General features: G+C 44.0%; 46 protein-coding genes and 1 riboswitch (1 of these 47 cut by a window edge). Of the genes, 22 read left to right on the forward strand and 24 right to left on the reverse strand.

What is annotated here, in order from left to right:
- Nucleotides 1-126 precede the first annotated feature (126 nt).
- From AC3CKG_RS24090 to ggt, 11 genes are all read left to right on the forward strand, one after another.
- Nucleotides 127-489 (forward strand): hypothetical protein, encoded by a 363-nt coding sequence (locus AC3CKG_RS24090; protein WP_065104796.1) that lies wholly within the window; start codon nucleotides 127-129, stop codon nucleotides 487-489.
- A 3-nt stretch (nucleotides 490-492) separates the two neighbouring features.
- Nucleotides 493-1842 carry an HlyD family type I secretion periplasmic adaptor subunit gene (locus AC3CKG_RS24095; RefSeq protein WP_017099383.1) on the forward strand — a complete coding sequence of 450 codons (1350 nt, stop codon included), beginning with the start codon at nucleotides 493-495 and terminating at the stop codon, nucleotides 1840-1842.
- A 3-nt stretch (nucleotides 1843-1845) separates the two neighbouring features.
- Nucleotides 1846-4077, forward strand: a complete 2232-nt coding sequence (locus tag AC3CKG_RS24100) for an ATP-binding response regulator (protein WP_488529525.1) — start codon at nucleotides 1846-1848, stop codon at nucleotides 4075-4077.
- On the forward strand, nucleotides 4052-5476 hold the full coding sequence (locus AC3CKG_RS24105) for a TolC family protein (RefSeq protein WP_102350726.1): 1425 nt from the start codon (nucleotides 4052-4054) through the stop codon (nucleotides 5474-5476). Before AC3CKG_RS24100 ends, AC3CKG_RS24105 begins: the two co-directional genes overlap by 26 nt.
- Nucleotides 5466-7052: an ABC transporter transmembrane domain-containing protein gene (locus AC3CKG_RS24110; RefSeq protein ID WP_488529526.1), complete on the forward strand. Its 1587-nt coding sequence runs from the start codon at nucleotides 5466-5468 to the stop codon at nucleotides 7050-7052. Before AC3CKG_RS24105 ends, AC3CKG_RS24110 begins: the two co-directional genes overlap by 11 nt.
- The gene (locus AC3CKG_RS24115) at nucleotides 7049-9187 is read left to right on the forward strand and encodes an ATP-binding cassette domain-containing protein (protein WP_488529527.1); all 2139 of its coding nucleotides are present in this window, start codon (nucleotides 7049-7051) and stop codon (nucleotides 9185-9187) included. Before AC3CKG_RS24110 ends, AC3CKG_RS24115 begins: the two co-directional genes overlap by 4 nt.
- A gap of 109 nt (nucleotides 9188-9296) precedes the next feature.
- On the forward strand, nucleotides 9297-9671 hold the full coding sequence (locus AC3CKG_RS24120; RefSeq protein WP_102313969.1) for a hypothetical protein: 375 nt from the start codon (nucleotides 9297-9299) through the stop codon (nucleotides 9669-9671).
- A 214-nt stretch (nucleotides 9672-9885) separates the two neighbouring features.
- On the forward strand, nucleotides 9886-13068 hold the full coding sequence (locus AC3CKG_RS24125; RefSeq protein ID WP_488529528.1) for a response regulator: 3183 nt from the start codon (nucleotides 9886-9888) through the stop codon (nucleotides 13066-13068).
- 9 nt (nucleotides 13069-13077) lie between these two features.
- Entirely contained in the window at nucleotides 13078-13554 is a 477-nt protein-coding gene (locus AC3CKG_RS24130; protein ID WP_102339217.1) for a hypothetical protein, read from the forward strand.
- A gap of 1 nt (nucleotide 13555) precedes the next feature.
- Nucleotides 13556-14623 (forward strand): sulfate ABC transporter permease, encoded by a 1068-nt coding sequence (locus AC3CKG_RS24135; RefSeq protein WP_488529529.1) that lies wholly within the window; start codon nucleotides 13556-13558, stop codon nucleotides 14621-14623.
- 256 nt (nucleotides 14624-14879) lie between these two features.
- Nucleotides 14880-16610, forward strand: a complete 1731-nt coding sequence (ggt, locus tag AC3CKG_RS24140) for a gamma-glutamyltransferase (protein WP_488529530.1) — start codon at nucleotides 14880-14882, stop codon at nucleotides 16608-16610.
- Between the two features lie 189 nt (nucleotides 16611-16799).
- Here ggt and AC3CKG_RS24145 read toward each other — a convergent pair whose 3' ends face one another.
- On the reverse strand, nucleotides 16800-17858 hold the full coding sequence (locus AC3CKG_RS24145) for a tetratricopeptide repeat protein (protein ID WP_488529531.1): 1059 nt from the start codon (nucleotides 17856-17858) through the stop codon (nucleotides 16800-16802).
- Between the two features lie 88 nt (nucleotides 17859-17946).
- Nucleotides 17947-19278: an anaerobic sulfatase maturase gene (locus tag AC3CKG_RS24150; protein ID WP_102339220.1), complete on the reverse strand. Its 1332-nt coding sequence runs from the start codon at nucleotides 19276-19278 to the stop codon at nucleotides 17947-17949.
- A 137-nt stretch (nucleotides 19279-19415) separates the two neighbouring features.
- Between AC3CKG_RS24150 and AC3CKG_RS24155 the strand changes: the two genes are divergently transcribed.
- Complete coding sequence (locus AC3CKG_RS24155) at nucleotides 19416-20204, forward strand: formylglycine-generating enzyme family protein (RefSeq protein ID WP_488529532.1); 789 nt, start codon at nucleotides 19416-19418, stop codon at nucleotides 20202-20204.
- A 97-nt stretch (nucleotides 20205-20301) separates the two neighbouring features.
- Nucleotides 20302-21984 (forward strand): alkaline phosphatase family protein, encoded by a 1683-nt coding sequence (locus AC3CKG_RS24160; protein WP_281054427.1) that lies wholly within the window; start codon nucleotides 20302-20304, stop codon nucleotides 21982-21984.
- Nucleotides 21985-22120: 136 nt separating this feature from the next.
- On the opposite strand, the gene AC3CKG_RS24165 is transcribed toward AC3CKG_RS24160, so the two are convergent.
- Nucleotides 22121-23215 (reverse strand): substrate-binding domain-containing protein, encoded by a 1095-nt coding sequence (locus AC3CKG_RS24165; protein ID WP_065104784.1) that lies wholly within the window; start codon nucleotides 23213-23215, stop codon nucleotides 22121-22123.
- Nucleotides 23216-23296: 81 nt separating this feature from the next.
- Here AC3CKG_RS24165 and AC3CKG_RS24170 point away from each other — a divergent pair, with 81 nt between their 5' ends.
- Both AC3CKG_RS24170 and AC3CKG_RS24175 read left to right on the forward strand, forming a co-directional pair.
- Nucleotides 23297-24415: a substrate-binding domain-containing protein gene (locus tag AC3CKG_RS24170; RefSeq protein ID WP_102326012.1), complete on the forward strand. Its 1119-nt coding sequence runs from the start codon at nucleotides 23297-23299 to the stop codon at nucleotides 24413-24415.
- Nucleotides 24412-26886: a putative bifunctional diguanylate cyclase/phosphodiesterase gene (locus AC3CKG_RS24175; protein ID WP_488529533.1), complete on the forward strand. Its 2475-nt coding sequence runs from the start codon at nucleotides 24412-24414 to the stop codon at nucleotides 26884-26886. The genes AC3CKG_RS24170 and AC3CKG_RS24175 overlap by 4 nt, the downstream gene beginning before the upstream one ends.
- Nucleotides 26887-27030: 144 nt before the next feature.
- Here the strand turns inward: AC3CKG_RS24175 and AC3CKG_RS24180 are convergent, their stop codons facing one another.
- From AC3CKG_RS24180 to AC3CKG_RS24220, 9 genes are all read right to left on the reverse strand, one after another.
- Nucleotides 27031-27942: a LysR family transcriptional regulator gene (locus AC3CKG_RS24180; RefSeq protein ID WP_065112921.1), complete on the reverse strand. Its 912-nt coding sequence runs from the start codon at nucleotides 27940-27942 to the stop codon at nucleotides 27031-27033.
- 208 nt (nucleotides 27943-28150) lie between these two features.
- Entirely contained in the window at nucleotides 28151-29527 is a 1377-nt protein-coding gene (locus AC3CKG_RS24185) for a BatD family protein (RefSeq protein ID WP_488529534.1), read from the reverse strand.
- Complete coding sequence (locus tag AC3CKG_RS24190) at nucleotides 29524-31248, reverse strand: vWA domain-containing protein (protein ID WP_488529535.1); 1725 nt, start codon at nucleotides 31246-31248, stop codon at nucleotides 29524-29526. The genes AC3CKG_RS24185 and AC3CKG_RS24190 overlap by 4 nt, the downstream gene beginning before the upstream one ends.
- Nucleotides 31241-32320, reverse strand: a complete 1080-nt coding sequence (locus tag AC3CKG_RS24195; RefSeq protein WP_076670125.1) for a vWA domain-containing protein — start codon at nucleotides 32318-32320, stop codon at nucleotides 31241-31243. The genes AC3CKG_RS24190 and AC3CKG_RS24195 overlap by 8 nt, the downstream gene beginning before the upstream one ends.
- Nucleotides 32313-32873, reverse strand: a complete 561-nt coding sequence (locus tag AC3CKG_RS24200) for a DUF4381 domain-containing protein (protein ID WP_488529536.1) — start codon at nucleotides 32871-32873, stop codon at nucleotides 32313-32315. Before AC3CKG_RS24200 ends, AC3CKG_RS24195 begins: the two co-directional genes overlap by 8 nt.
- Complete coding sequence (locus tag AC3CKG_RS24205) at nucleotides 32874-33836, reverse strand: DUF58 domain-containing protein (RefSeq protein WP_192852556.1); 963 nt, start codon at nucleotides 33834-33836, stop codon at nucleotides 32874-32876. It lies immediately after the preceding gene.
- A 12-nt stretch (nucleotides 33837-33848) separates the two neighbouring features.
- Nucleotides 33849-34832 (reverse strand): AAA family ATPase, encoded by a 984-nt coding sequence (locus tag AC3CKG_RS24210; protein WP_065112916.1) that lies wholly within the window; start codon nucleotides 34830-34832, stop codon nucleotides 33849-33851.
- Between the two features lie 65 nt (nucleotides 34833-34897).
- A complete protein-coding gene (locus AC3CKG_RS24215; RefSeq protein WP_488529537.1) occupies nucleotides 34898-36217 on the reverse strand; it encodes an anaerobic sulfatase maturase in 1320 nt (439 codons plus the stop codon).
- An 82-nt stretch (nucleotides 36218-36299) separates the two neighbouring features.
- Nucleotides 36300-37817: an arylsulfatase gene (locus AC3CKG_RS24220; protein WP_488529538.1), complete on the reverse strand. Its 1518-nt coding sequence runs from the start codon at nucleotides 37815-37817 to the stop codon at nucleotides 36300-36302.
- A gap of 138 nt (nucleotides 37818-37955) precedes the next feature.
- Here AC3CKG_RS24220 and AC3CKG_RS24225 point away from each other — a divergent pair, with 138 nt between their 5' ends.
- Nucleotides 37956-38813 carry a LysR family transcriptional regulator gene (locus AC3CKG_RS24225; protein WP_488529539.1) on the forward strand — a complete coding sequence of 286 codons (858 nt, stop codon included), beginning with the start codon at nucleotides 37956-37958 and terminating at the stop codon, nucleotides 38811-38813.
- Here AC3CKG_RS24225 and AC3CKG_RS24230 read toward each other — a convergent pair.
- Nucleotides 38803-41220 carry a tetratricopeptide repeat protein gene (locus AC3CKG_RS24230; protein ID WP_488529540.1) on the reverse strand — a complete coding sequence of 806 codons (2418 nt, stop codon included), beginning with the start codon at nucleotides 41218-41220 and terminating at the stop codon, nucleotides 38803-38805. The genes AC3CKG_RS24225 and AC3CKG_RS24230 overlap by 11 nt on opposite strands.
- A 208-nt stretch (nucleotides 41221-41428) precedes the next feature.
- Nucleotides 41429-42976 (reverse strand): arylsulfatase, encoded by a 1548-nt coding sequence (locus tag AC3CKG_RS24235; protein WP_029222847.1) that lies wholly within the window; start codon nucleotides 42974-42976, stop codon nucleotides 41429-41431.
- 346 nt (nucleotides 42977-43322) lie between these two features.
- Between AC3CKG_RS24235 and AC3CKG_RS24240 the strand changes: the two genes are divergently transcribed.
- The 4 genes from AC3CKG_RS24240 to AC3CKG_RS24255 all read left to right on the forward strand — a co-directional run bounded on the left by AC3CKG_RS24240 (nucleotide 43323) and on the right by AC3CKG_RS24255 (nucleotide 49544).
- Complete coding sequence (locus AC3CKG_RS24240; protein ID WP_099166670.1) at nucleotides 43323-44885, forward strand: arylsulfatase; 1563 nt, start codon at nucleotides 43323-43325, stop codon at nucleotides 44883-44885.
- A 307-nt stretch (nucleotides 44886-45192) separates the two neighbouring features.
- The gene (locus AC3CKG_RS24245) at nucleotides 45193-46287 is read left to right on the forward strand and encodes a cytochrome-c peroxidase (protein WP_488529541.1); all 1095 of its coding nucleotides are present in this window, start codon (nucleotides 45193-45195) and stop codon (nucleotides 46285-46287) included.
- Entirely contained in the window at nucleotides 46280-48700 is a 2421-nt protein-coding gene (locus tag AC3CKG_RS24250) for an ATP-binding protein (protein WP_488529542.1), read from the forward strand. Before AC3CKG_RS24245 ends, AC3CKG_RS24250 begins: the two co-directional genes overlap by 8 nt.
- Before the next feature lie 178 nt (nucleotides 48701-48878).
- On the forward strand, nucleotides 48879-49544 hold the full coding sequence (locus AC3CKG_RS24255; RefSeq protein WP_488529543.1) for a DUF2057 family protein: 666 nt from the start codon (nucleotides 48879-48881) through the stop codon (nucleotides 49542-49544).
- Between the two features lie 110 nt (nucleotides 49545-49654).
- Here AC3CKG_RS24255 and AC3CKG_RS24260 read toward each other — a convergent pair whose 3' ends face one another.
- From AC3CKG_RS24260 to AC3CKG_RS24270, 3 genes are all read right to left on the reverse strand, one after another.
- Nucleotides 49655-49807, reverse strand: a complete 153-nt coding sequence (locus AC3CKG_RS24260) for a hypothetical protein (RefSeq protein ID WP_165689592.1) — start codon at nucleotides 49805-49807, stop codon at nucleotides 49655-49657.
- 173 nt (nucleotides 49808-49980) lie between these two features.
- A complete protein-coding gene (locus tag AC3CKG_RS24265; protein ID WP_488529544.1) occupies nucleotides 49981-50700 on the reverse strand; it encodes a Crp/Fnr family transcriptional regulator in 720 nt (239 codons plus the stop codon).
- 294 nt (nucleotides 50701-50994) lie between these two features.
- A complete protein-coding gene (locus AC3CKG_RS24270; RefSeq protein WP_488529545.1) occupies nucleotides 50995-52014 on the reverse strand; it encodes an adenosine deaminase in 1020 nt (339 codons plus the stop codon).
- Nucleotides 52015-52102: 88 nt separating this feature from the next.
- Nucleotides 52103-52202, reverse strand: a riboswitch (purine riboswitch).
- A gap of 146 nt (nucleotides 52203-52348) precedes the next feature.
- On the opposite strand from AC3CKG_RS24270, the gene AC3CKG_RS24275 reads away from it, so the two are divergent.
- Complete coding sequence (locus AC3CKG_RS24275) at nucleotides 52349-53131, forward strand: response regulator transcription factor (protein WP_102502454.1); 783 nt, start codon at nucleotides 52349-52351, stop codon at nucleotides 53129-53131.
- A 104-nt stretch (nucleotides 53132-53235) separates the two neighbouring features.
- On the opposite strand, the gene AC3CKG_RS24280 is transcribed toward AC3CKG_RS24275, so the two are convergent.
- Both AC3CKG_RS24280 and AC3CKG_RS24285 read right to left on the reverse strand, forming a co-directional pair.
- Nucleotides 53236-53730, reverse strand: coding sequence for a GNAT family N-acetyltransferase (locus tag AC3CKG_RS24280; RefSeq protein WP_488529546.1), 495 nt, complete (start codon nucleotides 53728-53730; stop codon nucleotides 53236-53238).
- 162 nt (nucleotides 53731-53892) lie between these two features.
- Nucleotides 53893-54885, reverse strand: a complete 993-nt coding sequence (locus tag AC3CKG_RS24285) for a DUF2860 family protein (protein WP_488529547.1) — start codon at nucleotides 54883-54885, stop codon at nucleotides 53893-53895.
- 204 nt (nucleotides 54886-55089) lie between these two features.
- On the opposite strand from AC3CKG_RS24285, the gene AC3CKG_RS24290 reads away from it, so the two are divergent.
- A complete protein-coding gene (locus AC3CKG_RS24290) occupies nucleotides 55090-55587 on the forward strand; it encodes a fasciclin domain-containing protein (protein ID WP_017105970.1) in 498 nt (165 codons plus the stop codon).
- A gap of 125 nt (nucleotides 55588-55712) precedes the next feature.
- Here the strand turns inward: AC3CKG_RS24290 and AC3CKG_RS24295 are convergent, their stop codons facing one another.
- From AC3CKG_RS24295 to AC3CKG_RS24315, 5 genes are all read right to left on the reverse strand, one after another.
- Nucleotides 55713-56009: a hypothetical protein gene (locus tag AC3CKG_RS24295; protein ID WP_029223673.1), complete on the reverse strand. Its 297-nt coding sequence runs from the start codon at nucleotides 56007-56009 to the stop codon at nucleotides 55713-55715.
- Nucleotides 56010-56137: 128 nt separating this feature from the next.
- Nucleotides 56138-56395, reverse strand: a complete 258-nt coding sequence (locus tag AC3CKG_RS24300) for a hypothetical protein (RefSeq protein ID WP_065112907.1) — start codon at nucleotides 56393-56395, stop codon at nucleotides 56138-56140.
- A gap of 160 nt (nucleotides 56396-56555) precedes the next feature.
- Nucleotides 56556-57023, reverse strand: coding sequence for a GNAT family N-acetyltransferase (locus AC3CKG_RS24305; protein ID WP_065104764.1), 468 nt, complete (start codon nucleotides 57021-57023; stop codon nucleotides 56556-56558).
- A 54-nt stretch (nucleotides 57024-57077) separates the two neighbouring features.
- Nucleotides 57078-57392: a cupin domain-containing protein gene (locus AC3CKG_RS24310; protein WP_102352163.1), complete on the reverse strand. Its 315-nt coding sequence runs from the start codon at nucleotides 57390-57392 to the stop codon at nucleotides 57078-57080.
- Nucleotides 57393-57483: 91 nt separating this feature from the next.
- Nucleotides 57484-57671: the end of a YgjV family protein gene (locus tag AC3CKG_RS24315; protein ID WP_017105975.1), read on the reverse strand. The gene runs 316 nt beyond the window's last position; the window shows 188 of its 504 coding nt (coding positions 317-504); its start codon lies off the right edge, out of view; it ends in the stop codon at nucleotides 57484-57486.

Consider the following 57671-nt stretch of genomic DNA (forward strand, 5'->3'; position numbering starts at 1 on the left):
TGAAAAACCAAGTTTTTATACAACTTTTTTCATATTTTTCTTTTTATGTATAAAGAAGTAAAAAAAATTTGAAAACTGCCTTTAAAGATCCTTACTTATTGTGATTAAAGCAATTAAGGCAGTGGAATGATGATAGACATGACGAATTTGTTGCGTTCAATCGACAACAACCACAAAGGGCTGCAATTGCTGCTAGGCGACTTTTATAAGGACTTTTCGGACGCACCGATGAACATAGAGATGCTTCATAAAGGTAATCGTTTTGATGAACTCAACAATTACTCTAAAAAATTGAAAACCATCTTAACTTTGTTATGCGACCAAGACCTGCCGCCCAAAATGGCCAAGTTGGAACATTTGAGTAAACACGAATTCCCTGCGCCGGAAGCGCTTTTAGAAGATGTGAAAACTGAACTACAAAACGTCAATAGACAAATCAATCACTTGCTGGATATTAAGGAAGTTGTAGATGACGAGTCATCGAGGTAGGTCATGAGCAATAACCAAATAGAGCATCACCTCAGAAAAGCGCTCGTTTCTAACAACGAGGCTTCCAAGGTCACAGCAGATGACACCATCGTGCTTGCAAGTGCGATGACCAGCGTTCACAAGACGTTGCTCATCATTTTTCTACTTGCTTTGGTGGCTATCGCCGTGGCGTCACAAGCACGCATCGACATTGTCGTTTCTGTACGTGGCGAGCTGTTACTAGAGTCTGATGTTGAGAAAGTTCAACACCTAGAAGGCGGTATTTTAGAAGAGCTGTTAGTGAGAAAAGGGGAAGTTGTATATGAAGGCCAACCTATTGCTCGAATCCGCTCACTCGACCGTAACACCCAACTCGATACAGTGAACACCGAAATCATTCAGCTGGAACTCGATAAAATCCGTTATGAAAGCTTGCGTGACATGATCGAACCAAACTTTGCTTCTTACATCGAAAAATACCCAGAACAAGTTCAAGTCAACATGAATACGTGGCAGCAAGAGTTCTCGAAGAACCGCTCCAACGAAGAGCTGATCACTCACGATATTAAACACAAAAACTCTTTGATTGGATCAATGCTAAAGCGTCGTAAAAGCTCAGAGAACCAACTCTCGCTCATTCGCAAACAACTCAACATCAAAAACACGCTTTATAAAGAAGAGATGGCGTCCTATGTCGACGTTCTAAATATGAAAGTACAAGAATCCAACATGGTTCGTGAGATTGAAAACCTTGATGAGTCCGTCATGAACGAACGTTTCCAGCTCGACAAACTCGAAAAACAACATCGAGATTTGGTTGAGAATCGCAACTCTGAGTACCAAGCACAAATCATTCAGGCCAACAAAGACCTCAAACTAAAACGGATCTTGCAACCACAACATTCCGATAAGGTAGATCGCTTAATCGTCTACTCACCAGTGGATGGTGTGGTCGACAAATTACACTTCAACTTCCGTTCTGCGGTAATACCACCCGGCGAGAGTATCGCTGATATTGCGCCAATCAATAACTCTCTACACGGTGAAGCGAAAATTCCGCGTAAAGACATGGGGTTTGTCGAAATTGGTCAAGCGGTAAAAGTAAAAATGGATACTTACAACTTCGCAAAATATGGATTTGTTGAGGGGACCATCGCCTCAATTAGCCGTTCATCATACGAAGAAGAAGATGCCGAATTCTATTTAGCAGAAATTGAGATTGATCGAAATTTTCTTGAGCGAGGAGGCACTCAATACAAATTATCACCTTATATGGAATTTACCGCCGACGTAAAAACCGGCTCGCGTCGCGTGATCGAATACGCAGCAAAACCGGTGATGTCAGCCATCGAAGATGCATTCGATGAGAGGTAATCAATGAGCGGAAAACCTTCTTATAACATTTCCGTACCAGCACTACGTCTGAGCATATTATTCAGCGTAGTACTGGCGGCGCTCGCTTTCTATTTATACTTTTCTTGGTCAAAAGTAGATTCGGTTGCTCAAGTACAAAGCGCCCCACTGCTCATACAAGCTCAGAAGCTTAATCAGACCATCGAACAAGATATTCAAACTCTACAGCAGTGCTTAAGTACCGACACTTGTGGTACTAACGAATTCAATCTAGCTAACTTGAAGCGTGAAATAGATGAATTTAGATCGCTAGCCTCTTTGAACAAAACTGAGTTCAGCTTGGTTGGCGCGACTGAATACACCCAACTTGAATTAGCGATCAATCGCTTTTCCGACAGCACTAAAACACGCAACGACGTACTCGACTTATACCTGTCACTGACGAACAACTACCTACAAATGGACGACAACTATCGCACCATGTTTAACAACCATGCGAGCGACTTGATGTCAGAGAAAAACGAGTTCTTTATCTGGTTGTTTATGGTGGTCGTGATACTGGCAGTAATCACGGTCCTATCAAATTCAGTTGCTATGTTGAAGCTGAAGAAATCCAGCTCTAATGAGCGAGAAATCGACTATGAGTTCGATGCCCTCTATCAAGAGCTGAAACAACTCGACTTACAAAGGCTCGAAGAGCTTCTGAATGAAGTGAGCATCAATCCGAAACAACGCCAGATCTACTCTCATCTCAAGCTGATCTTCAGTAAATTGGAAGACCAAAAGCGCAATAACGACCTCTACAAACAACTGTATGCGCTAATCGGCTATGAGATTCGCGGAATCACCAACACCATCAATGGTGGTGTCCAATATCTGGTTCAAGAAACCGATGAAAACGGCGTATTGATGGCGAAGGATATTACCTCTGCATGTAGCACCCTATCTGAGTTAGCAGAAAACTATAACCGATTGATTTCACAAGGTACGGAAAGTAAGTCGAAGGAATTCTCGCTACTGAGCGTGTTGTCTGAATTGATGATTCATATCAGCGCCAAAGTTCAGAGGAACGAAGGTCAACTCGACTGCTTTATCTCTGATAATTTGCCCAACCGTGTTGAAGGTCAATCCACCAGCTTGTTCTGGATCTTGTTCCTACAGCTTTCTAACGCCATCCAACTTAAATCAAACAAGAAGTTGTTCGTGACAATAGAGTCTGGCGCAGCTTCGGATATGGAAAATACACGTGTCACCATCAACCTGAATTTCCTTTCAACGTTAGATGTCTCTGTTGCCAAGCTCAACAAGCTCCATTGGAGCGATCATAAACACCATACTGCTAACACAGACGACTTAGCGAAAAGCGTATTAAAAGATTACGGGTATTACGAAAGTCACTGGTTCCAATCAGGTACACAGGAACGTTTTCAGATCGAGCTTGATCTCAAGGCGAAGAATTTCCATACAGAGAAAACTCGTTTCGACGGCAAGCGTTTACTGCTGTGCGCCAATACGCAAGTTCGTATCGATGTAATGAAGAAAATGCTCAGTAACTTGGGGCTTGATATCACTGAAATCCGCACTGCAAATGAGTTGTTTTCAGCGGCCAAGACCTTTGGTGAGTACGATGCCATCATGCTGACCGATACCTTTGAACCTAACAAGCTGCCATCACTGAGCAAAACGGTGAAATCTCAACTTAAGAATCATCCGAATACCAAGCTGTTGCTGTCAGTAACCAATACTCAGCATGCACAAGAGTGTCACAGCTTCGTCGATAAGATCATCAACTCCCCTGCGATTCCTTATGAGTTTATTCCGAACTTACTCACCATTATGGAAGCAGAAGCATCAGAAGAGCAGATGGAAAACAGTTCATTCCTTATCGTAGAGGATGACCGAGTTCAACAAATCTTACTTAAACGAATTTTAACCAAACAAGAGTATGAACCAGACACGGTTGGCGATGGTGCCGACGCAGTAGAGCACTTCATGAATAAACGTTCTGACATCATCTTCATGGACTGCATTATGCCGGGTATGGGCGGCATTGAAGCGACCAAACGCATTCGCCAGTTTGAACAAGAGAACGAGAAAAACCCTTGTACCATCATAGGGGCAACCGCATTGACCAGCAGTAACGAACATCAGGCTTGTATTGAAGCCGGAATGGATTACGTGATCAGCAAACCTTACAAAAGCGACCAAATCATCAAGGTGATCAACAAGTATGTGGCGGTACAGAAACTTAACTAGCAGCATCATGGCTGCGCTTGTATTCAGCACGACACCTTCAGCATCGGCAACGACCCTGCTTGAGGCAGTAGAACTCGGCCTGCAAAACAGCCTGTCCCTTCGCGCCAGTGATAAAGGTGTGGAAGAGAACGAATACAACATTGGGATCAGTCGCTCTAAGTTTCTTCCTTCACTCAATGGTGCAGCTGATACCACATGGAATGAGAATGAAACCTTGTTATCGAGCGTGCCCGATGAAACCTCCAGCTATAACTCAAACAGCTACAGCCTTTCCCTTTCCCAGTCGATATTCAATCTTGGTGATATTTTTAAATATGGAACGGCAAAACTCGACTTCAATATTGAAGAAATTAAACACGAGAACAAAATACAGAGCACCATCTCTGAAATCGGCTCTCAATACTTCGAGTATTTGAAAAACAATGCGCAAATAAAAGCGACAAAGGTAGAGCTTAAATCGTCTGAGACTCGTGAACACCAGATGCGACGCAACGTAGAATTGGGGAACACAGCCGCCAGCGAGCTGTACGAAGTTATCGCTCAGAAAGAAGGCGTGTCGAATCGATTAAGAACCTTGCAGAAAGATCGCCGTGTCATTCTCAACGGGCTGTCCATTCAGATTCAGTACCCTATCACTCCATCACAAGATATATACGAAAGTGTGCCATTAAAAGAGATAAACGAAAGCGAACAACACTCAATCATGGATCAAGCATTAAAGCTCAACAACGACTTGTTAGTTGCGAAGAAAAACGTCGAGAGAAGCCGTAGAAGCTTAAAAGAGAGCGGTACAAACTTCTTACCTACCGTGTCGCTTTCAGCCAGTTATCGTCACGATGACGCCAATAACTACGACAAAACCGACATCACTGCGACAGGCGAAAGCAACTCTACCAGTGTTGGCTTGAATCTAGCCTTGCCTATCTTATCTGGTGGTTCTGATTATTACGGATATCAAAAATCATCGACGGCAATTGAACGTACCGAACTGCTTTATCAAGACTCGCTTTACACTACACGTAACAGCGTGAACACCTCTGTGCTCAACATTAACGATTTTTCGCAATCTATAAGCAGTTACGAGAACATCATTCGCGCCAACTATGCGTCTTACAAAGGTATTCAAAGGGCATACCAGTTAGGCACCCGTACGATCACCGATTTGCTTGCCGCAGAAAGTAAGCTCTTCAGCGCCTTAAGAGATTATGAAAGCGCAAGATACGACTACATCATCGAAACCATCAAGCTTGAGCAAGTTAAGGGCGTGCTCTCGATTCAATCGATAGAAAGCATCATGCAATTGATGAGTGATATCGAAGGACGAAACAATCAAGAGTTAGTGCCTAAACACCTTCTCTCAACTGAGTCGTTGAAAACAGGAGGTCGTAATGCAAACTGAGCAGTTTTCTCAAAAGATCAATATGGCAGATAAGTGTTATCTGACTTTCTCTACAATAATTTCCACTCTATTTGGCTTGGTACTGCCCTTCTCCATTCTGATCATTTTCGACCGAGTATTACCCAACCAAGCACAAGATACCTTGTTCTTGCTGTTCGCGATTATCCTGATTTCTATCTTCCTCGACTACCACTTGAAAAATCAGGAAGAGAAGATATCTTCCGTCATCATGAGGCAGTTTGAGACCAACTTAACCAACAAGGTATTCCAATCCATCTGTTTGGCTGAGATCTCTAAATTTCGCCGCTTAGAACCGGGCGAATACCTCGAACGAATCTCAACCATTCCTGAACTGAAAACCTTCTTTGGTGGAGAGTCGGTTCGAGCTCTGATAAACCTTGCCGTCAGCGTCATAACCATCCTCATCATCGGCCTCATCAACATATGGGCTGGCGTGACGCTTCTGATTGCCTCTCTGATCTTGGCCATTTTCGCTTGGAGCCTTTCTAAACAAAAGATTGGCAGCTTACAGAACAAGTCCGATATAGAGGGCTTAACGACGTCCAAGATCATTGAAATCATTTCTAGCCCGCTGGATATCAAAGCGCGAAACATGGAATACCGCGTTGAAAGCCTAATGACACAAATGGTCGAGGAACGTGAAGTTGAAAACATCAAATACGAACAGATTGAATCGAATTTTGGCTTGATCTTAGCGCTCATCCAACAACTCTCGATTGCTTGTGTTGTTGTGGTATTGGCAACAGCCGTGATCAATATGGAGTCGAGCCAAGGCATCATGGCCGCGATCATCATGCTGACCAACCGTTACTTTGCGCCCTACCAACAAGTGATGCGTACCGCGAGCCGTTGGGAGCTAAACAAACTCCATATACAGCGCATCGCCGAGCTTCTTGAACTGGCCGCGTCGGTTGAACATCAACATGAGACGACCGAAGTAGAACGTATTTCTGTTAAATATTCTGAAAAGCAGCGTATCGAATTCGAACTCGGACAAACCTATTTGCTTACTGGGAAAAGTGGCTCCGGTAAGACCCACCTTGCTAACTGTATTACACGTCAGAACAATGATAACAAACTGGACATCATGATTAATGACACGCCTCTGAGTAACGTAAACTACAACGTTTGGCGTAACAGCGTGCTGATGGTCGATAAAACAAGTTCATTCGTGGAAGGAACCATTATTGATAACCTAACCTGTTTCCGTCCAAGCTTGAATAACACCGCTTTCGCCTTATGTGAAACCATGAACATCAAGGCGCAAATTGACGGACTTCCTGCTGGTTTTTATACGGAACTCAAAGGGCACATGCGCAATCCATTCTCTCGCCAAGTGGGATATGCTCTGTTATTAGTCCGAGCCCTGCTCGCCAGTAAACGTGTATTGATATTCGACGATATCGATTGTGTCTTTGACGAAGAGTTTGCGCGCGTCGTGCTGACCAGTACCGCCTATCGTGCGAATGACAAAATCTTAATCATCGCCAGCAATAAGATGGACAAACTTAACCACCGCCTCAAACGTGTCAAGCTTACGGGAGGTGACCAATGAGTATCCTTGTAGACTTCAACAACGTCTCGCAACGTGTTTCGGATTTTGAAGCAAGCGGTTATGACGAGCGTTACAGTCATTCACCTCTGATTCGCGGCTTGGCCTATACCTTGATTGCTCTTGAGTGGGAAGGTACACCCTCTATACTCAGTGACGCCTTTATTCCCAAGCCAAAAGACAGCGACAGCTTTACTGCAACCATAGAACGTCTTGGATACCGTTGTGATGTCACCCAATTAAAAACGCTCGAGAATATCGATAAGTACCCTCACCCGTGCTTTATTGAGATAGAAAATCTTAGCGCCATCTTTTTAGGTACCAAAGATGGAAAGCTGATGTTGTTTGATTACACGAACAACAACACCATTGAGTATCCAATGTGCAAGAAGCCCTGCTTGTTGATTGCAATTAGTGAATATTCCCGCCTGTTCCGCGAACCACCACCGGAATCTCAGGACAGAAGCAATTGGATAAGGTACGCTTTCTATCGTTATAACAATGAACTTAAAAGCCTGATCATTCTTAGCTTCGTGATCAGTATTCTGGGCGCATTACAGCCATTCTTTATCATGAGTGTGTATAACTTCGCGCTTACTTCGAGTTCTCAAGCGACACTCTATTGGTTGACCTTATTTGCCATTATTGTGGGGTTTTCAGAATACTTTTTTAAAAAGATGCGAGTCAACATCATTGCTACCTCCGGTAAAGATCTCGCGGTTCACATATCCCAAGCCGTAATATCGAAACTGCTTTGGCTACCTTACGCAATGACATCAACTGCAGGGGTTTCATCTCAACTGGCGCGATTGAAAGATATCGATACCTTCCGTCGCTTAGTGACCGCTGAATCAACTCTCAGCTACTTTGATATGCCGTTTGTGATTGTTTTTATCATCGCGATTGCCCTAATGTCTGGCACGGCAGCGCTTGTGGTGATGGGCGGATTAATCTTGATGTTGGTGTTCTGTGTGTACTCACGCTATATCTATTCTCAAGCCACATCCAAAAGCTCTCGCGCCAATGCGATGGTCTCTTATCAATGGAATGAAATCCTTCGTGGTATCAAGACCATTCAGGGTTTGCCTTTACTGCGCGTGGTTCAATCTCGTTTTAGTGCCTCACATATGCAAAGCACCAGTGACGCGGAGAACGTTGCTGTAACCAACAGTAAAATTCAGGCTGCTGGCGGTAGTTTGATTCAGGTGATTGGTACGGCAAGTATCGTGACCGCAGTAATCGGCGTAATGGAAGGCACTTCTGATGCGGGCGCGATGCTTGCGACCGTTATTCTCGTTTGGAAAGCACTAGGCCCGATAATGGGCATCTATAACTCGATTTCTAAGTTTCAATCCATCAAGGCTTCGTCGGCACAGATCAACAACTTGATGTCGATGAATGACGATAAACTGACCTTAGAGAAGAGCCCGCCTATTCGCTTGTTCCAAGGAAGCATTGTGGGCAGTGGTGTGAGTCACCGTTACACAGGAGCAGCAACAGGATTAACCAACCTTGGCTTTAAGATACCTCCCAGTGTAAAAGTCGTCATATGTGGACCGACAGGCAGCGGAAAGACCACGCTCATTTCAATCATGGCTGGCTTAGAAGATCGTTATCAAGGTGCGGTGTCTGTCGATGGCTATAACATTAAGCAATTCAACAGCTATCGCTATCGCACGTCGATTAACTACATCCCTTTCAATTTGCACATTTTCGAAGGTTCTTTGGAGACCAATTTCATTTTACACAATGGATTGATTCCGACAGAGAAAATGCAGGAGATGGTGAGCTTCTTCGAGCTAGACGAATGGCTGCCAGAAGGCTTGGCGACTCAATTGAGTGTCGATAAGTGCAAAGGTCTTCCCAATGGCATTCAACAAAAGCTGCGTTTGGCGCTTGGTTTAGGTAACTGTGAACAATCTCTGATAATCATTGATGAACCGTTCAACGGGGCTGAAAATGAAAACGCGCAGTATTTTAACCGCCTGTTCAGCGATAAGTTGCTGAATAAAACAGTCATTTTTTCGACCAATGATCCCGGTTTGATCGCTACTTCCAATATGAGCTTGGTTCTAGAACCTGATGGCAACTTGAAATATTTTGGCTTAACAGACAAATACTTAAACAGTTTGAGTTAAACACGACGATGCTTATTCACAGATCACTCGTTCAATAAATGGATGTAATTGACAAAAACATAAGTGAGAGAGATGATTCGCTCATAAATCACATGTAACAAGGAAGCAAATGTACACATTCGTTGCAGACAAGCTTGATGTCGCTTACTTATCCGCAATTCCTGAAAACCATCAACTTCAGGGCTGCGATGTGCCTGAAGAGGAGATCGAACTTCGAGAGATCGTTGAGGTTTGGTATGAGTGTGCCTTTCTACCCGCTTTCAACCTTCAGAAAGTCGATATCGAGAACAAAGCTGAGCTAACCGTCATACAAACACATGTTTTGAACAACGATACGAGTACGCTCGCTTTCCTACTCAAAAACAGAGTGTACCGCGCCGCGCTAAACAGAATGCTAGGGGTTTGGACATTAGAACCCTCTGCAAAAACGGTGTTAGAGCAACTTCTGTTTGAACTAAGTCTCGATAAAAAGCGCCCTCATTAACTCGCTTTATAAGCTATTCATCAATAAGCATAAAAATTAAACCGACTGACAATCGCTATAAGTTGCTAGTAAGAGAACATATTTCAAAATAAGCTCTGGAATCACAAGAACTTATACCCCTCCCACACTTCCATTAAATTTACCGTTTCAAGGTTTCCATATCCGCATTTTTATTCTACTGTTTTTATATAAAAACAGTTGGATGGATCCTTATATGGCGATTACGGTCTGGAATAACCTTTCAGTCAAACATAAACTCTTTGGCTTAGTTCTACTTCCCATTTCACTACTGCTCTTTCTAGCAGGCAGACAAGCGTATATTTTAACGACTCAGTTAACCGATTTTGAACGAACCAATCAGTTATCTGTGTATCTTCAAGATATTTCGGTCTTATATCGGAGCACTCTGGCTTCTAGCCCTGAAGAATTCGCGACACAAAGCAGCCAAGTAAAGGCAGAACTAAAAACGCTTTCTCCAGCTATATTTTTAAACACCTCTGATGAAATGAACCAACTGGTTGCAGACTTCAGCGAAGCGACTCTATCAACGATGGAAGCGACGGATAGTTACGATAAATTGGATGCACTTGAATGGCAGAGTGATTTGTACAAACAGTTGCTACTTGAGATAGAAAAAGTCCCTTTCGAAAACACCAAGCGTGAAATTCAACAACACCTCACCGCGTTACAACAACTTGAATGGCTGATGTTTTGGTCAAATGAAGAATTTAAACTGGGTACCTCATTGATCGAGATATTCCAAAATAGCCAAGAATACGACCCAGAACTCGCTGAACAGATCAAAACTCTGAGTGAAAGACAACAACTGTTCCTAGAACGCTTTGTGTCATTGAATGCCAACGAACATCAAGTGTCATTGATGGTTGAAGTGTTTAGAAACGATGTGTTTGCTCAAAGCCAAGAGATCCGCAGCGCACTACTCGACCTAAACGCAATCAGCCAACTGGCGCCACAAGAGATTTCTGTCGGATTAGAGGCAATGAGCGCTCGACTCAGCTTATTGCAAAGCCTCGGTAATGTTATCAAGCAAGAGTTCCAACAGGAAGTTGAGCAAGCCATCTATGAAGCGCAAATCCAGCGAACCCTGTTTATCTCGATCGTTGCTTTGCTCGCGACCATTGTGATGGGATTAACCCTAAGCTTGGCACGACAAGTCACCAACAACCTGAATTTGGTGTTAGCTTTCTTGAAAAGCGAAAATGATGAAACTCGACCTTCTTTGGATAAACTGATTCAAGGCAAAGATGAACTCAGCCTATTTGCGCAGCAAGTTGAACGATTGACCATCGAGCGAGAACACGCAAAAGAGAAGCTAACCTTAGCCGTAGAAGACGCAGAGAGAGCCAAAGATCATGCAATACAAGCGAGTAAAGCGAAAAGTAGCTTCTTGGCTAACATGTCACATGAAATTCGCACTCCGTTAAACGGGGTTATCGGTATCTCAGAGATCCTATCGGATACTCCACTTACACCAACACAACGTGATTATGTAGATACAATCGAGACCTCATCTCAATTACTACTAAGCCTGATCAACGACATCTTAGACTTCTCTAAGATTGAATCTGGCATGTTGTTGATAAGCCCGCATTCGGCATCGATTAGAGAATCCATTTACGACATCGCTTCGATTGTTGCGCCTAAAGCCAAGGAGCAGAAAATATCAGTCAACGTCGATATCAGCCCCGACACACCTGCACGCGTGATGATCGATGACCACCGACTAAGACAGATTTTGATGAACTTTATGTCGAACGCAGTGAAGTTCACAGCCGAAGGTGGTGTAACACTATCAATCAAGACACTCGAACAGTCTAACGACAATGTCACCATTCGATTCGCAGTGCGCGACACAGGTATTGGTATCGATAAACAACAACAGAAACAAATATTCGAACCGTTCGCTCAAGAAGATGATTCAACGACCAGACAATTCGGTGGTACTGGTCTTGGGCTTGCGATCAGTACTCAGCTTGTTGAGCTTATGGGTGGTCAGATTCAACTCGACTCAGTCAAAGGTGAAGGCAGTTGTTTCTACTTCGATTTAGCGCTGCCCGTTGATCTGATGCTTCCTAAACCAAGCACAGCATCAGCAAACATCTACATTCTGGGTAATGAAAACATGCTTTCTGAGCGCATAGAAAGAGACCTTAACCTTTATGGTTTAAAGATCACTCAGCAAACCAACAGCGCAGACACCATCAATGAACAAATATCTGTAAAACAGCACAATAAGCCAATCACGGTCATTTTTGCTGAAGACGATTCATTCCAAGCGAGTGACTATTCAGACAGCCTAAATAAACTCCATCAAAATGGCGCGACTATTTGTTTGATTCGATCATTCCTAAGTGACCCTGCAGATATTGGCAACTGTATTACGGCTCAGGTATCGCAACCCCTACTCGGCTTGCGCTTAATTAAAGCCATTGAACTTTGTGACACACAAGGCCTAGCTGAACTATCAGAAGCCAACCAACAAGCCCTGACGATTCAACAAAAAATCCTTATCGTCGAAGACAACAAAATCAACCAAAAGATTGCCGGACTTCACGTAGGAAAAAGTGGCTTCGAGTTCGAGTTTGCGAATAACGGCCAAGAAGCCGTCAACATGTTTACGGCAAACCCTAACTACGCCGTAATACTGATGGATTGTATGATGCCCGTTATGGACGGCTTTGAAGCGACAGGTAATATTCGTCGCGTTGAAAAAGAGACCAATGCGACGCGACGCATCCCTATCATCGCCCTCACAGCAAGTGTGATTGATGACGATATCCAAAAGTGTTTCGATGTAGGCATGGACGACTACGTGCCAAAACCATTCAAATTCGAGATGTTGAAAGAGAAAGTTCTCGCGGCGGTAGAGGCAATGCCATTGCCTGCCACCCATAACACACCTTCAGTATCCACCACCTCAACGGTCACCCCTATTCATAACGCAAAAACAGCCAAGAAAACGCTACCTGAGCAAGCCGAATTGAACGTGATACCAAGCAAATCAGAGAAAATCCTGTTGGTAGAAGACAATCGCGTAAACCAGAAGGTTGCTTCAGTCATGCTAACAAAAGCTGGCTATGCCTTTGAAATTGCAGACAACGGACAAATAGCCGTTGATATGTATCAGAACGACAGTAGCTTCGACATTATTTTAATGGATTGCATGATGCCGGTGATGGACGGCTTCACCGCAACTAAGGAGATTCGCGAACACGAGAAAAACCTAGGCTTAAGCAAAACTCCTATTATCGCGTTAACCGCCAGCGTTATCGATGATGATATTCAAAAGTGCTTTGATTCCGGAATGGATGGGTACGTAGCGAAGCCCGTAAGAAAAGAAAAGCTATTCCACCAAATAGAAAGTGCGACTTGTTAGGAGAAACCAATGGATTGGATCAAAACAATTAAAACGCTCTCGAGCAGAGCGCTGCTATCCGCGGCTATGGGGTTGTTAGGAAGCTTGCTTCTTCTCAATCCGGCTCATGCCGCAGAAGATTATGCAATATTCTCTCTAGACGCAGGGTTTGAAGAGATATCAATAAACAAAGCGAGAAAGCTATACAGAGGAAAAACAAAACGCCTCAACGGCAAACGCGTAGAACTGTCTGATTGGCCTGAAAACAGCGCCGAGAGAGAAAAATTTTATCAACTTTTACTGGGGAAAAATGCAGCCCAAATGAATGCACACTGGGCTGGCTTATCTTTTTCAGGAAAAGCTCGTTATCCAAGAGAAATCAAAACGGCTTCGACAGACAGTTTAGTCGACTGGCTAGACGACAAACCAAACCGTATTGGTTACTCCCCACTCTCTTCGGTTCCTCAAAATGCCAACGTTCTCTACGTTATAAGTTCGGAGAAATAATATGAAAAAAATAATTACGTCAGTGCTATGTGCTTCGATTGCCTCTCCGGCTTTTGCCATTATTGAACTTACCGATAATTTTTCGTTAAGCGGATTCGGTTCTACTTCTTGGGCAACCTCAGATAACGACAATCCACTCATCATCAACCGCGGTTTTACTGATGAAAATTGTTACGACTGCGATACCACATTTGGAGTTCAGTTAGACTACTTCTACAACTCATTCAAAGCTTCTGTGCAAGTTGTCAAACCACCTCAGTATGATTGGAGTGATCCTCAATTAGAGTGGGCTTACGTCGGTTACGAGTTTAATGACTTCGATGTAAGTATTGGACGCTTAAGGCTGCCACTGTTCCTTGCCTCTGAATACTACTATGTCGGCCAAGCCTATATGACAGCAAGACCACCAACAGAGGTATACAATTCCGTATTAGGTATTACTGCCTTCAATGGTATCAAAGTGAGCTGGACTCATGATGTAAGCGATGAAGCTACCCTGCTACTCTCTCCGTTTTTCGGAATTAAAGATAACAATGAAGTCGACTTCAATTCGACAACTGAGCTTGAATTTGAAACCAATCGAATGTTTGGTGCCAACTTGCAATTAAGTGGAGAGGATTATCGTTGGAACTTATCCTTCTTAGATTCAAATTTCGATCAAACGGTTAAGATTAAAAACGTTGGATCTCTTCCAAAACAAGACAACCAACACATCCAACTTTGGTCGTTAGGTGCCGAGTACGAATTTGGTCAAGCAATACTGGCCAGTGAAGGACAAACCAGTGACTTCTCCTCTTCGATGTACGCAAGTTTGGGTTACAGACTCAATTCGTTCACTCCTTACGTCGTTTATGGCGCTGAGTTTGATTCACACGAGCACCTAACAGGAAACAGCTACCTAATTGGTGTGGATTACGATGTGTTACCAAACGTCTCTATCAACGGTGAAGTGCAGTATTTTGAAGCTCGTAAAGCAAACGGGGCGTTTGTCGAAGATTTTAACGCACAGACTGGCTTTGATGACAAAGATGCCGTGCTTTACACCATTATGTTGAGTTTCGTTTTCTAACCTAGAATTAAACAATCACCATTAAAAAAAGCCCAGGGTAATCATTCAACCTTGGGCTTTTTTATCGCTGTAACTGTTCAGTCAAACCTGCCGAAACATAAACCATAACTATCGTTTCGACGGCGAATATTGAGATGGTTTTATTCCAATGTCAGAGCCGTCAGCATTGTGTAAAAAGGCTGCAAACTCACGAACTTCATCGACCTTGCTCGGTCAATCTTAGAGCAAATAAACAGATACCTTAAACGGAGAACGCATGCGAATAGCTACTTTATCTTTAAGTTTGGTTTCAGCGGTCGGTTTCGCGGCTGAGCCAAATCCTTTTCCAATTACGCCCGATGAAACTGGCGAAGAGTTTATGGTAAGTGCAACTAACCCATACGTAAGCAGTACAGGGTATTCGATACTCAAAAAAGGCGGTAACGCAGTCGATGCCATGGTTGCGATGCAGATGACCATGTCGGTGGTAGAACCGGATATGACAGGGATCGGCGGTGGTACTTTTGCGCTGTTTTATCAAAAAGACAAAGACCAATTTCTTGCTCTCGATGGACGTGATGAAGCGCCCTCAAGTGCGACTCCAGATATGTTCATGGAAGGTGGTAAGGCACTCAGTCGAAATGAGATTTTAGGGCCAAGATCTGTTGCAGTTCCCGGCACGCTCCGTTTGCTCTATAGCACTCATCAAGAATACGGAAAACTGCCATGGTCAGAGCTTGTTCAACCTGCCATTGAGCTTGCCAGTAAAGGTTATGCAATGAACAGCTACACCTATGACATCGTGGTTCGTGAGCAAGAACGATTGATTGAAGATCCAGAAATCAAAGCACTCTATTGGAATAACGGCGAAATTAAACCAACAGGCACCTTGATGACCAATTCAGAGCTTGCCAACACACTGACCAATATTGCTCAACAAGGCGATAAGTACCTTTATGGTGGCGAGTTTGGTAAGCACATCGTAGAAACGGTCAACAGCCGTATCGACTCAGACCACGCTAAGCTCTCTATCGAAGACTTTGAGCACTACCACGTTAAACAACGTGATGTCATTGAGAGCGACTATCGAGGCAATAAAATTGTCTCGTTTGGCTACCCTGCCTCTGGTGGCGTGATGGTTGCTCAAAGTCTTGAAATGCTAGAGGCCTACGACTTGGCAGACATGTCAAAAACCGATGTGGAACCTTGGCGCTTAATGACGGAAGCAATGCGAATCGCCAAAGCCGATCGAATCGCTTATGCGGGCGATCCTGATTACGTTGAAGCCCCTGTGAATGCCCTGCTCGACAAATCCTACATCGATGAACGACGCAAACTGATCCCTGAAAGTGGCATTGCTCAAAACAACCCTAAAGCGGGAAAAGTCACCGATACCGAATACGCGCAGTATCAAGGCTTTGAGAGTCAAGATACCGGACACATTTCCATTATCGACAAAGACGGAAATGCGATTGCAATGACAAGTACAGTCGGCACAGGCATGGGTTCAGGAGTAATGGTCGACGGCGTGATTCTTAACGCGCAAATGGCAAACTTCTCAACCAAACCAACCATCAATGGTAAGCCGACACAAAACGCTATCGAAGCAGGCAAACGTCCTCGCTCAGCGATTACGCCGTTAATGGTGATCGACAAAAAAGACGACCTGCGCTTAGTGGTCGGGTCTCCGGGTAGTTCGCAAATCCCAGGTTACGTGTTGAAAACCGTGGTTGGCGTTCTCGATTGGGATCTCTCCGCACAAGAAGCAATTGACCTGCCGAACATTCAGTACGGCACTAAAATTGATCGAACCAAACCTTATGACCCAACAGGTTTATTAGTTGAGAAGAAGACTTACGCTGAAATGCTTGTCCCTGAATTTATGCAGCTTGGTTATCCAGTGCATGTGATTCCAGTAGTCAGCGGTTTGAACGCCATTGAAATCAAAGATGGCAAGATCCATGGCGCAACAGACAGACGTCGCGCATCCACCTCAATGGGCGAATGATTTAACTAAATGGGTGAGCGACTACGTTCACCCACTTTAGACGCTTCCAACTTAAGGCTTGCTTTGAAACACATTCCAAACAGAACTCTATGACCCGTGTTGGTATGGGTTAACACTAAATACAAAAAAGCCAGTCGAACATTTCGACTGGCTTTTCATTAGCGGCTTCTCTATTTACTCATACAAGGATTATGAGCTTGGCGCTACTCGCTTCTCTTTCAGCTGATCAATTACGTAACCCGGTGCCACTTTTGAAAGCTCTGCCAAGCATTCATCCGTTTTTTCATTACCGTAACGTACGTAGATGTCACATACTGCGTATAGCTGCTCTGGTGACCCAGAGATCAAATACGCTTTCTCGAAAGACTTAGTCGACTTATCGATATTCAACTCTTCTTGCAATACTCCATTTAAGTACCAGTAGTAGCTGTTATCCTTCGCAAGTTCTGCTGCCACTTCAATCTCATTTGCCGCAGCACTCTTGTCTTCAAGACGAACCAGTGTCAAAGATTTAGAATAATGCATCGCTGCATTGTCTGGTACGTTCTTCAAACCGCGATCTAGCACTTCAACCGCTTGTTGGTCTTTGCTCTGTGATCGGAAGTTATCAGCATAGCTCAGCCAAACTTGTGGCTCTTCGGGATGAGTTTTGATGAGCTCTAGATAAACCGTTTCCGCCTTATCCCACTCGTTGTGCCAGCGAAGCACATCAGCAAACAACAGTTGAAATTTTTCAGATTCTTGCGTTTCCAAGAAGCTAATCAACTCTTGTACTGGTGGTTCAATTTGTGCTTTTTGTTGGTCATCTAGAACATTAAAGTCACGAATCAGATTTGACGTTGCCGTGTGACGAACCATGGTATCGGTGTCTTTTAACAGTGGCGACACCAATGCCCAGCGATGCTCAAGTTGGTAAGGTTCAGAACCGATCACTGCCGCTTCACGAACTTCAGGGTTTTGATCTTTTAAGCCCCTAGCAACCGCCACCAGCGCATTCTGGCTTGGGTATTTCGCAAGTTCTTGCAATGCACCAGTACGGTTCTCGATCGATTGATTCTGATCTTGTGCCATGTAAGACAATTGTTGAATACGGGATTGAGTGTCCGTCATTTCAAGCACTTGATTGATATTTTGCGCTGGTGCATCAACGGTTTGTTGAACGCTATTGGCTGCCATGGCCGACGTTGAAATCAATGCGGACGTTGAAACCAATAAAGCAACCGCAGTCGCTAAACTCTTCTTCATCATAGTATTACCTTAAACTAGAGAAACTTAGCCTGTCCTTAGACACGTATTTAATTAAAATTCGTTAGGCTCTATAAACCTAGACACTGAGTTAGAACTTGGTCTCAAACGTAGCTTGTTGCGCCCGTTTTGCACGATGCGCCATCAATACTGCATCACTGAATTTGCCATGAGCCACTGGATGCCCCATTGCACGCGCGACGTAAGCCATCGACTTATCAACGTGGGAAAAGAATTTATGCCAACCTGCACACAAATAGTTCAGACCCGGCTCACCAGCACGAGTTTTGATAAAGCGGTTCTTAGGACACTCACCATGACACGCAAACTTGTAGTCACATTGCTGGCATTGACTGGTCAGCGTGCGTGATTTAGCGAAACCAAATTTCTGTTGTGGTGCACTATATGCGAGATCATCAAGCTTCTCGTGGTGGATGTTGCCTATTTTATATTCAGGGTAAACATAGTGGTCACAAGAAAATACGTCGCCGTTAGGCTCCATCGCTAAGCCTTTACCGCAGATCTCATTCAGGGTACAAAGCGGGTTCGGGCGACCAATCCACGTTTCTAAGCTCGCTTCAAAATACTGAACGAACACTTTACCGATGTCGTTTTTCGCCCACTCGTCAAACACAGAGATCAGGAAATTACCCCAAGCCAAATCAGACACACACCAAGATTCCATGATCGAATCTTTATGGCCAGGGATCAAACGCTTGTCACCTTGCTTAAGTTGCTCACTCACTTGAGACGTTTGTGGCGCAACGGTTCTAAAGGTTTTCTGCTCAACGATAGGAATAAACTGCATTTGTGGAGACTTCACCACATCACGCAAGAAGCGATACACTTCGAGTGCATTTTGACTGGTCAGGTTATTCACACAGGTAAGCGTGGCGAATTTCACTTGGTGTTTGTGCAGCAACTCAACAGCCGCCATTACTTGTTTGAAGGTGCCACGCCCGGCTCTGTTGACACGATACGCATTGTGCAGCATTTCAGGGCCATCAATACTCAAACCAATCAGGAAGTTATTCTTTGCTAAGAAACGACCCCAATCGTCATTGAGCAGTGTGCCGTTAGTTTGTAGGTCGTTTGAAATCAACACACCCTTAGGTTGATACTTTTTCTGTAGCTCAACCACACGTTCGAAATACGCTAATCCCAGCATGGTCGGTTCACCGCCCTGCCATGAGAAGATGATTTCAGGGGTATTTTGACCTTCGATGTATTGTCGGATGTAAGTCTCTAACGTCTCATCATCCATTCTTGGAGAACTGCCTTTCTTGTACTCCAACAAATCTTGCTTACTTAGGTAATAACAATATTTACAGTCAATGTTACACGCTGCGCCAATCGGTTTAGCCATAACATGCAAGCGCTTAGACGCTTTACCGTTATATTGTGGACCTTGAGTAATGTGCATGATTTACCTACCTATCTTATTATCTTGTTCCCATCATAATTCCTAATAAAGTCAGTGGCATGTTATACCCTTTATAACCAATAGGAATGACCTTAAACGTTAGAATCACAGCCTATTTCGAACATTTGAGGCACGTGATGAAATTTTTCAATTACAAACATTTAGCAGCAGTTAGCAGCGTCACCATGACTATTTTCCTAAGCGGCTGTGCAAGCGTGCCTACACACCCTATCGCCCAACAAATCGACCAAGAGATGGTGTTGGTTGAAGGCGGTACATTCACCATGGGTTCAAACCTCCCTGAAGCAAGCAAAGCCGAGCGACCTGCACGAGATATAACTGTAGATAGTTTCTACATCGCGAAGTTTGAGGTGACTCAAGAATTGTTCGAATCGGTGATGGGTTCATCTCTCAGTTATTTCCAAAACCCGCAAGTTCCGGTCAATAACCTAAGCTGGCAACAAGCGAACTATTTCGTTGAACAGCTGAACGAACTAACGGGCGAAGAATACCGCCTGCCGACTGAAGCTGAATGGGAATTTGCAGCGAAGGGTGGCAACAAAAGCAAAGGCTATACTTACAGTGGTTCCAACAACTTAGATGATGTTGCGTGGTACTCAGCAAATTCAAAAAATAGCGCGCATCCTGTCGGGCTAAAGAAGCCAAATGAACTAGGCTTATATGACATGACAGGAAACGTTGGTGAGTTTGTCATTGATGCTTTCGATGACACCTTCTACAGATTCGGTCCAACAGACAATCCAAACAATGCTAAACACAGTGACGTTGGTTTATCACACAAATCAGTGCGCGGTGGCAGCTTTGCTTATGACGAAGATGAATCTGAAAGTTACCGTCGTGATTTCGCAAGCCAATCGATCACTATGTCGGATATGGGTCTGCGCCTAGTTAAAGAGGCAGACTAACAAAATACCCCATGGTAGCTGAACAACAGACAACCTCTGCTCAGTGGTTAACCCATGACATTTTGAATAACGAAATTACATTGAATAAGGATACTCTATGCAATACACCAAGCTTTCAGGGCTTACACTTGCGTTACTCTGTGCCTTCCCTGCCTCAGCAACAGAAAAGCCAAATCTAGTCTTACAAATCACGGTAGATGGCCTACGAGCAGATCTTATCGAGCGATATAAGCACAACTTCGGTGAAGGTGGTTTTCGCTACTTAATGGATGACGGTACCTACTACACCAATGCGAACTACCAGCACGGCAACACAGAAACCATTGTCGGTCATGTATCGCTTGCCACAGGCGCTCCACCGAGTGTTCATGGCATGGTAGGGAATGTTTGGTATGACCGTAGTGAAGAACGTTTGGTGTATAACGTAGAAGACGGTAACTACAAGATGCTGACTTCAGGGGCGGGTGTCGACAAAGCAACCGAGATCGACCCAACGCAAAAGACAGCACAAGGCGATGGTCGCTCTCCAGAGCCTATACTTGCTACCACCTTTGGTGACGAACTGATGATTTCCAATAGCGGAAAATCTAAAGTCTTCGGTGTCTCAGTAAAAGATCGAGGCGCGATCTCACTTGCAGGACACAGTGGCAAAGCGTTCTGGTTCTCGAAAGCACAATCGGAATTTGTTACCAGTAATTATTACTATGACGAATATCCAGCTTGGGTATCTCGTTGGAATGAAAAAGAAATTGCAGCCCAATACTCTAAGCAAAAGTGGGAGTTATCATTACCACGTGAAAACTACACCCTGCAAGAACACAACACGGACCACAAGGTTAAGTTAGGCGATTTCCAACGCACTTTCCCTCACCCATACGGCCCAGCAAGCTACAAATACTACAGCACAACATTAACCGTCAGCCCAGCTGGCGATGAGATTACAGAGAACTTTGCAAGCACGCTGTTGATGCAAGAGAAGTTAGGCCAAGGCGACGTCACCGATTACTTATCAGTAAGTTTCTCATCCAACGACTATGTGGTTCACCTCTACGGGCCTGAAAGCTTAGAGACCGAAGACAACCTAATTCGACTTGATAAGACGATCGCTAAGCTTCTTAAAACCGTCGATAACCAAGTTGGCCTTGAGAACACGTTAATTGTACTGTCTGCCGATCACGGTGTACCTGAATCTTCACCTGCGGCAAATGCTCTGGGTTTCAATCAAGCTCAGTACTTCAACAAAGATACGTTGCTGTCGAGTGGCGTAGAGAAACGATTGAAGGATGAGTTTGGTTTATCCAAAGACGCAATACGCTTGTATGCACAGCCTTATATTTATCTGAATCACGATTTAATCGCGGAGAAGAAACTTGACCTGGCTAAAGTTCAGGAAGCGATTGCTGATGAGATTGCCAAAATAAAAGGCGTTGCGTTTGCCGTATCGAGCAGCGATATTGCGACGAACCGAGTCCCTGATACTCATGTAATGCAGCTTATTAAGAACAACTACCACCCTGCTCGTTCTGGCGACGTGTACGTAGTATTTGCTCCACGTAGCTACATTAACGACATGGAAGGCCTTCAAATTGCCTCGACTCATGGTTCACCTTGGAAATACGATACGCATGTACCGGTTATTTTCGCAGGCTATGATGTGGATGCTAAGAAGGTTTCACGTCCAGTCACGCCATACGACATTGCACCGACACTTTCGAACAAATTGGGGATCACTCAACCAAGTGGTTCAATTGGACAAGTGCTAGAAGAAATCACTGAATAATCGAAATCACGGAGTTTGTGAGTCAAACTTCCAAACCCCAAACATAGAAAGAGCCGCTAATCTGCTTAAGCTTCAACAAAGCGAGTTTAAACAGATTTTCGGCTCTTTTTGTAATGCTCGATAGAGTCACGCGAACCTAATTCTTCCCCGAGTAGCGAAACGCTTCTCTGGTTAGCTGATTCAATTGCTCATCAGTCATTTTATTATGTACAACGTTTATTCGGCCCAAATAAACCAACGGAACTTCTGCCTCTCGCTCTTGCAAGTGAAACTTAATCGCTTCAGCCGTCGCCACACCAAGGTCATCACTCATTCTCATTGGTGTCGCATCTAACTCGTCAGAACGAATCTTTTCGATCTCTTTTGCAGTACCGCCCCAACCTGTCACATAAACTTCAGATAACATATCAGCTTTGTTTAAAGCATCTACGGCACCCATGGTCATCGCCGTATTGGCATTGTGAACCATGGTCACCTCAGGAAAGTTACCTAACACTAAGCGAATTCCATCAGCGCCACCTATCTTTTGATACTGTCCGAAGTGCTCATATACCGTTAACCAGTCACCTTTCTCTTCTACACAATCGATGAAACCTTGTGAACGCTGCGTATCAGTGATTCCCGGAATTCCTCTATTGGCAGAAAACTCGACCTCATTTCCTAACTCTTGCACCACATGGTCACACAACACTTCCGCACCCATTGCACTTGAAAAATCAAACCAACTGTCTGGTTGATGTTTCCATTGCTCATTGGGTGTGTGAAAAGCCCAAATAAAGGTTTTGAACTCTGTTGATGCAGACAGTTTCTGGATGTTTCCAGCTTGTATACCCAGTTCAGAAGGACCAAAAATCACAAAGTCATAGGGCATTTCAGAATTTAGCACTTGATCGGTGTATTGAGTCTGTAATGAGTGCTCAATTTGTCTCGAAGTAAACTCTTTAATTTCGAATGGTAGCTCTAAAGCGATCAATCTTTCCTTCAACGCCGTGTAATTTCGCGTCCAAAAGTCAGAAATATCTGCACTTGGGTAAATTAGGGCAATTCTGACCGGTTTTTCTACCGACATTGGAGTTAGCGAGATCGGCTCGCCACTCACAGTCTCTTGAAATTTTTCAAGTTTCTTTACATCAGCCTCCGACCTTACCCCGTCAGCATTGACGTACAAAGGGAGGCAAAAACACGCTGCCAGTAGGGTTGGTAAAACATTTTTATAAATTTGACCCGGCATAACTGTTACCAAATGTTTGAATGTTTATTAACAATATTATAAATATAGAGCGATTATAAGTTAAAGCGTTTTATAAGCCATATGAATAAGAGATTAAATTTTGCGAGTTTGTTGCTCGCTACTACTTGCTACTCTCAGAGTTTTGCGGGTAATCATGAAGACGATTTCTTCCAATATGCTGAAGAAAAAGTGATGCGAGCGGTTTCCAACCAGAGAACTTGGGATGGCCCAATGCAAGGTCCTGCGGTGCGTCATGAAAAAAACGTTATTTTTGTCGCGTCTGACTTGCGCAATGGTGGCGTGTATGGTGTAGGAAAAGGCATATCTGAAGCCATTTCTAACATTAATTGGCACCTTAGGTTCATTGATGGCTTGGGCTCAGAAGTACGCCAAGGTGCGGCGATCAGAAAAGCGATTGGCTTTGAACCCGATGCCATTGTTCTAGGCGGTATCGACGCAGTTCGACACAAAACCATTTTGAGAAAAGCCGAAGATCTAGGGATCGTTGTTATTGGTTGGCACGCCACTGAGCTGGTTGGTGGAAACCCAGATATTGGCTTATACACCAATATCACAACCGACCCTCTTGATGTAGCCGAAATAGCGGCTCTACTCGCTATAGTCAACTCAAATGGCCGTGCCAAAACCGTGGTGTTCACCGACCCTAATTATGAAATAGCGATGATCAAAGCCAACGCTATGGTCAACACGATTAAACGTTGTAACACGTGCGATGTTCTTGAACTGAACTACCTGCCGCTAGAAAAAATCGCCGAACAGATGCCTGCGACATTAAAAATGCTAGAGAAGAAATACGACGAAAAAATCACGCATATACTAGCAATTAACGATCTATACATTGATTACGCTATCCCTTCTCTAGAGTCTAATCTCGAGGAGTACAGACTGATTCCACAAAACATTTCCGCAGGTGACGGAAGTAAAGCCGCATACAAACGAATAAACAGCGGCCAGTTCCAATTGGCTACTGTCCCTGAACCTCTTTATTTACAAGGCTGGCAAATTGTCGACGAGCTCAACCGAGCGTTTAACGACATGCCACCGAGTGGCTACTCTGCCCCTGTTCATCTCGTCACGCCTGATAATGTTGAAGAGCTAATAAGCCAAGAAGACAAAGGTATTTACGACCCTAAAAACGGTTACCGTGAAGCGTATCTGAGAATTTGGAAGCCACAATGAAATTACGTCAGATAAGCATCACCCAACGACTCATCATTTCGAACCTTTTATCGTTATTGATCGTGAGCCTCGCCGTCATCATGGTGATTCGGTCGCTCTATTACGTAGAATCGACGCTCAAAACCGAAACCTCTACACACGTTTCAGAGTTGATAGTGAACTCCGAGATCAGCCGTCGAGTGTTCACTTTGACGTCTCGAGTGAAACTGCTTGAACAAACCTTCTTGTTCAGCGAAACCACCTTGTCTGAAGAAGCGTTTAACGTGGATTTCCAACTGCAACGCCTAAGAGATTTGTCGACCAATGAAGGGTTCTCGCAAAAAATTGATGCCTTTATTAATAACTTCCACCGATTCTTGGGTAGCTCACTGGCACTGAATAGAATATTTAAGCAAACAAATCAAATCGATGCAGCCCTAGCCGCCCAACTAAATCAGCTCGAATTTGCGATAGCCGATAGTAAGCTCAGGCACTTAGACCAACCTAATTTTATCCGTTATAACAATGAATTAGATCTTATCAACATGTTGAGAGAGTCTTTTCTAACTTCAGGAAAAATGGTAGGCGACATACACAGTCGTATCACTCCAGAAACCGAGAAAGTACTGCTTATCGAAGTCGAGAAAGAACTCGATATCTTTTTGCTTCACTTAGAAAACGTTGATATAGAAACACCCGCGGTTATCACCGAGAAGAAGCGAATCAGCCGAACGGTTAAACGATACAACGCCGCTTTGAAACGTATTCGCGCTAACCTCGAACAGCGTTGGTTAGTGATGGCGTCACTCTTAGCAGCACAAAGTGACTTGTTAGAGATGGTAGAAAACACCGAGTTACGTGTCCAAACCCAAGCCTTAGAGTTAACCGACCAACTTGAAAAAGAGATCGGCTTATCAAGGTTAAACGCCATTATCATGAGCTTTTTCGCGATTGTACTGTCGATGCTGTTGGTCAACCACGTGGTTAGACACCACATCAGACAGCCCCTAAATGCTCTTAGGCATGGCTTTGACCGTTTAGAATCCGGTAGCCTCAAAAACCCAATCAACTTGGGCAGAAATGACGAATGGTCTCACTTAGAAAAAGCCTATAACAACATGGCATCGAGGTTGTCTGAAGCCTATTTGGATCTCACGGAGGAAAAGAAGAACTTCGACTTCCTTGCCCATCATGATCCGCTGACCAACTTAGCGAATCGACTATTAGCAACCAAACAGTTAGACAAAGAAATCGAGCGTTCAAGTGAGAACAACGCACCTTTCTTATTGTTTTATCTCGATATTGACGAATTTAAGACCATCAATGACTCGTTAGGCCACGCGCCAGGCGACAACCTATTGGTTAATGTGTCTGACATTCTGAGTAACCTAGTCGGAGACAAAGGCTTCGTTGCTCGAATGGGCGGAGATGAATTCTTGGTCATGTATTCAAACGTTGGTTTGGATGAGGGCGAGCCAATCGCTGATCGCTTGAACCAAGCATTGAGAAAACCTTATTACATTGACGACAACTCTATCTTCGTGTCAGCGAGTATCGGCGTGTGTGAATACCCGACTCACGGTTTAGATCGTGAAACCTTAATTCGAAACGCAGATACCGCCATGTATCACGCCAAACGTAATGGTAGAGACCAATACAGAGTTTATGCTGACGAAATGACCCATGCGGTCAATGACTTAATCGAAACCAATATGGGGCTTCATCAAGCCATCGCCAATGACGAACTGGAAGTCTACTTCCAACCCAAGGTGGATTTAAACTCACAAGACATTATTGGAGCCGAGGCTTTAATTCGATGGAGACATCCCAAGTTAGGGCTACTGCCACCGGTTGATTTTCTTGAAGTCGCCGAGAGAAGTGACTTAATCATCGACATTGATAAGTGGGTCTTTAAGAAAGTCGCCAACCTGATCACCGAGTGGCAGCACGCGGGCTTAGACCTTCAAGGAGTGATTTTCTCCATCAACTTCTCAGCCAGAATGTTCTACATGACCGACCTCGCTGAACAACTGCAAGTGATACTGGACGAAACCGATTGTCAGCCGCATCAGTTGCTACTGGAAATCACTGAAAGAGACATGATGCGTGATTTTGAGACATGCTCAAGGACCATAGAAGTGCTTCATTCGAAGGGGTATAAGATCGCGATTGATGATTTTGGTACAGGTTATTCTTCATTGTCAGTGTTGAAAAATCTGTCTGCTGATTGCGTCAAGTTAGACCGAAGCTTTATTGAAGACATTAACTCGTCAAAAGTCGATTACGAGATCACTTGCGCGGTACTCAAACTCGCACAAATACTGGATTTTTCAGTGATAGCAGAAGGTTTGGAAACTCAAAACCACGTAGAGACCCTGCGTCAGATAGGTTGTAAATATGCTCAAGGCTATTTCTTCGCAAGGCCGTTGCCGATTGATGATTGGGTGTCTTACTTCTTGCTCCACTCAGAACAGAGGCCAAAAGAGGCATAACAGCTGTTAGCTGCATAATAGGTCTTAGCGGCTTAAATGACTACATTGGTTAGAAGTCTTGCCGCAAAGACCGCTTGCCTTAATTCTGGGATATTGGTTTTCTTTCTACGTAGAATCGCGCGAGTGCGGTATCACGGAGTCCTTCTAAGGCTTAGTCGAGGTGTCCTTTGCCGCCGCTTTGATCTTAGCGCGTAACCATTTATGGCTTGGTTCGTTAGTGCGGCTTGGGTGCCAAATCATACACATATCGAGGTCTTCCAAATCAAAGGGCAAAGGCAGTGTTCTTACATTGTACTTTTCAGCAAAACATCGCACCGATGACATTGGAAGCATGCCAATAGCATCAGATCCCTCAATCACAGGGAGCATCTCGACAACACCAGCAGCCCGATACACAACTCTTCGCTTTTCCAAATCACTAAAGTGTTCAGAGCTTAATAAGCTTTTACGTGCATGCCAGCGTGACACCACGACGTGATCGAGAGTAAGAAATTGCTCCATATTGATAGTATCGCTAATTACGGGGTGATCTGAACGGCACACCACCACGAGCTCCTCTGTAGAAACCACCTCGTGCTTGAGCGTGGTTCTTCCTCTTGGCGTCATATCAATGATCACATCGTGTCTTTGGAGCCTCAAGTCCGATTCATAATCTTCTGTAAACAGAGGATGGACTTCTAACGCGATGTTCGGCGCCACTTGGCTAATCAACTGCATGACTCTTGGCACCATTTCGTAGCTTGCCGCAGAAACGCAGGCGATAGAGAAAATACGATTTGATGTTTTTGGGTCAAAGTCTCTTGAAGCCGATAAGGTAGAAGTAAAATTCTTAAGCGCAGCAGCCATTGCAGGGTAAATATCAATAGCAAAAGTGGTCGGCTCTACGCCTGACGTGGTTCGGTGAAACAGTGGTTCGTCATAGATATCTCGCAACCGTGCAAGCGCTTTGCTCACAGCAGGTTGGCTGATATCCATGCGATTAGCAGCCCTAGACAAGTTCTGCTCTTCATAGATAGCAACAAATATAGGAATTAAATTGAGTTCGGTGCTTTTCATACAGTTCCATATTAAAGAAGCAGTTTCCCTATAGTAGAGAAACTGCCGATTATGTTCGATGTGAATTGCTTCAGTTTGTGCAGAATGCCCCGATAAACTCAGAATTTTTATCGGTATTTCAATAAAACGCTTTCCATCACTTTGCAGCACTTTTTATATCAAACGGCTATATTTCTCATCGAACAACTCGTTTAGCCCTCGTATAAAACTAGGTTTTATCTTTTAAGTCTGGCAAAGCTTTAGGGATTCTAAATCGGTCAAAAATCGAACGAGAGTTACTTGGGCTTAATTTGTCGTTGGGTAAGTTACATAAGCCTTGCCATAAACGAGAAAATACGTTTCTATCTTCACGCCCTTGCTGAAGCGCTTCACTATCTTCTAGCCAACGCTTTTGGACATTCAATTTACCAAGTTTCGCTTTACCCAGTTCTAGCTGACTAGTTTGAGTTCGCAACTGACGGTAGATAAAGGTTCTCAATGCTGGCCAATTGTTTTGCTTAAGCAAACGACGCAATACCAACCAGCTTGGTGTTGGTCGGTTTTTGTAATAGCGCTTCGCTGCAACGAATAACATGCCACATAACACCACGGCCAAGCCAACGCTTATAAAGACCGACATGTAAGCTTTGATGAAGGATTGGAGTGTGTGTTTTGCTTCAAACACTTCGCCTTTTATTACCACGCTCTCAAGACGCTGATTTTTGCTGTCCCACCACTGGAATGTGAACTCCGGTAAGGTAAATTCACCCCCTTGCTGAATCACATAAACCGTCTCTTCAATTCTACTGGAACGGTAGTCACCACGTTCTTGTGTGTCATCTAAACGATTAGGCTGAGGGTAAGCTTGATATTGCTGTGTCGATTCATTGGTCAACACATTGGGAAGTAACACCGACAAACTGTCTTTCGCTTTGATCGTCACGGTTCGAGTAACCGCATCACCCACTTTTAAGTCTTCGCTCGAACGTTGCCACTGCTGCTCAACATCCACGTCTGTCGCAGAAAACCAAGGCGATTCATCACTTAACAAACCAGACGGTAATGAGGCTTCAAACTTAATCGGCTGCGTGTAAAGCGTGCCGCCAACGTTTGAACCATCAGGAGCAGAAACTTGGATACGAACCGGTACGGTTGGAATCACAAACTCGCCAGAAGTCATCGGATAAAGCGTCACTTCCCAACGTTGGCGTGACCACGTAGTACCACCGACTCGTTCAGTGTAGTTCGTCGCCAATTGGTTACGCTGCTTTGCAATTACATTGGGGATTTCGATGCTGCCAATTCGCGTACCACCCGTAAGCCAACGAGGGGTCGCCACCTCAATATTCAGAATCACTTGGTCATTAACGCTGACTTTCGCTGGCGTTATCTTATCGCCTGACTTCGGTTTTTCTCCAACCCAAGCGATCAGTTCTACATCACCACTCTTCTGCAGAGCATAGATATCAGCCGCAGAAGCAAGAGTAGGGAAAACCGTGCTAACCAATAGAACCATCGACGCAAGCAAGGTCTTGGTTAGTTTAAAGGACTCTGAGCGCCCTACCTTTGTTTGAACCACTTCAAGAGCTAAATCATGTCGACTCATTGGGTTTGCTCCTGTTTTGGCGTCTGTTCTTGTTTTGGCATCTGCTCTATCGAAGGCGCAGGATCTCTTAACTGAATTTGGAATTTGGATTTCAAGAAGAACTTAGGATCGGCTTCTACGCGCTTCAACCACTTGTCGGCAAGTTCTTGGCTGCCCAAAATCTCATTCGCGTTAAGTGTTTCCTTGAGCATCAATTCCGCTACCGTTTCTTCTTCTGCACCATCACCCGTGCGCGGCTGGTCGTCATCCAACTCTAAAGATTCTTCAGGGCCATCAGTTGTGCCTGATTGGCTTTCACTGGTGCGATTAACCTCTTCGACAATCCCACTAAGCACAGCAAGATTGTTCTCCACATCCGTTCTTAGTTCTGGTGACAGACCCTCTTTCTCGCTTAATGACTTCAAAAGGTCTCGCGCAGCAAGGTATTCTCGTTGTCTGGCTAACGCACTCGCCGAGTTGTATAAACCAAGGGCAGTTTTGGTTTGCAGGAAGGCACTGTGAGCTAACTTAAAATCACGAGCATAGTAGTAAGCCGCGCCTTTTCTCATTGGATCAGTAAAATGTTTTGCCGCTTCAAGGTATTCCTTCTGGTTCAACAAACGTTGGCCTTGTTGGTCGGGCGTTAACCATAAGTCCCACCACCATTGAGCTGTTTTATCCCAAGCCGTAACCGATTCCACCACTACGGGTTTCTCAGCGGTTAAGTTGACTGTTTTCGCTAAGGTGCTTGGAGAATACACACTACCTGTAATCAGCACGCCAACAACACACCACTGAACCAACCACCCTTTTCTGAACCACAACAACATAATAATCGCCATTGGAATGAGCAGACCATAGCCCATGTCTTTCCAAGGCATTGACGATTCGCCGTTGAGCTGCATGTTTCTTTCAACCGCGTTGTTGAGCTGTTGGATATCCGAACCATCAACGGTCACTTCGATCAGTCGTCCACCTGTCTTACTCGCTAAGTTACGCAGTGAATCTAGATCGACAGGATTATCGCTCACCACATTACTGTTTCCTGCGGCTAGAATGAGCAACTGATACGGATTGTCGTTAAAGAAGCTCTCGAACGCTCTGATGGTACTTGGATTTACACCATCCGATACCAACAACACTGACGAACCTAGCTCACCAGATAATTGCTGATTTATGAGTGGCAGAGCTTCTTCTGCTGACTTACCTGATACAGGCATGATGTCAGGTGTGATAGCCGCAAGAAACGGTTCGAATACCTTGCTGTCTTGAGTCACAGGCATTGCAACGTGAGCACTGCCCGCATACACAACCAAACCTGTGTTACCGCCCTTGCGCGCTGCCAGTAAATCTCTAACTTTCTGCTTAGATCGTTCCAAGCGACTCGGTGGTAAGTCTTTAGCCAGCATGGATTCGCTGTTATCAAGCACAACCAACATCGACGCTTTGTCTTCACCAAAAGGCGAAGCCTCACGCTGCCATGTTGGGCCGGAACAGATAATGATGGAGATAGTTACAATCACCACCAATAGCTTCAATGGCAGCTGCTTACGCCAGCCTGTTTCGCCAATGGTCAAGGCATCACGTAAATGCGCGGGAAGAATATCTTTCCACGTCGGCTTCGTTTCTTCTCTCCAACGAACCCATAACAAGAAGAACATCGGAATAAAAGCCAATAACCACAATGGTCGAATAAAGTGAAACTGAGTAAAGAACTGTTGCAACATGAGAGAATCAGGCATCGTTCTCTCCTTTCAAATTTTTCTTTGAAGAAACCAAAAGCGACCTTCTACGGATTGTCGCCAAGCTAAACGCAGTCAAATACATCACAACAACAATGGCCATCAAGTAATGATGTAACCCCTGTTTAGGACGATAAGTCGTACTCTCGTACAGCTGAGGCTCTAGTTCACCGATTTGAGCGTAGGCTTTGGTCAGTTCATCGCGATTGAGCGCTTCAAAGGCTTCACCTCCGGATTCTTGCGCTACACGTTTGATGGTTTCCATATCCAACGCCACTTCTCCCACGGTTTGGGGATCACCCATGGCGATAACGTGAATACGAACGCCTTTCGCCTTGGCTACTTTGGCGGCATCGATAGGTTCGACAAAGCTTCCAGTGTCATTGCCATCAGTTAGCACAATCACAACTTTCTCTTTCACGTTCGCATCAATACTTGAATCTTGAACCGCAGCACTCTGCTTTTCGCTTTGTTCAAACACCTTAATCGCAAGACCAATCGCATCGCCTAAGTGCGTGCTTTGCCCTGCCATCGCGACATCGGTTTGATTAAGCAGTTCAAGCCATACATCTTGGTCGGCAGTAAATGGCGTTTGTACAAACGCCGCATCACCAAACAAGATCAAACCAAGTCGGTCCCCTTTTCGGGTTTTCGCGAAATCGGCTAACACCTCTTTGGTCGCATCTAAGCGAGAGATTTTATCCCCTTGTTTAGAGGTAAAATCTTGTTCAGCCATTGAGCCAGACAAATCAACAACAACCATCACGTCACGACCTAATTGTTCACGAACTTGCGGCTCACCAAGAATGGTTGGTTTCGCTAATGCACAGATCACTAATACCCAGGTAATGATTAGCGTAGTGCGTTGCCACCAGCTTGGTGTTAATTGGCTTGCTCCTTCTGATGGAGCCTCGCCAATCGCCTCTACCAACTCACTGAAAAATGGCACCTTGATGGCCATTTGTTTAGTGCGATAAGCAGGTACGGCAAAATAAACAAGTAAAGGCAAAGGTAGAGCGATGAACCACAGTGGGTGTGCAAATTCAAAGCTGGCAGATAAACTATCAAACATTATCTTGCCCCTCTGGTTTTGCTTGTACATCCGGTTTCGCTTGTAGATCTGGTTTATGAAGTTTTAGCCACATCATCGCGGTTTCAATCACCTCTAAACGCTGTTCAAAGCTCAAACGTACCTTAGGGTCAATTAGGCTCTGCATCCATAATTCCGAGACTTCATCGGCAAAGAACGCATTGCTGTTTTCACTGGTGTTAGCGCTAACAGGCAGATAGGCATTCAAACGGTTCACATAAGCTTGACCAAACAACTTTGCATTGCTGCTGTCTAGGTAACGGAGTGCTACTTTCAGTACCTTGAAGGTTCGTTCGGTTGAGTTTTTGTCTCGTGCATCCAATAGCACGAGCTCTTTAAGCGCTTCTTTGCGATAACGGTTATTCCACCATCTCTGTGCCAAACGATAAGCCAAATAAAAAACGACCAATAACAGAATAACGCCGAGGAACTTCCAACCAATAGTTTGCGGCATCCAGCTCACGCTCTCGGGAATGGCGACATCATGTAGATCGCGAAGGATATAAGTACTTGGAGGCGTATGTTCAACGGCCATCTAACGACCTCCCACCAGCTTTTGAAGCTGAGAAATATGAGTTCCAGACGTATCTAATTCGATATAAGGGAGGTTTTTCATCGCCATTAATTTAGCAAGAGACTGTTTCTGGAGTGCAGCCTTTTGAGCAAGGCTTTCACTTGCGAGGTTAACCTTAGATTGGCTATCGAGATTAAGTTGAAAGCGACCATCACCCACCACCCAATTTGCGCTTGCGAGATCCTGAGGTAATGATTGTTCCAATGGGTCTGTGACCATTATGGCCAAGATATCGTTGTGTTGCTGTAACTGCTTTAATCGGTCTAGATGTTGCTCTTGGCAGTCTCGCCAATCGCTAATAAAGATTAAGGTCGACTGCTTTAATCTCATTCGTTTTATCAGTTCAATCCATTGACTGAACCCGACGCCTTCGCTGTCACTCACATTCACGTCTAAGCTTTGATTTGCTTTAGTAAGGTGCTTTAACTGAGCCAGTAAATCAGACTGTGAACGCTGTGCTTTGGTGTGGAAGAGTTTTTGATGAGAAGCTAAAACAAAGCCAACACGGTCACCATCTTTCAGGACTCGCCATCCACACAATGCCGCGACTTCGGCCGCAACAACCGACTTCATGGTGTTTTGAGAAGCAAAGAACATCGAACTGCGCTGATCGACACAGATCATTACATTTCGGTCTTTCTCTTCGGTATAGCTACGAACATGAGGCTTACCCGTTCGCATCGTAACTTTCCAATCGAGGTTACGAATATCATCACCCAGTTGGTAATGACGTAATTCCTCAAAATTCAAACCACGACCACGAAACAGGGAATTATGTCGGCCCGACAATACACTGCCCGCCTTTAGATGAGGCAACAGAGAAAACGACTCAGCTTGAGCCTGAATTCGCACTAACCTTGAATAATCACAGTACAATCGTGGATCAAGACCTTGCGGTTTGGGAGCTTGTGTTGGCTTCGCCATGACGCCCCCTAGTTATCCAATCTCAACATTATCAAGCAGTTCTTCAACCACTCTTTGATGGTCAACACCATCGGCCAATGCGTCATAAGACAACGAGAATCGATGTCCTAATACGGTTGGTAGCATTGCACGCACATCATCTAACGTGACGTGGTCACGCCCTTGTAACCAAGCATAAGCGCGAGCGCATTTATCCAATGAGATTGACGCTCGTGGGCTGGAACCAATCTCAATCCATTTAGACAAGTTTGATTCTGGGTAACGCTCTGGCTTACGAGTCGCCATAACCAAAGCCACAATGTAGTTTTCAACTAAATCAGAAACCGCAATATCTGGAAGTTGGCGACGAGCTTCAAGTACCAATTCAGGTTCAATATGCTGTGGTGTGACTAATTCTGAACTCGTCTCGCTGCCCAGCTCTTCGCTACGCACCAATCGAATGATGTCGCGCTCAGCTTCGTCTTCTGGGTAGTCAACCGTCACTTTCATAATGAAACGGTCCATTTGCGCCTCAGGCAGTGGATACGTACCTTCTTGTTCAACCGGGTTTTGAGTCGCTAATACCATGAACAAATCTGGAAGGATGTGAGTTTGGCCACCCACAGTTATCGTCCCTTCCGCCATCGCTTCAAGCAGTGCCGCTTGTACCTTTGCGGGCGCACGGTTTACTTCATCGGCCAGAACGATGCTATTGAATATAGGACCCGGTTGGAAATGCAGCTGAGGCTTGCCATCAAGCTCTTGATACACCTCTGTACCTGTCACATCAGATGGCAGCAGGTCAGGCGTAAACTGAATTCGACCAAAACTGGTGTTCAGTAAATTCGCCAATGACTTCACCGAGCGAGTTTTTGCTGTACCGGGAAGCCCTTCTAGAAGCACATGGCCATTGGTCAATAACCCTATAACGAGAGCACGAACGACGTGACTCTGACCGATAACACTTTTCTCTGTCTCTTCAATCAGTTGGTTTATTGCTTGTTGCGCATGGTTCATAGTCTACCTATACAATTTTCAGAAGCCTGAGCATTAAAGTTTAAGTATAAAGTCGAAGGTAATAACTAAAAGTTATATTCGCTATATTCACTTGAGTTAGAAGACTTTAGTAGCGTCGATATACCGACTAAGATTGGCAATGCATGTTCGAAGAACATTTTTATCCCCGGACATAAATAGTTTAGACCAGCTTCGCCATTTGGCGCTGTAAGTAACCGATTTTTTGGACATTCTCCCCAACAGTACTTCAAATATTCACAATTTAAACAGTATTGAGGGAGTGACGACTTTTTAGCCATACCAAAACTGTATTGACGAGTCGAAATAGCTATCTCATTTAGCGGGCGCTCATTGATATTGGCAAGTCGATATTCGGGATACACATAATGGTCACAACTAAACACATCGCCATTATGTTCAATTGCTAAACCTTTTCCGCAGAATTCAGCCGTAACACATAGTTGCGCGGGCATTCCCATGACTTGCGCCACTGCGGTTTCAAACAAGTTAACTAACACTCGGCCAAAATCGTTATTTACCCATTCATTGAAAACTACGACAAGGAATTTCCCCCATTCTGATGCATCAACCGACCAATCGGTAACAACCGACATTAGGTTTCCTGGTTTATCGAGTTCTGAACCAACGCCAGGTTGCATGTTCTCTTTCCAAAAGTGCGGCGCGATTTTCTCAAAAGAACGAGGCTCAACACACGGAGAAAACTGTATATACGTTACGCCAAGTTCTCGTGTGAGAAACCGGTAAACTTCTAATGGATATTGCGAATTAAAACGGTTCACTGTGACTAACGCGTTAAAAGGCACCTTATATTCTTTCATCAAATTAACTGCTTGTATCACACGTTTAAATGTGGGTTTTCCACTTCGTGTCTTGCGGTATTTATCATGAATAAATTCGGGGCCATCAATCGAAAGACCAACTAGAAAGCTATGTTCGACCAAAAACTCACACCAATCTTTATTCAACAATAACCCATTGGTTTGTAAATCGTTCTCGATCCTCATTCCCGTTATCGCGTGCTTTCTTTGAAGTTCAACGATCTTTTTAAAGTAATCCAAGCCCAATAACGTTGGTTCTCCACCTTGCCATGAAAACACCACTTCTTCACCATCGTGGCTTTCGATATAACTCTTTATAAATGCCTCAAGTGTCGCATCATCCATCTTTGGCTGTTTGCTTTGGTTGAGCAATTCGTCCTTGTGCAAATAGAAGCAGTATTGGCAATCGATGTTGCATTTTGCTCCACCCGGTTTAGCCATAACGTGAAAACGTCTATCGACATGGTTATTGCCGTCGTTTGGAAATGCGGTTTTTAATGGCGTTAGATCCATTTGAGTCGTGTGGATGTGAGTTTGTTTTTTCATAGAGAACTATCTCGAAAGCAGATAAAGAAGCAGCGCCCTAATAATCTTATTTGAACGAATTAAGGCACTGTTAATAAATGAATTATTTAGGGACGAACGAGCCTGGAGCCATTCGTGGTGGGTAATCTTCAAATGTATCCATGACCTGTTTCACTTTTTCTACCGCAGGCATCATCAAGAAACTACGTTCGTACATCCAACGATCGTAGCCCATTCCCGTGTCACCACGTTCAAATGGGTCAATACTCAAATCGTAAAATTGAGGAACACGAAGCTTAGTGAACGGTTTTTTCCAAATATCTAATCCAGTTTCATTTTCTTGAATAGCGAAGTGGTATTTGTACTTACCATAACGAAGTGCGAGTAAATCACCATCGTCGCTCCAATAGACAAATTCGTTACGTGCAGACTGATCTGTTTTTCCTGTTAAATAAGGGAGTTGGTTATATCCATCAAGGTGAACGTTGTAGGTTATATCTCCGACTTTCTTACCTTCAAGCAACTCTTCTTTCACATTGCTGTTGCCCGCGGCAGCAACTAACGTTGGTAGAAAATCTTCTAGAGAAACGATGCCATTAAACGTACTGCCTTTTTCGATCTGTTCTGGCCACTTTATCAATGCAGGAACACGGAATCCGCCTTCCCAACCAGTATTTTTCTCACTTCGGAATGGAGTCATGCCAGCATCTGGCCATAGATTGATCATCGGTCCGTTATCGGTGGTGTAAACAACAATCGTATTATCGTCGACTCCAAGCTCTTTGATTTTATCTAACAGATGGCCAATTTGGTCATCGTGTTGCTTCACTCCGTCTGCATAAAAACCCGCGCCAGTTTTACCTTTGTACTCTTCAGGAACATGAGTGAAGTTGTGCATACGAGTGGTATTGAACCAAGTGAAGAACGGTTTATCAGATTTAACTTGCTTCTCGATAAACTGCTCTGTTGCTTCTAAAAATTCATCGTCTATGGTTTCCATGCGCTTACGAGTCAAAGGCCCAGTATCTTCTACCTTGCCGTCTGCATAAGAATGAATTACTCCACGAGGCCCAAACTTTTTCTTGAATTCAGGGTCTTGCGGATAATCATCATTCTCAGGCTCCTCCTCTGCATTTAAGTGATAGAGGTTTCCAAAGAACTCTTCAAAACCATGTTTTGTAGGCAAGTGAGCGTCTCGGTCGCCTAGGTGGTTTTTGCCAAACTGGCCTGTCGCATAACCTAGATCTCGCAATAACGTCGCAATAGTAGGATCTTTCTCTGAAATCCCTTCTTTGGCTCCCGGTAACCCAACTTTAGTAAGGCCTGTTCGTTTCGGCATTTGACCAGTGATAAATGCAGAACGTCCAGCAGTAGAGCTTTGTTGTGCATAAAAATTGGTAAATTTGGCTCCGTCTTTTGCGATGCTATCGATATTAGGAGTGCTGTAAGCCAACATTCCACCATTGTAAGTACTTAAATTCCAATACCCTACATCATCACCAAATATGACGAGGATATTGGGCTGTTCTGCAGAATAGGCCGTGCCAGAAGCTGCACCAAGTGCGAGCGTACAAGCGTTTAAAATAAGTTTCTTGTGAGTTTTTTTATCGTTTTTTTGCATTATAAGCTCCATAAAAACGTCGGGCTAAAGTTCGGTTTGGGTCAAAATACCAAGACTCAATTACGATAAACCTTGCTCAAGAACGGATAAATAGAGTTAAAATACGTTGAAGTATAAATTTAGTTTATGGGTTAAAGAATGGATCTAAATCTAATTCAGACATTTTTAGTCGTGGCGGAATATCACTCTTACACCAAAGCAGCCGATTATTTAGGACTGACGCAACCCGCCGTCAGCGCCTCGATAAAACGGTTAGAACAAGTAGTAGGAAAACAGCTATTCATTAAACAAGGACGCGGAATTCAACCAACTTCAACTGCGTACCAGTTAATGCCTCAATTTCGTCAAGCTGTAAGCATTATCGATAACGCAATCAGTGAACGTACCTCCTTTCAAGTCGGATGTTCAGAGACTTTGCTTCATAGCTTGAGTCCCATAAGCAACGTGACATTTCATGAATCGCCACCAGAAAAATATGTGCTTTTTGAACAAATTCGCCAACAAAAAATGGACCTTATTATTGACACAATTATTACTAAAGATTCAGCTTTTGTTATCGAAGATGCATACGACGAGCCTGCCATGATTATTTGTCGTCAAGAGCACCCTCGAATCCAAGGTTCGTTGAATAAAGATGAGTTTTACAAAGAGAGTCACTGTATTTTTTCAGGTAAATGGAATAACACCACAGGTTTCGAGCAACTGGCAAAAGAGCCATTACGAGAACGGCATGTAGAGCTGGTTACCTCTTCTCTTGCCGGAATGGCAATGTATGTAGCACAAAGGGATTGTTTGGGGGTAGTGGCTCGCTCGTTTGCGATGAAGTGGAGTAAAGCACTCAAGTTGCAAATTCTTGAGTGCCCTGTTGCTGTTGATCGCATCCCATATAAGTTTGTTTACCATAAGCGAGATGAGAAAAATCCAGCCCACCAGCAATTACGAGAGCAAATCAAGAATCAACTTGAATTTGCTCACGCCACACCTATCAATTTATAGAAGATTTTAATTGCGCTATCGCCTCCGGCGGTGCCACTTTGCTCAATGATGAAACACATTGCTCGAACGCTTTCGGCACACCGGGTTGTTGGTAATTACGCGCTAAGATTTCACACTGTGCATACAGGTGTTGTGGATTGCGGCTGAATTGGTAAGCCTTGTGCAATGACTTACTTGCCGCAAGTACGTCCGACTTCTCTAAAGCCAAGCCGTACACATACCAATATTGCGGGTCGGTTTGTGCGGTTTCTGCAGCTTGTTTTAGATAGTTGGTTGCCTGTTTATAATCTTTAACTCGCAACATTGATAACCCTGCACTGTATGGCAGCACACTCGATTTAGGTTGCGCTTGAATGCCTTGTTTCAATGTCGCTAATGCCTTTGGCTCGTCGCCCTGTGCACGATACAAATCAGCCAAATTGGCGTAGCTGTTTTCGAAGTAAGGCTCAATCTCGATAGCACCTTGATAAAACTCAATCGCTTTGTCGTGCTGACCTAAATCTCGGTATACGTTACCTAAGTTCGTGCGGCCAAATCCTCTGTCAGCATTAAATCGTTGTATCTCAATGTACTCTTCAAGCGCTGGCTTGATTTGATCTTTCTGCAGCGGGTTCATCTCCCCCCAATAACGCACAAGCGCGCCTGCGGTTTCGGAACGAATCGACAATACAGGGTCCTTTAATAGTGGCTCTAGGATCTGCCAGCGATCAGTGAATGGGAAGCCCGACGAGCCTTGCACCACACCCAAGCGGATCATTTCATCATCGTGTTTCACCGCTCTTGCTAATGAGATGAGCGTGTTCTTGCCCGTGTTACCACCCAAGCGTTCTAAACTCGAAGCTCGAATGATATTGCTTAAGCTTGAATCCTGAGCTGAATACGCCAATGCATCTTCTGCGCCTCTGTGCCCTATTGAATCCGCGTAAAAAGCAACGGCAAAGTGTTGCTGGTTACGATACTTAGAATCTGGGAACCACTTGCCAATTTGCTGATCGGCCCATTGATCAGTTTGGTCTTCATGACAGCTAGTGCACACGTTCGGTGTTTTAATGTGTTGGCTAATATCAGGGCGTGGAATATGCCAGCTATGGTCACGCCTCGGATCGACTTCCATGTACGTCGTTTCTGGCATGTGACAAGTGGTACATTGTGAAGCTTCGGTATTGGCTTCATGGAATGTGTGCTTTTCAGGTGTGTATTCGGAAGCAATGTGACACTGGCTACACACGGCTTCTTCGGCAATTTTCAGCTCTGCAGTATGGGGATCGTGACAGTTAGTACAAGTGACACCTTTCTCTGCCATCACTGATTGTAAGAAAGATCCGTAAACGTAATCCTCATCGTAGATTTGACCATCGTTGTGGTAAAGCTCAGGGGTAATCAGGCTCAGACGATACTTATCAAAGAATGAACCGTTAACGTGATCACCGGTTTCATTCAATTGAGTGCGTCGGCTATGGCACTGAGCACAAGTCTGAACTTGATTGGTGTGGATGATGTCTTTTGGTTGTAGGGTTGAGTTGCCCTCTTGGTAAATCCACTCTTTCACCGACTTCGACAAATCACGGTCGAAACCATAATGCGCCGAAATTTGAACGTCCTTCCCGCCGCTGGCTTTTGCTGACTGATCTTTGGTCAATTGAGCTTTTGCTAGCTGGGCTTGCTCAACGTGCTCACTCGCAGGGCCATGACACGCCTCACAACCAACATTAATCTCGGACCAAGTGGTGTTGTAAGTATTGCTTGCGCTGTCGTAGTTCTTTTCTAGATTTGTTGAATGGCAGTCTGCACACATGAAGTTCCAGTTCTGGCCACTGTTGGTCCAGTAAAACTCATCGGTGTTGGTGGTATCAGGGTAAAGGTGAAACCAGCGTTGGCCGCCATCGTCCTCGGTGCGAGAATCCCAAGCGAAAGGAATCAACTGTACGCGTCCGTCTTCAAACTCAACCATGTACTGTTGCAGAGGTTCAAAGGCGAAGGTATAGCTGATTTTGTAATCTTTGAATTGGCCATCCGGCCCTTCGATGTTGACCCAAAACTCTTCTCCCTTGCGAAAAAAACGGTTGGGCTTTCCTTTATGAGTAACGGTTTGATCGTTGAAGTCGCCCAAAACGGACTCATCAGTCGCGTGTTTCATCGCCATATCATGATGAGAGCCTTGCCACGCTTCCACTTCTTCGCTGTGACAGTCAACGCATGCTTCAGAACCGACATAAGTAGCCTTGGAAGAGTTGGCATCTGAAGTTTCTGAACCGATAAGCGAAGCTTCAGTAGTCGTCGGAGCTTGTTCATTAGCATACACATTGACACTGAGTGTCGACAACATAGGTAAAGACAACATTGCGGATAATACTGCAACTCGCTGGTGTTTCAATCCGTTCACTAGTGAGCACAACCATGCAGACATAACATTCCTTGTTTTTATACATCCTTATGCTTAATAAGGTAGACGTAAAAACAATGAATTTACAATTATTTAGTGGCAGTGAGCTTGATTGTTGTGACTCATATTCACGACTGGTATTTACTCATCGATATGCGCATAAAAAAAGAGCTCCGAAGAGCTCTTTCGTGTTAGCAGTTTCATCAAACTATCAGTTTCAATAAACCAAAGCTTACTTATTATGGTTCTCTTGAAGTTTCTCCATAACCTGATCCAAGCTAAAGCTCGCTGCTTTTTGACGTGGTGGATATTCAGCAAAGGTTTCTAAGAACTTGCCAACATACGCTTGTGCAGGTACAAACATATAAGCATGGTCTAACAACCAGTCATAGTAAGTATTCGATGTTATATCTGCGTTTTCGTATGGGTCCATACGGAGGTTAAACAGCTTAGGAAGACGTAAAGTTACAAACGGTTCTGCCCAGATTTGCATGGTACCCGTTGCACGCTGCTCCATGAACACCGCTTTCCATTGATTGTAACGAAGTGCCGCAAGGTCACCGTCATCGGTAAAGTAGAAGATCTCCGAACGACGGCCTTTCTCTTCTTCACCGGTTAGGTAAGGAAGGAAGTTGTAACCATCTAGGTGCACTTTAAACGTTTTATCACCCGCAGTATGGCCTTTCAGTAGTTTCTCTTTGATCTGATCATCACCAGCGGCTGCAACGAAGGTTGGCATCCAGTCCATGTGGTGCATGATTTCATTTGAAACACTGCCCGGTTCAATCTTTCCTGGCCAACGAACCATTGCTGGTACACGGTATGCGCCTTCCCAGTTGGTGTTTTTCTCACCACGGAACGGCGTTGTACCGGCATCAGGCCAAGAGTTCATGTGTGGACCGTTGTCCGTTGAGTAGAAAACGATGGTGTTGTCTTTGATTCCCAACTCATCCACTTGCTTCAATAGTTGTCCAACGTGTCGATCGTGCTCAACCATACCATCAGCGTAGTTACTGATACCGGTTACGCCTTTGCTATCTGGCTGCACATGCGTTCTAAAGTGCATTCTTGTTGCGTTCCACCAAACGAAGAATGGTTTGTCCGCTTTCACTGCGCGATCCATGAAATCAAGTGCCGCGTCTAGTGTTTCTTCATCGACCGTTTCCATACGCTTACGCGTTAGTGGGCCTGTGTCTTCAATCTTGCCATCGGCGAATGATTTGATGACACCGCGAGGGCCAAATTTCTTACGAAACTCTGGATCAGTTGGGTAATCTTCATTCTCCGGTTCTTCTTCAGCATTCAGGTGGTAAAGGTTGCCAAAAAATTCGTCAAACCCGTGTGCTGTTGGAAGGAATTCATCTTTATCGCCAAGGTGGTTTTTACCAAATTGACCTGTCATGTAACCCATAGGTTTAAGCATTTCTGCAATCGTTGCATCCTCCGCTTGCAAACCAATGTCTGCTCCTGGAAGGCCTACTTTACTCAAACCCGTTCTAAGAACACTTTGACCCGTGATGAACGTTGAGCGACCTGCGGTACAAGACTGCTCAGCGTAATAATCGGTAAACATCATGCCTTCTTTGGCGATGCTATCAATATTTGGAGTGCGGTAGCCCATTAAGCCAAATGTGTACGCACTCACATTGGATTGACCAATATCGTCCCCCCAAATGACCAATATATTTGGCTTTTCTGCTGCAAAAGTGGCGCTAGACGCGGCCATCATTGCTGTACCCAAAATCGCTAATCGACGTTTAGCGCCATACTTCGCTGTCATAGAAACCTCTTCGTAAGTTATTTGCATCCTGCCCTACAACGTATAGTTCATTTTTTGCGCATACGCGAGATTACCTAAGCTATTAATCTTTTTGTCATTTTTATTGAGATATGGAAACAGAAGTCATCGATAAGGTTTACGGCATCAAACATGATAAGGATCACACATACAAACTAAGGGGTTATTCTGGCAACACACTGGAACTGATATGAATCAATAAGTTAACTAGACATCATAACGATTGGTTATAAGCACTATAAAAGGACGGAACGGAATTTTGGGAATAACATTTGCTCATCGATGTGTTGCTCTAACGCATTAATCTTAAAAGTGAATCGGAGTCCTTATGGGTACTAAAATTAATAAACTAGCATTAGGTGTTGGCTTATTAGCAGCTTCTTCAGCGGCAACAGCAGCAGAAAAACCAAACATTCTTGCTATCTGGGGTGATGACATTGGTGTATTCAACATCAGTGCATACAACAACGGTATGATGGGTTACGAAACACCTAACATCGACCGTATTGCTAACGAAGGCGCACTATTTACTGACCACTACGGTCAACAATCGTGTACTGCTGGCCGTGCTGCATTCCTAACCGGTCAAGAACCTTTCCGTACAGGTCTACTGACTATCGGTATGCCGGGCTCTGACCACGGTATCCCTGATTGGGCTCCAACTATCGCAGACCTTCTTAAAGAACAGGGCTACATGACAGCTCAGTTCGGTAAAAACCACATGGGTGACCAAGATAAGCATCTTCCAACAAACCACGGTTTCGACCAGTTCTTTGGTAACCTTTATCACCTAAATGCGGAAGAAGAGCCGGAAACATACTACTACCCTAAAGACCCAGAGTTCCGTAAGAACTTTGGCCCTCGTGGTGTAATCAAGTCGACTTCTGACGGTAAGATTGAAGATACAGGCCCTATGACGCGTAAGCGTATGGAGCACGCGGATGAAGAGTTCCTAGAAGAATCTTTAGCATTCATGGAAAAAGCAGTGAAAGCTGACAAACCATTCTTCATCTGGCACAACACGACTCGTATGCACGTGTGGACTCGTCTACAAGAGAAGTATCAAGGTAAATCTGGTATCAGCATCTACGCAGACGGCATGCTAGAGCACGATGACCAAGTCGGTATCCTTCTAGATAAGCTTGATGAGCTTAAGATCGCAGACAACACTATCGTAATCTACTCTACCGATAACGGTGCAGAGACAGTATCTTGGCCTGATGGTGGTGCAACTTACTTCCACGGTGAGAAAGGTACAACTTACGAAGGCGGTATGCGCGTTCCTCAGTTAGTTCGCTGGCCTGGCACTATCAAACCGGGAACTAAGATCAACGACATCATGAGCCACCAAGACTGGATCCCGACTCTTCTAGCAGCCGCTGGTGATGATAAAGTGGTTGAGAAACTGGCTTCTGATAAAGGGGCGACTTACAACGGCAAAAATTGGCGTGTGCACCTAGATGGTTACAACTTCCTACCTTACTTCGAAGGTAAAGAAGAAAAAGGCCCTCGTGACAGCATGCTTTACTTCTCTGCAAACGCTGAGTTAAATGCGGTACGTTGGAATGACTTCAAGATCTCATTCGCAGTTATGGACGGTAACATCACAAACGCCGTGCGTTTCCAACCAAACTGGCCTCAAGTTGTACACCTACGTGCTGACCCATTCGAAAAAGCACCACATGAATCTGGCATGTACCTACGTTGGATGGCAGACAATATGTGGCTATTCGTACCAGTAGGCGGCAAAGTACAAGAGTTCATGAACACGCTACCTGACTACCCAATGCAGAACAGCCAAGTACTGAACCCTGGTAACTTCAACCAGAATGCTTACATGCTTCAAGGTAAACTTAAGCAACTAGAAGCAGCCGCTGCACAAGCTAAATAATTATTAGCTAGCGCTGATAAAAGTAAGACAAAGCCGTGATAGCTCAACCGCTACCACGGCTTTTCTGCCTTTTGTCCTTCAAGCAATTGGAGCGGCCAAGTACTTGTAACGATCAACTTACCTAACAACCCTAAGTACCGAGCATTAGGCTCCTCTTTTAAAACCCTTCCTACCAAACGAAGCTCTACTTCTTGGGCTTGCAACATTTTCATTATGCCACTAGGTTTATATTAATAATACGTAATATGAGTAGGCTCAGACGGATTTTGAGTCGGTAAATGATCGGAATTGAGATGGAACTTACGTTATGAGAACGCCATATTTAGCAGGAATCAGTATAACTGTCCTTTGCGTTTTAATCGCCATACTGGTCTATGACGCCTCCTCTTCAGATATGCACGCTTCATTTGAACCCATTGAGAATCAACGTCATGAAAGCGACCACGATGACGCACATTCTTCAGCCCACATCTCCACTTCAGATGCACAAGACACCAAACAGGCGGCATTTTCAGACCAAAAAATATTCCCTATTCCTCACTCGCCCGAAATAGATCATGAATTGGCTAAAATAGGTTGGACACTATTTAAAGACCCGAATTTGTCGTCCAACCGCAGTGTCAGCTGTGAAAGCTGTCATAGTTTACAAACTAACGGGGCTGAAGTAATTCCTGTGTCTATTGGCGTTAATGGAGCGGGGATGCGAAATTCACTCACCGTTTTTAACACTGTCTTTAACTATCGATTCTTTTGGGATGGTCGGGTAAACAACCTTGCTGACCAAATCGACGGCCCTGTACACAACGTCGATGAAATGGATTCCAATTGGGAACTCATTACCAATTACGTATCCCAATCGGACGACTACATCAATATGTTCCAAGCGGCACAACTACCTATTGAAACTGCATCAATAAAGTTAGCGTTGATTGAATTCATGCAGGGGTTAACCACCCCTGATGCGCCATTTGACCAGTATTTAAGGGGGGATATAAATGCCCTTTCCGACGCCGCACAACGAGGGTGGGAAACCTTCCAAAGTGAGGGCTGTATCCGTTGTCATCAAGGCACCAATATTGGCGGGGGTATGGTGATGCGATTTGGATATTTTGGCTTATCAAAGACAGGTTCCGAACGAAGTGAAGATCAAGGCCGCTTTATGTTTACCGCTCAACCACAAGACAAGCACTTATTCCGGGTTGCTAGCCTGAGAAACGTCGCAATCACAGCACCCTACTTTCACGATGGACAAACCGCTACGCTAGAAGAGGCGATTAAGATTATGGGAGAGAGCCAGTTAGGAAAAACATTTGAAGACCAAACCATTAGCGACATCAAAACCTTTCTAGAAACCCTCACCGGTGACCGCCCTCAAATGCTAGTGGAGTTTGAAAATGAATAAAATCAGACTCATCTTTTTACTGTTTATCTCGCTATTTGTGGGCTTAGTCAGCTTTATCATGCTGACCTATTTTGAGCATGAGAAAGTCACTAAATATGGGGAATCTGTCCGTGAACTCGGACATGAAGTACTAGAAATGCGCGATCAGATAACCAATGCGGCTCTCGCGGGGATCTCGAACCCTTATCAAATGACGGCAAATTTAGTCACCCTAGAAAAAGAACTACAATTGCTCAAAGGTAGCTATCAAGGTACTAATATCCACTCAGTGTTCTTTCGAGGCTTACAAACCCCGGAATTACTTGAGCGTTTCCACACCGCTTCTATAGCGAACGTGGATACGCTAGACAACCTCGTCGGATTGAGTGTTGCCCGTCAATTCATTCTGCAATCCCTAACTCTACAACTCACAGAAACAGGATCAAGAAATGGCTCACACAATATTGACGCGATCTCATCATCAAACATAAATGTTCAAAGTGAGCTACTCGCTAGCGTGCTGTTTGCAGGAACACAGATTCAACATCAAGGCATAAACTCAGATTTGGCTAATCTGTCTAAAACGTTTACTGAGCTTAATGAGCAACAGAGCCAACTGCTATCACGAGTGCTTTCGGTCCATAGCATGGAATACCTTGAGCAGATTGAACATCAATTTACCGATGTTCAAGACCAGCTTAAAAGCATCATCGTTAAACTCATCATCACATTGGCGCTACTCACCTTTGCCTTCTCATTCACCCTCTTTATCCTGCGTGTCTTTGAGTTAAAGCGAAACAACCTCTCCTATCAAGAAGCCGCAGACAAAGCGGAAAAAGCCAACGAAGCCAAGTCATTATTCCTTGCTACCATGAGCCATGAATTACGAACGCCAATGAATGGCGTGTTAGGCATCGCGCAGATCATCAAAGAAGATTCACAAAGCGCCGACACTCGCAAGCAAGCGCAAATCATCATCGATTCAGGTCAACACCTCGTTACCATATTGAATGACATTCTCGACTTTTCTAAGGTTGAACAAGGAAAAATGGAGCTTGAATACAGCCCATTCTCAGTCAAAGACGTGGTTACACACCTTGATAAAACATTGACGCCACTTGCCACTGACAAAGGCCTCGATTTTGTCATCAAGGACAGCATCCCTGCCAATATTCAGTTGGTGGGAGACCCCGCACGTACCCGTCAGATTTTATTTAATTTGGCAGGTAATGCAGTCAAATTTACTGAGTCAGGCAAGGTCGAAGTGGAGTTTTTGATTGCACCGACAACCCCGCCAAGCGTGAATATTTTGGTGACTGATACTGGTATTGGCATTGCAGAAGACAAGATCGACCATATATTCACAGCCTTTGAACAAGCCGAGCTTTCAACGACACGTAAATTTGGCGGAACAGGGTTAGGACTGTCGATTGTGAAACAATTAGTCGAACTGATGGGCGGAAGTATTGTAGTCACTAGCCAACTGAATGCAGGTACTCAATTCGCTATCTCTTTGCCGTTAGAAATGCACGAACTAGAAGAGAAAATCGTCGTTCAAACACCAATCCGAACCCATCAGACTCTCGATAACTTCTCAGTATTATTAGTCGAAGACAACAAGATCAACGCGATGGTAATCAGGAAGTTCTGTGAATCTATCAACTTAACGGTTGAGAACGCCTACGATGGTTTACAAGCTTTAGACAAACTAGCCTCAAACCAATATGACTTAATCATCATGGACAATCACATGCCGAACATGAGCGGTATTGAGGCGATTCAAAAAATCCGCAACGAACTCAAGCTAACTACCGTGGTTTTCGCGTGTACAGCCGATGTGTTTAAAGAGGCGCACGATGAATTTATTCTGTCAGGGGCTGATTTCGTACTCACCAAACCATTGCAGAAAAACAGCTTACAAAACGCCATTAATGAGTTTCATCACCAATTTGAGGTTAACCGACATAACTCGGCTAATGTACACAACCGTCCAAACAAAGATGAAAGCAATATCACCATATTGACACGTCTGCCGAAGAACAAGTTACCACTCACAGAAGAAGAGGTTTCACGCAGTCTATTGCTGACTAGCGGTAAGATGGAAACAGGTGAGAAACTCGACTGCTTGACCTCTCTCGTCGAGGAGCTAGAGAACGAAATTGACGAATTGATAGAGTTATTTTCTAGCGCCAGACCGGATGATCTCTGCAGAACCTTAAACGCAGTCAGAGCGATTGCATCAAGGTTTGAGATGACAGAGGTACTTGAGCTTGCAGTTTCCGCAGAACAGGTAACCGAGCATCACACAATGCCTGAGGCCGAATTACTTCAGCAATTGATCAATCGATTGATGGTTAACAGCCACCAAGCAACACGCTTAATACAAAAACTCAATCAGCAAGCTAATACAACGGGAAATGAGGCATCGAAATAATATGGGGAGCGATAACGATTAGCGACATCGTATATCGCGTTATTAAGCACGGTTTATGCTTTCAAGTCTTATCCTTACGTTAAGTTTCGGTGAATTTTTCCAAATCGAGACAAGGTAACTTGAAATACTTTTTTATGCATGCGAGTGTAGAACAATTTACTCAAATAACTGTATGACTATGAAAACATTACAATCCATTGCGCTGCTTTCCACAATTATCGCAGCACCACAAGTGTTAGCTGACGTAACAATTGAAGTTCCTTCTAGCGCAGATGCTTTAGTCGAAGTCTTAGCTGTAAATGAGGCTAAACCTGATCTCGACGGTGGTTTCTTCTCTTCGAGCAAAACGATCACCGTTCCAGATGGCGTGAACCAAATCGTTTTCAAATATCAACTTGCTTTTAGCCAAGGCAACGACCGTGAGTTTGTCGACAGCGATACAATTATTGCTACTTTTGACGCAACAGACACCGCATTGACGTTCGACATGCCTAAGTTCCGTAACACCAACGAAGCGAAAAAAGGCTTTCAAAACTTAGATTGGAAACTGGTTGATGAAAACCAAAATGCAATCAGTGTTAAGCAAGACAAACTAATCAAAGATGGCATGCAGATTGGTCGTAAGTACCCGCAAGAAGCGAAAGAATATAACCAAAAAGGCGGCATTGCTGCTTTAACTATGGGTACAGCAGCTGGCGCAACGGCAGCGGTTGTTCAACCTGTAACACTACCAGCAAAGATTGATGCCAACGCTGCTAACACGGCCGAAGAAATGCTCTACTTCTGGTACGACAAAGCAGACGCTGAAACTAAGCAAAAATTCAAAGATTACGTGAACAAGTAACCTTACTTGTGTCACTTAATACTTGTTTCACTTAAAAAGAAAAGAAGCTGGCATATTGCCAGCTTCTTTTTTATCTCAACATTCATTATTGATCTAAAGCAAACGCAAGACTAATCGATTGATATTGCTTCACCATTTACTCTAGCAGGCCAACCCAACTGTTTGTATTCGACAGCCAACAAATACGCACAACGACTTGAGATCGTTGTCTTAATCCAGTCACCTATCCCACACACTTTGTATTCCAATACGGCCATTTTCATAACTACATTACTCACTAAATTTAAATTTTATAAATATCAGGCGTAAGTTATCGATATTAGTGAGCTATGTATGTTCCCAAAAGAACACAAGACCATGATTTACTCATAAAGAGGGACTTAGAACGCCAAAACATCTCGATAACGAAATGTTGTTAATCAAATGAAAATCAACACTATTGCGACTTCATTTTCGCCATAGGGTCACGAATCATCAAATTCATTGGAGAAATACGCTCATATAAACCCTCGACATCCGAAATAAACACCTTGCCCCGCTGAATTTTCACCATGCCTAATTGTTCAATTCCCTTTAATACTTCGTTTAATCTAGGCCTGGATATACCAGTGATGGTGCTCAGTTGGCTTTGTGAAATGTTGATACTGAGTGTTGCACCTGCAATATTAGTTTGGCGAGCCGCCAATTCTAACAATACATAAATCGTTTTTTGTTCTTTCTCATGAATAGACGATAAGAAAGCTTGAATCCAAATAGATTGGGCTTTAGCGCCACTATGAAGAAGCCATTTAAATACCATGCACTTTTTTTCAGCGAGCTCTAATATCTTGTCTGAAGGGAAAAGTACCATTGTGATGGGCTCAACCTCTTCAGCTATAGCAAAAAGGTTATAGTCAACATGAACCGACAGCGCACCGATCCAATCGCCTTTACCTACAACCCCACCCGACAGACTTTTCAAATTCTCAGTTGAAAAGCAGATACCAGCCGAACCGGTAAGAATATAAAAAACCCCCGGGAGATTTTGAAATTTTTTCGTAATCTCAAGGCTATGTATACCCGTTTTTAAAACGGCTATTTCGAGCAGACTGTCTATAAAGTCTTGCGGCAAATCACAAGGCCACTGAATTTGTTCACCGATTATTGGGTCTAACAACGATTTATACCTCCTTCGAAAATATCTATACAACGTTAACGCTATACCTCTACATCATCTTTAAATGTAGTACATCATTACGAGGGCAATATGATTTATATCTAAATAAAATCATATATCTTAGTAGCTTAACTCATAGACTTAGTTAACGAGTGATGCGCAACCCAAAATAAAAATGACCAACAGTGGCTGGTCATTTGGTAGTTCTAGATGACGGGGCACTAAAAGCTATAAGCCATAAGCCATAAGCTACCTTTTAGTGATCTACCTGTTAGTAAACGAGTCTATTCAATATTAACAACACAGTTCACCGGCTTGCTCAAGATACGCTTGAACCGTACCTCGGTACTGCTGCTTCAACGACTCTTCGATAAAGCTCGCTTCAATAGCATTCAAAGTAAACTGCGCCAACTCTTGCTGCGTCATCTCATGAGCTTGGTTCACTGCGTTGAAGTTATCCGACATGTAGCCACCAAAGTATGCTGGATCATCTGAGTTAATTGTAACGGCAACACCTTTTCTCAACAGATCCACAATGTTGTGGTCTTCCATTACAGCGAATACTCGTAGTTTGATGTTAGATAATGGACACACGGTCAGCGGCATTTTCGTCTCAATCAATTCGGCAATCAAAGCGTCATCAGCCATACACTGCACACCATGATCGACACGACTCACACTGAGCATCTCAATCGCATCGACGATGTTTTGAGCTGGTCCTTCTTCCCCTGCATGAGCCACAGTCAAAAAGCCCGCCTGTTTGGCTTGCTGGAATACGCGCTGAAACTTCTCTGGTGGGTGTCCTAGCTCTGAAGAATCTAGTCCAACACCAATGATTTTATCTTGGTGTTTTAGCACGTCGGCGAACGTTTGAATCGCGCTCTCTTCAGACAGGTGACGCAAAAAACAGGCAATAATTTGCGAGGTAATACCCAGCGCTTTTTGCCCCTGTTCAAGTGCACGATGAATGCCGTTAATTACCGTGTCGAATGTAATACCACGATCAGTATGTGTCTGAGGATCAAAGAAGATTTCGGTATGAATAACATTATCGGCTTTACAGCGCTCTAAGTACGCCCATGTTAGGTCATAGAAGTCTTGTTCAGTGCGCAGCGCATCAGCACCTTGATAGTAAATATCGAGAAATGATTGCAAATCATTAAATTCGTATGCGCGTCTTAATTGCTCTGGGGATGAATAAGGCAGGTCGATGCCGTTACGTTGAGCGAGTCGGAAAAGCAACTCAGGTTCGAGTGAGCCTTCAATGTGTAAATGCAGCTCTACTTTTGGAAGCCCTTGAATAAATACGTTCATATTTCACCTACTATGGATTTTAGGTGTGCACTTACTCTGAATAATAGACAAGATGTTTTTGAACGCCATTACAAAGAGTAAGAACACAATTGTGATCTAAACCCTTCGTAATCAGCACTTTGCGGGAGCTGGTAGAGACCCCCAAACCATATCATTGGGGTTATACGAAGCAAACGGTTGCTACTATATACAGTTAAATCGTAATTTCACTAACCAATTACTCAATAAATTCGGGGCGCAGGACCTAGTTTATTCAGAACAACATTCGACTCTTTGGTTGACATGCTTTGGTTATTACCGCTATTTTTGTCTTAAACAACCAATGACGGTCAATATGAAAGATAACCAATTCGATAGCTTTGAAGATCTGCTTTCCCACCAAACCAACATTTTGACCGCTTGCCAACCCAAAGATTTCGATAGCACTTTTGCCTTGCTGGCAAGAGAAGCGTTAACTTGGTTTAAACTCGACAGGCTTACCCTCTTTCCAAATTCTATGATTCTTTTGGACACAGGCAAGAGTATCTCTGTATCCAAATCAGATACTCCACCACTTGAAATGGGACGCTTTCTAAAAGGTAATTATCTTGATTATCTTAAGCTTTTGCGTTCAAAAAAGTGTTGGCAGTTATTCCCTGAAGAAACCCTCAAAAGCCACAAGGTCGACCCATTACGTGTACTTTATGAAGAAGGTGCAAATTGGCATGGGATTGTGAGCCTTTCGTTATTTGGACAACAATGGGGCGCTATCGGTTTCTCACGCTTTAACCGTTACGACACACCGATTGAAACGACGGACATGACACGAATCAAGCTGCTCAGTGACATTTGGCTCTGCTTTTGGCAGCACTCTAAAATGACGCGCAGTGTCACCAGCGATGAAGCCGACAACATCAACGAAAGTGAAAAGCTACTGTTGCTGACCAAAAAGCAATGTACGGTTCTGACTCAATTAGCACAGGGTTATACTGCTAAGCAATGTGCGGAGATTCTGTTTCTAAGCCCACGAACAATTGAATCCCACAAATACCGCATGCTAGATATTCTCGAACTCGAGAACCACACTGAACTGATTCAATTTGCGCTGCGTAACGGCTTTGGGATCGACAACAATTAGTGCTCTCATTATAAAAAGCCCCAAACAACGAAATGTTTAGGGCTTTGTTCAACCGATATTACCGATATTATTTCGCCTGTTAAATCCAGACGAGTCGCTCATGATCAAAGGCAGTCAGGTCTAATTCTCGACATCAGCAACATATCGATGTATTTCCCGTTTTTGAAGGTGCTCAGCCTTTTGGTGCCTTCTAGTTCAAAACCTACGCCTTTATATAAAGCAATCGCACCGTGATTATCGGCATGGACCTCTAACTCAAGGCGAACGAGGTTTAGCCAGTTATCGGCTTGATTGATTGCTTCTTGCATTAAGGTCTTACCGACCCCTTTGCCGTGCATGTCCGGGTTAATCGCTATCGCAAGGCCAGCGCAATGTCTGTCTCTTACTTTGGTGGTCATGAATAAAGTAATGTGGCCCACGACTTTGCCAGACACTTCTGCAACTAAAGTGAAATGGTCTGAGTGACCAAACAGTCGCTCCACTTGATCAGAGCTAAGGAAAGGCTTTTGTGAAGTATTCTCTAATACTGACGAGTGTCGATAAATATCAAAAATATCTTGGTTGTCGGTGGGTTCAAGATGTCTAATTTGTATTTCCAAAGCGCTTCCTTATTATCTGATCCTAGATGTAAACTATTTTTCATATTACGGATAGCAACGAGCACCTACAACCTTAAAGATTATAAGTGCTCGAAATAATTAAATAGACAATAAAAATCAACTAAATCCTAGCTTTAGATAACCATTCACAATGCCTAACCCTTAGAACTTATAGTCGACACCAACGCTCGCGAGTACCTGTTCGGAATTATAGAAGTCGATATTGGAATCAATAGTTCTTAAACCCAGTAAGGTGATAAACGACCAATCTTCATAGCCCATCAAGCCACCAAATTCATAAGCTAAAAATGCGCCGTATTCGTTCTCTTCACGCGCTTTGCCATAAATCGGGTTTACTTCATCGTACTGACGATCACTAGCATCTAAAGTGACAACAAAACCATGACGACCGATTCTCTTCGCGTAATTCAATTCAATACCGTAGCTGTCAAAGCTGAGTGCGCCGCCTTCTGCATCTGAATTGAAATACACCATAGAAGGCACTAGCAAACCTGATTGGCTTGGCAATATGAAGCGGTAGCCAGCTTTGGCATACAGATAAGTTCTTTCCCTATCTAAAAGCGCTGCCTTTTCTGGCGATATGGATAGATTGCCTAGGGTTCCCGACAACTCATCATCAACGTCAGATTGACCAATCGCGAAATCTGTTTGGAAAGCGGTTCCTCCGATATTAGTCAGTTGCAGTCGTCCAACATTACCCTTCACATCGGTTTCGTTTCGATCAACACCAACGGCATAAGGATCAGACCAAGCTTTACCAGAAATAAGCGTCGGTAACACAGAGACGTCTAATATGGTCCCGCCAGAGAGTTGATGTCGATAACCAATCTCAAACGCAATGGTACCCGTTGCAATATCCTCTCGCGTCGTACCGGCATAAACTTGATGAGTAAGGGATTCACCAAAGGTATATTGAACGGTTCCAAGAAAACCCAGTAACCCTTGGTTTTCGCTATCTCCTTCCATGGTATTGCTTGTTTGATTCGAATTTTGTTCGGTACTCAAATTGCTGCTATCTGAGTAAAAACCGGCCAAAACACTGAAGTTACCGCTGAAGCCTTCACTTGGAGCAAGGCCACTATAAGCGGGCATTGAAGCAAATGCCGAAAACATAACTGGTAAAACGAACCTCATATTCACATCCATTATTTGAATAATCACTCGTTAACTATAACTACACAAATAGAATTATAACAAGTATTTAACCATGAGAATGAGTTTCGTCTGGTGACTTCGACAACCGTAGCAAGTGGCTTAAGACTACAATAAGTTGATCTATCGCTTTTAAGCTTTCGTAATACATCTCGGAAATAACAGACAAACTCAAAGGACTACAATATGTTGAATCATTTAAGTAAGACTCTGTCAGTACTAGTTGCAACGTTGCTTTTTACAGCTTTTGCTCACGCTAACCACCACGAAATGAAGAAAGACATCGTTGATGTCGCGGCGGAAAATGGCTCTTTCACAACTTTAGTGGCGGCGGTAAAAGCGGCAGGCTTGGTAGACACGCTGAAAGGCGATGGTCCGTTCACTGTATTTGCGCCCACTGATGAAGCTTTCGCTGCATTGCCAGAGGGAACGGTCGAAATGTTGTTGAAGCCGGAAAACAAAGACAAGCTAGTCGCTATACTCACCTACCATGTGGTTCCAGGAAAAATAATGGCGGCTGAAGTAATGAAGCTGAGTAGTGCAGAAACAGTGCAAGGTGAGGCCGTAATGGTAGCAATTGACGACGGGAATGTAATGATCAACAAGGCTAAGGTCGTGATCCCAGACGTTAAAGCGAGCAATGGTGTAATTCATGTCATTGATGCGGTTTTACTGCCTAAGTAATCAAGCTATTTGACAGAAAATCAAAACAAAAATTCTTCAAGGGTGTGACAAGTTCACACCCTTCTTATATTTCTCTACCTAGTCAATATCAGTATCAAGCGGTACTGTTAGGACTTCATCTGTTGCTACACAAATAAGCGCCCAAACACCAGAAACGCCGCCATTGACACCACCTTGGTGAAAACCACTACCCAGATACAATCACCAATACTTGAATGCGTCGCCTTCCCGAGCAAGAATACAAACAGAATAAGCCCTAGAACCCAGCCCACTGTTGGAATCAATGACACCAAAGCAACGATAACGGCAATACTAAGCAGGGATTTAAAGTCAGCCACGACGAAAGACATTTTTGACGCGATATACATGCAACATGCTGTGATTAATGCGTCCATCACAAATGCTAAAGCTTCTATTCCCACTTCATTTCCTCTAACCAAACAATCGAGGTCAATATTATCGGTCACGCTATGAATTTTCATTGTAGAAAGACAATTACCGAAGCAATAACTGTAACAAAATTGAGACTTTCGTTGTTTTAGATAGAGACCTATTTTTCTTTGCTGTCGAACCCTTTAACTAACGCACCAGCGCGCGCTTTGTTGGCTTCTTGATAGGTACTGAACGCGTCATCGTACTTCCCTCCGAACAAACAAAGAAAAGAATTAATGACGAATGAAAAGAATGAGATGACGACGACAAAGAGAGGAAACAGACCCGAGACCCCGGCATCTAAGGCTAGAACCCCAACACCAAAGGACAACATCGACACTAATGTATATAGTTTAGACCGACTCACATGACTCATGAACAACACTCCTTGTATTCACTCAATGTTTAGATTAGACAAATTACCTTGCACACAATTTGAACTCATCGACAATATCAATAGATCGGAAAAAGTTATCCTTAAAAAGGTTTATTAATATTTCAAAGTAAGTCTCGATCTTCTAAAAACGCTCGCCCACTTATTCGACCACCTTCTCCATCACGTAATTGGTGAGCTTTACGCCACGCATCTCAACTTCCTGCTCATTGACGACCGTAAAGCCAAGGTGCTCATAGAAAGGTCTAGCGGTAATGCTCACCTCTGAAAAGTATCGAGAGACACCACGCACGGAACCGATTTGGAATACATGCTCCATCAAAGCTCTCCCAACCCCCTTCCCTTGATATTCATGATGACAGAAGAAGTGATCAATCAAGCCGTTTGGTTGTAGGTCAGTATAACCAACAACGCGACCGTCCAACTCCGCTACAAAGGGTTGTATGCGATGCAGGCACTTTTGCCACAGCTCAGAGTCAAAATCACTTGGCGCCCAAGCCTCGACTTGCTCTTGAGAATAGTCACGAACGTTAATATTTCGGACGGTATGGAAATAGATCTCCCATAATGCTTTGGCATCACTCGCTTGGTAATTTCGAATTCTAACCACGACACACCCCTTTCATGTCTTGTTGATTTTCCATCTTACTGTTTACTAACGATGTTAACGATAAAACACAGCCAGCCAAATAGTCACAGCATCTTTGTCCGTACCAAGAACCTTGTGCTTTTCTCTCGCGGCAATATTGATGTAATCCCCTTTAGACAAGGTAACGACACGTCCGTCTTCGAACTCAATAACACCTTGCCCTTCTAGCACCATAACCCATTCGTTTTCATCTTGGTCATACCAACCTTGTTCTGGAGAACTGTGCCCATGAGATAGTATTCTTTCAATCCGCACATTCTCAGTAGCAATGATGTCGTTGAAGATTTCGTTGGGTATTGACGAAGGCACATCCGAGTAGATATTTGACATCGCTCTCTCCTAATCCTTGTTAGATGAATATGGTGCAGTACTTTATCGTTTTATCTAAAGCCTAGCTTCCTGAGCTCCTAAACTATAAACCCTAAGCCACAGCACTTTTTCTGAAATAGAATCGGTAGTAGCCCACTAAGTTACTGCAGATAAACAGCGCTTCCATCAGAACCGCTGTTGGCGAGCCAACTAAATAATTGTGAACCAACCAAAAGCTAGTCCCTATGATCATCAGTTCTCTTAATCGACGGTCATCTTTATTAAACGCCGCAAACGTTT

The sequence above is a fragment of the Vibrio sp. QJM3NY_15 genome (genome assembly GCF_057785995.1).

Bases quoted from the DNA above. Each gene is read 5' to 3' on its own strand.
- AC3CKG_RS24215 (WP_488529537.1), bottom strand. From the start codon at position 36,217: ATGAAAAAACAAACTCACATCCACACGACTCAAATGGATCTAACGCCA.
- AC3CKG_RS24235 (WP_029222847.1), bottom strand. From the start codon at position 42,976: ATGACAGCGAAGTATGGCGCTAAACGTCGATTAGCGATTTTGGGTACA.
- AC3CKG_RS24230 (WP_488529540.1), bottom strand. From the start codon at position 41,220: ATGTCTGCATGGTTGTGCTCACTAGTGAACGGATTGAAACACCAGCGA.
- AC3CKG_RS24125 (WP_488529528.1), top strand. From the start codon at position 9,886: ATGGCGATTACGGTCTGGAATAACCTTTCAGTCAAACATAAACTCTTT.
- AC3CKG_RS24180 (WP_065112921.1), bottom strand. From the start codon at position 27,942: ATGAAAAGCACCGAACTCAATTTAATTCCTATATTTGTTGCTATCTAT.
- AC3CKG_RS24110 (WP_488529526.1), top strand. From the start codon at position 5,466: ATGCAAACTGAGCAGTTTTCTCAAAAGATCAATATGGCAGATAAGTGT.
- AC3CKG_RS24245 (WP_488529541.1), top strand. From the start codon at position 45,193: ATGAGAACGCCATATTTAGCAGGAATCAGTATAACTGTCCTTTGCGTT.
- AC3CKG_RS24145 (WP_488529531.1), bottom strand. From the start codon at position 17,858: ATGATGAAGAAGAGTTTAGCGACTGCGGTTGCTTTATTGGTTTCAACG.
- AC3CKG_RS24285 (WP_488529547.1), bottom strand. From the start codon at position 54,885: ATGAGGTTCGTTTTACCAGTTATGTTTTCGGCATTTGCTTCAATGCCC.
- AC3CKG_RS24135 (WP_488529529.1), top strand. From the start codon at position 13,556: ATGAAAAAAATAATTACGTCAGTGCTATGTGCTTCGATTGCCTCTCCG.
- AC3CKG_RS24150 (WP_102339220.1), bottom strand. From the start codon at position 19,278: ATGCACATTACTCAAGGTCCACAATATAACGGTAAAGCGTCTAAGCGC.
- AC3CKG_RS24185 (WP_488529534.1), bottom strand. From the start codon at position 29,527: ATGAGTCGACATGATTTAGCTCTTGAAGTGGTTCAAACAAAGGTAGGG.
- AC3CKG_RS24310 (WP_102352163.1), bottom strand. From the start codon at position 57,392: ATGTCAAATATCTACTCGGATGTGCCTTCGTCAATACCCAACGAAATC.
- AC3CKG_RS24255 (WP_488529543.1), top strand. From the start codon at position 48,879: ATGAAAACATTACAATCCATTGCGCTGCTTTCCACAATTATCGCAGCA.
- AC3CKG_RS24175 (WP_488529533.1), top strand. From the start codon at position 24,412: ATGAAATTACGTCAGATAAGCATCACCCAACGACTCATCATTTCGAAC.
- AC3CKG_RS24220 (WP_488529538.1), bottom strand. From the start codon at position 37,817: ATGCAAAAAAACGATAAAAAAACTCACAAGAAACTTATTTTAAACGCT.
- AC3CKG_RS24095 (WP_017099383.1), top strand. From the start codon at position 493: ATGAGCAATAACCAAATAGAGCATCACCTCAGAAAAGCGCTCGTTTCT.
- AC3CKG_RS24205 (WP_192852556.1), bottom strand. From the start codon at position 33,836: ATGGCGAAGCCAACACAAGCTCCCAAACCGCAAGGTCTTGATCCACGA.
- AC3CKG_RS24200 (WP_488529536.1), bottom strand. From the start codon at position 32,873: ATGGCCGTTGAACATACGCCTCCAAGTACTTATATCCTTCGCGATCTA.
- AC3CKG_RS24160 (WP_281054427.1), top strand. From the start codon at position 20,302: ATGCAATACACCAAGCTTTCAGGGCTTACACTTGCGTTACTCTGTGCC.
- AC3CKG_RS24120 (WP_102313969.1), top strand. From the start codon at position 9,297: ATGTACACATTCGTTGCAGACAAGCTTGATGTCGCTTACTTATCCGCA.
- AC3CKG_RS24210 (WP_065112916.1), bottom strand. From the start codon at position 34,832: ATGAACCATGCGCAACAAGCAATAAACCAACTGATTGAAGAGACAGAG.
- AC3CKG_RS24100 (WP_488529525.1), top strand. From the start codon at position 1,846: ATGAGCGGAAAACCTTCTTATAACATTTCCGTACCAGCACTACGTCTG.
- AC3CKG_RS24115 (WP_488529527.1), top strand. From the start codon at position 7,049: ATGAGTATCCTTGTAGACTTCAACAACGTCTCGCAACGTGTTTCGGAT.
- AC3CKG_RS24090 (WP_065104796.1), top strand. From the start codon at position 127: ATGATGATAGACATGACGAATTTGTTGCGTTCAATCGACAACAACCAC.
- AC3CKG_RS24130 (WP_102339217.1), top strand. From the start codon at position 13,078: ATGGATTGGATCAAAACAATTAAAACGCTCTCGAGCAGAGCGCTGCTA.
- AC3CKG_RS24155 (WP_488529532.1), top strand. From the start codon at position 19,416: ATGAAATTTTTCAATTACAAACATTTAGCAGCAGTTAGCAGCGTCACC.
- ggt (WP_488529530.1), top strand. From the start codon at position 14,880: ATGCGAATAGCTACTTTATCTTTAAGTTTGGTTTCAGCGGTCGGTTTC.
- AC3CKG_RS24290 (WP_017105970.1), top strand. From the start codon at position 55,090: ATGTTGAATCATTTAAGTAAGACTCTGTCAGTACTAGTTGCAACGTTG.
- AC3CKG_RS24105 (WP_102350726.1), top strand. From the start codon at position 4,052: ATGTGGCGGTACAGAAACTTAACTAGCAGCATCATGGCTGCGCTTGTA.
- AC3CKG_RS24190 (WP_488529535.1), bottom strand. From the start codon at position 31,248: ATGCCTGATTCTCTCATGTTGCAACAGTTCTTTACTCAGTTTCACTTT.
- AC3CKG_RS24225 (WP_488529539.1), top strand. From the start codon at position 37,956: ATGGATCTAAATCTAATTCAGACATTTTTAGTCGTGGCGGAATATCAC.
- AC3CKG_RS24195 (WP_076670125.1), bottom strand. From the start codon at position 32,320: ATGTTTGATAGTTTATCTGCCAGCTTTGAATTTGCACACCCACTGTGG.
- AC3CKG_RS24270 (WP_488529545.1), bottom strand. From the start codon at position 52,014: ATGAACGTATTTATTCAAGGGCTTCCAAAAGTAGAGCTGCATTTACAC.
- AC3CKG_RS24165 (WP_065104784.1), bottom strand. From the start codon at position 23,215: ATGCCGGGTCAAATTTATAAAAATGTTTTACCAACCCTACTGGCAGCG.
- AC3CKG_RS24250 (WP_488529542.1), top strand. From the start codon at position 46,280: ATGAATAAAATCAGACTCATCTTTTTACTGTTTATCTCGCTATTTGTG.
- AC3CKG_RS24260 (WP_165689592.1), bottom strand. From the start codon at position 49,807: ATGAAAATGGCCGTATTGGAATACAAAGTGTGTGGGATAGGTGACTGG.
- AC3CKG_RS24300 (WP_065112907.1), bottom strand. From the start codon at position 56,395: ATGAGTCATGTGAGTCGGTCTAAACTATATACATTAGTGTCGATGTTG.
- AC3CKG_RS24170 (WP_102326012.1), top strand. From the start codon at position 23,297: ATGAATAAGAGATTAAATTTTGCGAGTTTGTTGCTCGCTACTACTTGC.
- AC3CKG_RS24240 (WP_099166670.1), top strand. From the start codon at position 43,323: ATGGGTACTAAAATTAATAAACTAGCATTAGGTGTTGGCTTATTAGCA.
- AC3CKG_RS24275 (WP_102502454.1), top strand. From the start codon at position 52,349: ATGAAAGATAACCAATTCGATAGCTTTGAAGATCTGCTTTCCCACCAA.